Source organism: Kosakonia sp. (assembly GCF_032104925.1).
Classification (GTDB): Bacteria; Pseudomonadota; Gammaproteobacteria; order Enterobacterales; family Enterobacteriaceae; genus Kosakonia.
Map to the genome: position 1 here is coordinate 1 of NZ_DAMCGF010000010.1, position 53,917 is coordinate 53,917.

Annotated in this window: 67 protein-coding genes, 1 other RNA gene and 1 other annotated feature (1 of these 69 cut by a window edge); of the genes, 49 read left to right on the forward strand and 19 right to left on the reverse strand. The window is 53.3% G+C overall.

Annotation, left to right across the window (positions count from 1 at the left end; genetic code table 11):
- Positions 1–168 precede the first annotated feature (168 nt).
- The 3 genes from clpB to rluD all read right to left on the reverse strand — a co-directional run bounded on the left by clpB (position 169) and on the right by rluD (position 4,580).
- Positions 169–2,742 (reverse strand): ATP-dependent chaperone ClpB, encoded by a 2,574-nt coding sequence (gene clpB, locus RT644_RS17855; RefSeq protein ID WP_020454765.1) that lies wholly within the window; start codon positions 2,740–2,742, stop codon positions 169–171.
- A 129-nt stretch (positions 2,743–2,871) separates the two neighbouring features.
- A complete protein-coding gene (gene yfiH / locus RT644_RS17860) occupies positions 2,872–3,603 on the reverse strand; it encodes a purine nucleoside phosphorylase YfiH (RefSeq protein ID WP_313627401.1) in 732 nt (243 codons plus the stop codon).
- A complete protein-coding gene (gene rluD, locus RT644_RS17865; protein WP_017459962.1) occupies positions 3,600–4,580 on the reverse strand; it encodes a 23S rRNA pseudouridine(1911/1915/1917) synthase RluD in 981 nt (326 codons plus the stop codon). Before rluD ends, yfiH begins: the two co-directional genes overlap by 4 nt.
- A 131-nt stretch (positions 4,581–4,711) precedes the next feature.
- Between rluD and bamD the strand changes: the two genes are divergently transcribed.
- The 4 genes from bamD to pheA all read left to right on the forward strand — a co-directional run bounded on the left by bamD (position 4,712) and on the right by pheA (position 7,482).
- The gene (bamD, locus tag RT644_RS17870; protein ID WP_020454767.1) at positions 4,712–5,449 is read left to right on the forward strand and encodes an outer membrane protein assembly factor BamD; all 738 of its coding nucleotides are present in this window, start codon (positions 4,712–4,714) and stop codon (positions 5,447–5,449) included.
- 276 nt (positions 5,450–5,725) lie between these two features.
- Positions 5,726–6,064: a ribosome-associated translation inhibitor RaiA gene (gene raiA / locus RT644_RS17875; RefSeq protein ID WP_044489450.1), complete on the forward strand. Its 339-nt coding sequence runs from the start codon at positions 5,726–5,728 to the stop codon at positions 6,062–6,064.
- A gap of 101 nt (positions 6,065–6,165) precedes the next feature.
- Positions 6,166–6,291: a sequence feature (Phe leader region), on the forward strand.
- On the forward strand, positions 6,167–6,217 hold the full coding sequence (gene pheL / locus RT644_RS17880) for a pheA operon leader peptide PheL (protein ID WP_189660115.1): 51 nt from the start codon (positions 6,167–6,169) through the stop codon (positions 6,215–6,217). (Overlaps the previous feature by 51 nt.)
- Positions 6,292–6,321: 30 nt before the next feature.
- On the forward strand, positions 6,322–7,482 hold the full coding sequence (gene pheA, locus RT644_RS17885; RefSeq protein ID WP_020454769.1) for a bifunctional chorismate mutase/prephenate dehydratase: 1,161 nt from the start codon (positions 6,322–6,324) through the stop codon (positions 7,480–7,482).
- Here pheA and RT644_RS17890 read toward each other — a convergent pair.
- From RT644_RS17890 to RT644_RS17920, 6 genes are all read right to left on the reverse strand, one after another.
- Complete coding sequence (locus tag RT644_RS17890; protein WP_313627402.1) at positions 7,479–8,351, reverse strand: SMP-30/gluconolactonase/LRE family protein; 873 nt, start codon at positions 8,349–8,351, stop codon at positions 7,479–7,481. The genes pheA and RT644_RS17890 overlap by 4 nt on opposite strands.
- 68 nt (positions 8,352–8,419) lie before the next feature.
- Positions 8,420–9,541 (reverse strand): bifunctional chorismate mutase/prephenate dehydrogenase, encoded by a 1,122-nt coding sequence (tyrA, locus tag RT644_RS17895; protein WP_160269080.1) that lies wholly within the window; start codon positions 9,539–9,541, stop codon positions 8,420–8,422.
- 9 nt (positions 9,542–9,550) lie between these two features.
- Entirely contained in the window at positions 9,551–10,621 is a 1,071-nt protein-coding gene (gene aroF, locus RT644_RS17900; protein ID WP_313627403.1) for a 3-deoxy-7-phosphoheptulonate synthase AroF, read from the reverse strand.
- Positions 10,622–10,804: 183 nt separating this feature from the next.
- The gene (locus RT644_RS17905) at positions 10,805–12,166 is read right to left on the reverse strand and encodes a PepSY-associated TM helix domain-containing protein (protein ID WP_313627404.1); all 1,362 of its coding nucleotides are present in this window, start codon (positions 12,164–12,166) and stop codon (positions 10,805–10,807) included.
- Positions 12,167–12,229: 63 nt separating this feature from the next.
- Positions 12,230–12,862: a DUF2946 family protein gene (locus tag RT644_RS23660; protein WP_409521881.1), complete on the reverse strand. Its 633-nt coding sequence runs from the start codon at positions 12,860–12,862 to the stop codon at positions 12,230–12,232.
- Positions 12,863–12,952: 90 nt separating this feature from the next.
- On the reverse strand, positions 12,953–13,804 hold the full coding sequence (locus RT644_RS17920; RefSeq protein WP_313627405.1) for a phage repressor protein CI: 852 nt from the start codon (positions 13,802–13,804) through the stop codon (positions 12,953–12,955).
- A 115-nt stretch (positions 13,805–13,919) separates the two neighbouring features.
- Here RT644_RS17920 and RT644_RS17925 point away from each other — a divergent pair, with 115 nt between their 5' ends.
- The 30 genes from RT644_RS17925 (at position 13,920) to RT644_RS18070 (ending at position 33,538) form a co-directional block, all read left to right on the forward strand.
- Positions 13,920–14,297: a hypothetical protein gene (locus tag RT644_RS17925; RefSeq protein WP_313627406.1), complete on the forward strand. Its 378-nt coding sequence runs from the start codon at positions 13,920–13,922 to the stop codon at positions 14,295–14,297.
- A 38-nt stretch (positions 14,298–14,335) separates the two neighbouring features.
- The gene (locus tag RT644_RS17930) at positions 14,336–14,674 is read left to right on the forward strand and encodes a DUF5347 family protein (RefSeq protein WP_160269070.1); all 339 of its coding nucleotides are present in this window, start codon (positions 14,336–14,338) and stop codon (positions 14,672–14,674) included.
- 67 nt (positions 14,675–14,741) lie between these two features.
- The gene (locus tag RT644_RS17935; RefSeq protein ID WP_020454777.1) at positions 14,742–14,969 is read left to right on the forward strand and encodes a DUF2732 family protein; all 228 of its coding nucleotides are present in this window, start codon (positions 14,742–14,744) and stop codon (positions 14,967–14,969) included.
- Positions 14,969–15,190 (forward strand): TraR/DksA family transcriptional regulator, encoded by a 222-nt coding sequence (locus RT644_RS17940; protein WP_313627407.1) that lies wholly within the window; start codon positions 14,969–14,971, stop codon positions 15,188–15,190. Before RT644_RS17935 ends, RT644_RS17940 begins: the two co-directional genes overlap by 1 nt.
- Complete coding sequence (locus RT644_RS17945; RefSeq protein ID WP_313627408.1) at positions 15,191–17,245, forward strand: replication endonuclease; 2,055 nt, start codon at positions 15,191–15,193, stop codon at positions 17,243–17,245. It begins immediately after the preceding gene.
- Positions 17,246–17,319: 74 nt separating this feature from the next.
- Positions 17,320–17,505, forward strand: a complete 186-nt coding sequence (locus RT644_RS17950) for a hypothetical protein (RefSeq protein WP_017459947.1) — start codon at positions 17,320–17,322, stop codon at positions 17,503–17,505.
- A gap of 210 nt (positions 17,506–17,715) precedes the next feature.
- The gene (locus RT644_RS17955; protein WP_020454780.1) at positions 17,716–17,919 is read left to right on the forward strand and encodes a tail protein X; all 204 of its coding nucleotides are present in this window, start codon (positions 17,716–17,718) and stop codon (positions 17,917–17,919) included.
- Entirely contained in the window at positions 17,910–18,140 is a 231-nt protein-coding gene (locus tag RT644_RS17960) for an HP1 family phage holin (RefSeq protein WP_017459945.1), read from the forward strand. Before RT644_RS17955 ends, RT644_RS17960 begins: the two co-directional genes overlap by 10 nt.
- Positions 18,115–18,624 carry a lysozyme gene (locus RT644_RS17965; protein ID WP_313627409.1) on the forward strand — a complete coding sequence of 170 codons (510 nt, stop codon included), beginning with the start codon at positions 18,115–18,117 and terminating at the stop codon, positions 18,622–18,624. The genes RT644_RS17960 and RT644_RS17965 overlap by 26 nt, the downstream gene beginning before the upstream one ends.
- The gene (gene lysB / locus RT644_RS17970; protein ID WP_313627410.1) at positions 18,621–19,034 is read left to right on the forward strand and encodes an Rz-like lysis system protein LysB; all 414 of its coding nucleotides are present in this window, start codon (positions 18,621–18,623) and stop codon (positions 19,032–19,034) included. The genes RT644_RS17965 and lysB overlap by 4 nt, the downstream gene beginning before the upstream one ends.
- Positions 18,934–19,179: an Rz1-like lysis system protein LysC gene (gene lysC, locus RT644_RS17975; protein ID WP_313627411.1), complete on the forward strand. Its 246-nt coding sequence runs from the start codon at positions 18,934–18,936 to the stop codon at positions 19,177–19,179. Before lysB ends, lysC begins: the two co-directional genes overlap by 101 nt.
- The gene (locus RT644_RS17980; RefSeq protein ID WP_044489451.1) at positions 19,142–19,609 is read left to right on the forward strand and encodes a phage tail protein; all 468 of its coding nucleotides are present in this window, start codon (positions 19,142–19,144) and stop codon (positions 19,607–19,609) included. Before lysC ends, RT644_RS17980 begins: the two co-directional genes overlap by 38 nt.
- A 77-nt stretch (positions 19,610–19,686) precedes the next feature.
- Complete coding sequence (locus tag RT644_RS17985) at positions 19,687–20,322, forward strand: phage baseplate assembly protein V (protein ID WP_045513793.1); 636 nt, start codon at positions 19,687–19,689, stop codon at positions 20,320–20,322.
- A complete protein-coding gene (locus RT644_RS17990) occupies positions 20,319–20,666 on the forward strand; it encodes a GPW/gp25 family protein (RefSeq protein ID WP_313627412.1) in 348 nt (115 codons plus the stop codon). Before RT644_RS17985 ends, RT644_RS17990 begins: the two co-directional genes overlap by 4 nt.
- 4 nt (positions 20,667–20,670) lie before the next feature.
- Positions 20,671–21,579 (forward strand): baseplate assembly protein, encoded by a 909-nt coding sequence (locus RT644_RS17995; RefSeq protein ID WP_020454786.1) that lies wholly within the window; start codon positions 20,671–20,673, stop codon positions 21,577–21,579.
- On the forward strand, positions 21,572–22,180 hold the full coding sequence (locus RT644_RS18000; protein ID WP_313627413.1) for a phage tail protein I: 609 nt from the start codon (positions 21,572–21,574) through the stop codon (positions 22,178–22,180). The genes RT644_RS17995 and RT644_RS18000 overlap by 8 nt, the downstream gene beginning before the upstream one ends.
- A gap of 156 nt (positions 22,181–22,336) precedes the next feature.
- A complete protein-coding gene (locus RT644_RS18005; RefSeq protein ID WP_313627414.1) occupies positions 22,337–23,428 on the forward strand; it encodes a phage tail protein in 1,092 nt (363 codons plus the stop codon).
- Entirely contained in the window at positions 23,428–24,024 is a 597-nt protein-coding gene (locus RT644_RS18010) for a tail fiber assembly protein (protein ID WP_313627415.1), read from the forward strand. The genes RT644_RS18005 and RT644_RS18010 overlap by 1 nt, the downstream gene beginning before the upstream one ends.
- A 131-nt stretch (positions 24,025–24,155) precedes the next feature.
- Positions 24,156–25,166, forward strand: coding sequence for a phage tail protein (locus RT644_RS18015; RefSeq protein WP_313627416.1), 1,011 nt, complete (start codon positions 24,156–24,158; stop codon positions 25,164–25,166).
- Positions 25,166–25,762 carry a tail fiber assembly protein gene (locus tag RT644_RS18020; RefSeq protein ID WP_313627417.1) on the forward strand — a complete coding sequence of 199 codons (597 nt, stop codon included), beginning with the start codon at positions 25,166–25,168 and terminating at the stop codon, positions 25,760–25,762. Before RT644_RS18015 ends, RT644_RS18020 begins: the two co-directional genes overlap by 1 nt.
- 128 nt (positions 25,763–25,890) lie before the next feature.
- Positions 25,891–26,919 (forward strand): phage tail protein, encoded by a 1,029-nt coding sequence (locus RT644_RS18025; RefSeq protein ID WP_160269050.1) that lies wholly within the window; start codon positions 25,891–25,893, stop codon positions 26,917–26,919.
- A gap of 2 nt (positions 26,920–26,921) precedes the next feature.
- Entirely contained in the window at positions 26,922–27,362 is a 441-nt protein-coding gene (locus RT644_RS18030; protein WP_313627421.1) for a tail fiber assembly protein, read from the forward strand.
- 322 nt (positions 27,363–27,684) lie between these two features.
- Positions 27,685–28,866, forward strand: coding sequence for a phage tail sheath protein (locus tag RT644_RS18035; protein ID WP_313627423.1), 1,182 nt, complete (start codon positions 27,685–27,687; stop codon positions 28,864–28,866).
- A gap of 12 nt (positions 28,867–28,878) precedes the next feature.
- On the forward strand, positions 28,879–29,397 hold the full coding sequence (locus RT644_RS18040) for a phage major tail tube protein (protein ID WP_020454793.1): 519 nt from the start codon (positions 28,879–28,881) through the stop codon (positions 29,395–29,397).
- A 60-nt stretch (positions 29,398–29,457) separates the two neighbouring features.
- Positions 29,458–29,739: a phage tail assembly protein gene (locus tag RT644_RS18045; protein ID WP_313627425.1), complete on the forward strand. Its 282-nt coding sequence runs from the start codon at positions 29,458–29,460 to the stop codon at positions 29,737–29,739.
- Between the two features lie 32 nt (positions 29,740–29,771).
- Positions 29,772–29,891, forward strand: coding sequence for a GpE family phage tail protein (locus tag RT644_RS18050; RefSeq protein ID WP_017459930.1), 120 nt, complete (start codon positions 29,772–29,774; stop codon positions 29,889–29,891).
- A complete protein-coding gene (locus RT644_RS18055) occupies positions 29,884–31,656 on the forward strand; it encodes a phage tail tape measure protein (protein WP_313627427.1) in 1,773 nt (590 codons plus the stop codon). Before RT644_RS18050 ends, RT644_RS18055 begins: the two co-directional genes overlap by 8 nt.
- Positions 31,657–31,670: 14 nt before the next feature.
- Positions 31,671–32,129, forward strand: coding sequence for a phage tail protein (locus RT644_RS18060; protein ID WP_313627430.1), 459 nt, complete (start codon positions 31,671–31,673; stop codon positions 32,127–32,129).
- Positions 32,129–33,265: a contractile injection system protein, VgrG/Pvc8 family gene (locus tag RT644_RS18065; RefSeq protein ID WP_313627431.1), complete on the forward strand. Its 1,137-nt coding sequence runs from the start codon at positions 32,129–32,131 to the stop codon at positions 33,263–33,265. The genes RT644_RS18060 and RT644_RS18065 overlap by 1 nt, the downstream gene beginning before the upstream one ends.
- Positions 33,266–33,343: 78 nt before the next feature.
- The gene (locus tag RT644_RS18070) at positions 33,344–33,538 is read left to right on the forward strand and encodes an ogr/Delta-like zinc finger family protein (RefSeq protein WP_017459926.1); all 195 of its coding nucleotides are present in this window, start codon (positions 33,344–33,346) and stop codon (positions 33,536–33,538) included.
- A gap of 427 nt (positions 33,539–33,965) precedes the next feature.
- Here the strand turns inward: RT644_RS18070 and rplS are convergent, their stop codons facing one another.
- The 5 genes from rplS to ffh all read right to left on the reverse strand — a co-directional run bounded on the left by rplS (position 33,966) and on the right by ffh (position 37,587).
- On the reverse strand, positions 33,966–34,313 hold the full coding sequence (gene rplS, locus RT644_RS18075) for a 50S ribosomal protein L19 (RefSeq protein ID WP_004104634.1): 348 nt from the start codon (positions 34,311–34,313) through the stop codon (positions 33,966–33,968).
- A 41-nt stretch (positions 34,314–34,354) separates the two neighbouring features.
- Positions 34,355–35,122, reverse strand: a complete 768-nt coding sequence (trmD, locus tag RT644_RS18080) for a tRNA (guanosine(37)-N1)-methyltransferase TrmD (protein ID WP_020454799.1) — start codon at positions 35,120–35,122, stop codon at positions 34,355–34,357.
- Positions 35,123–35,152: 30 nt separating this feature from the next.
- Positions 35,153–35,701, reverse strand: coding sequence for a ribosome maturation factor RimM (rimM, locus tag RT644_RS18085; protein WP_017459924.1), 549 nt, complete (start codon positions 35,699–35,701; stop codon positions 35,153–35,155).
- 18 nt (positions 35,702–35,719) lie between these two features.
- On the reverse strand, positions 35,720–35,968 hold the full coding sequence (rpsP, locus tag RT644_RS18090) for a 30S ribosomal protein S16 (RefSeq protein WP_017459923.1): 249 nt from the start codon (positions 35,966–35,968) through the stop codon (positions 35,720–35,722).
- A gap of 257 nt (positions 35,969–36,225) precedes the next feature.
- Positions 36,226–37,587 carry a signal recognition particle protein gene (gene ffh / locus RT644_RS18095; protein WP_017459922.1) on the reverse strand — a complete coding sequence of 454 codons (1,362 nt, stop codon included), beginning with the start codon at positions 37,585–37,587 and terminating at the stop codon, positions 36,226–36,228.
- Positions 37,588–37,753: 166 nt separating this feature from the next.
- Between ffh and RT644_RS18100 the strand changes: the two genes are divergently transcribed.
- On the forward strand, positions 37,754–38,542 hold the full coding sequence (locus RT644_RS18100) for an inner membrane protein YpjD (RefSeq protein ID WP_020454801.1): 789 nt from the start codon (positions 37,754–37,756) through the stop codon (positions 38,540–38,542).
- A gap of 17 nt (positions 38,543–38,559) precedes the next feature.
- Positions 38,560–39,846: an HlyC/CorC family transporter gene (locus RT644_RS18105; protein ID WP_025263874.1), complete on the forward strand. Its 1,287-nt coding sequence runs from the start codon at positions 38,560–38,562 to the stop codon at positions 39,844–39,846.
- A gap of 46 nt (positions 39,847–39,892) precedes the next feature.
- On the opposite strand, the gene grpE is transcribed toward RT644_RS18105, so the two are convergent.
- The gene (gene grpE / locus RT644_RS18110; RefSeq protein WP_313627434.1) at positions 39,893–40,489 is read right to left on the reverse strand and encodes a nucleotide exchange factor GrpE; all 597 of its coding nucleotides are present in this window, start codon (positions 40,487–40,489) and stop codon (positions 39,893–39,895) included.
- 123 nt (positions 40,490–40,612) lie between these two features.
- Here grpE and nadK point away from each other — a divergent pair, with 123 nt between their 5' ends.
- The 3 genes from nadK (at position 40,613) to bamE (ending at position 43,729) form a co-directional block, all read left to right on the forward strand.
- Positions 40,613–41,491, forward strand: a complete 879-nt coding sequence (gene nadK, locus RT644_RS18115) for an NAD(+) kinase (protein WP_020454803.1) — start codon at positions 40,613–40,615, stop codon at positions 41,489–41,491.
- Between the two features lie 87 nt (positions 41,492–41,578).
- Positions 41,579–43,240: a DNA repair protein RecN gene (gene recN, locus RT644_RS18120; RefSeq protein ID WP_313627435.1), complete on the forward strand. Its 1,662-nt coding sequence runs from the start codon at positions 41,579–41,581 to the stop codon at positions 43,238–43,240.
- 147 nt (positions 43,241–43,387) lie between these two features.
- On the forward strand, positions 43,388–43,729 hold the full coding sequence (bamE, locus tag RT644_RS18125; RefSeq protein ID WP_017459915.1) for an outer membrane protein assembly factor BamE: 342 nt from the start codon (positions 43,388–43,390) through the stop codon (positions 43,727–43,729).
- 136 nt (positions 43,730–43,865) lie between these two features.
- Here the strand turns inward: bamE and RT644_RS18130 are convergent, their stop codons facing one another.
- Together RT644_RS18130 and RT644_RS18135 are read right to left on the reverse strand one after the other, a co-directional pair.
- Positions 43,866–44,159: an RnfH family protein gene (locus tag RT644_RS18130; protein ID WP_045513749.1), complete on the reverse strand. Its 294-nt coding sequence runs from the start codon at positions 44,157–44,159 to the stop codon at positions 43,866–43,868.
- Positions 44,149–44,586, reverse strand: coding sequence for a type II toxin-antitoxin system RatA family toxin (locus tag RT644_RS18135; protein ID WP_197539470.1), 438 nt, complete (start codon positions 44,584–44,586; stop codon positions 44,149–44,151). Before RT644_RS18135 ends, RT644_RS18130 begins: the two co-directional genes overlap by 11 nt.
- A 158-nt stretch (positions 44,587–44,744) precedes the next feature.
- Here RT644_RS18135 and smpB point away from each other — a divergent pair, with 158 nt between their 5' ends.
- From smpB to RT644_RS18160, 5 genes are all read left to right on the forward strand, one after another.
- Positions 44,745–45,227, forward strand: coding sequence for an SsrA-binding protein SmpB (gene smpB, locus RT644_RS18140; protein WP_017459912.1), 483 nt, complete (start codon positions 44,745–44,747; stop codon positions 45,225–45,227).
- Positions 45,228–45,666: 439 nt separating this feature from the next.
- Positions 45,667–46,030, forward strand: a transfer-messenger RNA (tmRNA) gene (gene ssrA, locus RT644_RS18145).
- Between the two features lie 183 nt (positions 46,031–46,213).
- Positions 46,214–47,419: an integrase domain-containing protein gene (locus RT644_RS18150; protein WP_313627436.1), complete on the forward strand. Its 1,206-nt coding sequence runs from the start codon at positions 46,214–46,216 to the stop codon at positions 47,417–47,419.
- 15 nt (positions 47,420–47,434) lie between these two features.
- Positions 47,435–49,066, forward strand: coding sequence for a VPA1262 family N-terminal domain-containing protein (locus tag RT644_RS18155; RefSeq protein WP_313627437.1), 1,632 nt, complete (start codon positions 47,435–47,437; stop codon positions 49,064–49,066).
- Positions 49,059–50,423, forward strand: a complete 1,365-nt coding sequence (locus tag RT644_RS18160; protein ID WP_313627438.1) for a hypothetical protein — start codon at positions 49,059–49,061, stop codon at positions 50,421–50,423. Before RT644_RS18155 ends, RT644_RS18160 begins: the two co-directional genes overlap by 8 nt.
- A gap of 263 nt (positions 50,424–50,686) precedes the next feature.
- Here the strand turns inward: RT644_RS18160 and RT644_RS18165 are convergent, their stop codons facing one another.
- Positions 50,687–50,890 (reverse strand): ogr/Delta-like zinc finger family protein, encoded by a 204-nt coding sequence (locus RT644_RS18165; protein ID WP_313627439.1) that lies wholly within the window; start codon positions 50,888–50,890, stop codon positions 50,687–50,689.
- Positions 50,891–50,893: 3 nt separating this feature from the next.
- Entirely contained in the window at positions 50,894–51,691 is a 798-nt protein-coding gene (locus RT644_RS18170) for a capsid protein (RefSeq protein ID WP_313627441.1), read from the reverse strand.
- Positions 51,692–52,252: 561 nt separating this feature from the next.
- Here RT644_RS18170 and RT644_RS18175 point away from each other — a divergent pair.
- The 5 genes in view from RT644_RS18175 to RT644_RS18195 are tightly spaced (at most 9 nt apart) and all read left to right on the forward strand, a layout consistent with a single transcriptional unit that may run on beyond the window.
- Entirely contained in the window at positions 52,253–52,519 is a 267-nt protein-coding gene (locus RT644_RS18175; RefSeq protein ID WP_017459906.1) for a helix-turn-helix transcriptional regulator, read from the forward strand.
- On the forward strand, positions 52,516–53,064 hold the full coding sequence (locus tag RT644_RS18180; RefSeq protein WP_313627443.1) for a host cell division inhibitor Icd-like protein: 549 nt from the start codon (positions 52,516–52,518) through the stop codon (positions 53,062–53,064). Before RT644_RS18175 ends, RT644_RS18180 begins: the two co-directional genes overlap by 4 nt.
- Complete coding sequence (locus RT644_RS18185; RefSeq protein WP_020454813.1) at positions 53,061–53,288, forward strand: hypothetical protein; 228 nt, start codon at positions 53,061–53,063, stop codon at positions 53,286–53,288. The genes RT644_RS18180 and RT644_RS18185 overlap by 4 nt, the downstream gene beginning before the upstream one ends.
- Entirely contained in the window at positions 53,285–53,605 is a 321-nt protein-coding gene (locus tag RT644_RS18190) for a DUF5375 domain-containing protein (RefSeq protein WP_123923002.1), read from the forward strand. Before RT644_RS18185 ends, RT644_RS18190 begins: the two co-directional genes overlap by 4 nt.
- 9 nt (positions 53,606–53,614) lie before the next feature.
- Positions 53,615–53,917 carry the start of a primase-helicase zinc-binding domain-containing protein gene (locus tag RT644_RS18195; RefSeq protein WP_313627445.1) on the forward strand. Its footprint extends 2,031 nt past the window's final position, so only the first 303 of its 2,334 coding nucleotides appear in the window; its start codon is at positions 53,615–53,617; its stop codon lies off the right edge, out of view.

Genomic DNA, 53,917 nt, shown 5'->3' on the forward strand with positions numbered 1-53,917 from the left:
CGTGTCAGTGGAGGCGCATTATAGGGAGTTAATTCCCGCTGACAACCCCTAATTTGAAAAAAGTAACCGTTCGCTCATTTTTCAGGCGAATTACACTGAGAAGTTAAATTTTTGCCTGGTTTTCAAACAAAAACGAGCCCGAAAGGGCTCGTTTTCTTCTTTTGTGACTTACTGCACTGCCACAATGCGCTCATCTTTCACTACGAGCTGCACCGGTTTGCCCGGAATCAGCTCACCCGAAAGAATCTGCTGCGCCAGCGGGTTTTCAATCTGCTGTTGAATAGCGCGTTTTAGTGGACGCGCACCATACACCGGATCGTACCCGTTTGCGCTGAGCAGTTTCAGCGCGTCGTCGGAAATGCTTACCGCATAACCACGCTCTTCCAGGCGCTTATACAAACGCTGCAACTGGATCTGCGCAATAGACGCAATGTGCTTTTCACCCAACGGATGGAACACTACCACTTCATCAATACGGTTGATGAATTCCGGACGGAAATTCTGGCTTACCACACCTAACACCAGCTCTTTCATGTGGCTGTAATCCAGATCGCCAAAACGCTCCTGGATCAAATCAGACCCCAGGTTGGAAGTCATAATGACGACCGTATTACGGAAATCAACCGTTCTGCCTTGTCCGTCTGTCAGACGACCATCATCCAGTACCTGCAACAAAATGTTGAACACATCCGGATGCGCTTTCTCTACTTCATCCAGCAGAATAACGGAATAAGGGCGACGGCGAACCGCTTCTGTCAGATAACCACCCTCTTCATAGCCAACATATCCCGGAGGCGCACCGACAAGACGCGAAACGGAGTGTTTCTCCATAAATTCCGACATGTCGATACGCACCATTGCATCGTCGCTGTCGAACATAAAGTTTGCCAGAGACTTACACAGTTCGGTTTTACCCACCCCAGTTGGGCCAAGGAACAGGAACGAACCGATCGGACGATTCGGATCCGACAGCCCTGCGCGGCTACGGCGAATAGCGTTAGAAACGGCTTCGACAGCTTCATCCTGACCGATTACACGATGATGGAGGTCATGCTCCATGCGCAGTAATTTTTCGCGCTCGCCTTCCATCATTCTCGCTACCGGGATGCCAGTCCAGCGCGCCAACACCTCTGCAATTTCGGCATCGGTCACACGGTTACGCAGCAGGCGCATGGTTTTACCCTCGGCCTGAGTTGCGGCAGCCAGCTGTTTTTCAAGTTCCGGGATTTTCCCGTACTGAAGTTCCGACATGCGTCCCAAATCACCATTACGACGCGCTTGCTCCATGGCAATTTTGGCCTGCTCCAGTTCCGACTTGATGGTTTGGGTTCCGGAGAGGGAGGCTTTTTCCGCTTTCCACTCTTCTTCTAATGATGAGTACTGGCGCTCTTTATCTTCCAGCTCTTCATTCAGCATTTCGAGCCGCTTGAGACTGGCCTCATCGGACTCTTTCATCAGCGCCCGCTGCTCCAGCTTGAGCTGGATGATACGGCGATCGAGCCGGTCGAGTTCTTCCGGTTTCGAGTCAATCTGCATACGAATGCTGGACGCGGCTTCATCAATCAAGTCGATGGCTTTATCCGGCAGCTGACGATCGGCGATGTAGCGATGCGACAGCGTTGCCGCCGCAACAATTGCCGGGTCGGTAATTTGCACGTGATGATGCAGTTCATAACGCTCTTTCAGCCCACGCAGAATCGCAATGGTGTCTTCCACCGTAGGCTCGGCCACCAGCACTTTCTGGAAACGGCGTTCGAGAGCCGCATCTTTCTCTATATACTGGCGATACTCATCCAGCGTCGTAGCCCCCACACAGTGCAACTCACCGCGCGCTAGCGCAGGTTTCAGCATGTTGCCCGCATCCATTGCACCATCGGCTTTACCGGCACCGACCATCGTATGCAGCTCGTCAATAAACAGAATGACGTTGCCTTCCTGTTTCGCCAGGTCGTTCAGCACACCTTTTAAACGCTCTTCAAACTCACCGCGATATTTTGCACCGGCAACCAGTGCGCCCATATCCAGCGCCAGTACACGGCGGCCTTTCAGCCCTTCCGGCACTTCGCCGTTAACAATACGCTGCGCCAGCCCTTCGACAATCGCGGTTTTACCGACGCCCGGTTCACCAATCAGCACCGGGTTATTTTTGGTACGCCGTTGCAGTACCTGGATCGTACGACGAATCTCTTCGTCACGACCGATAACCGGATCGAGCTTGCCTTGTTCGGCGCGCTCAGTCAGATCGACGGTAAATTTTTTCAAGGCCTGACGTTGGTCTTCGGCCCCCTGATCGTTCACGTTCTCTCCCCCACGCATTTGTTCAATCGCCTGGGTCACATTGGCCGTTGTCGCACCAGCAGCTTTAAGCAAATCCGTCAGCGTACCGCGTGATTCAAGCGCAGCCAGAACGAAAAGTTCCGACGAGATAAAGTTGTCACCTCGCTTTTGCGCCAGCTTGTCGCAAAGATTCAGTACACGTACCAGATCCTGAGAAGGCTGTACGTCGCCACCGGTGCCTTCCACCTGCGGCAAGCGGCTCAGCGCTTGTTCAATCGCTGTGCGTAACTGGCCGGCGTTCACGCCAGCAGAGGTTAATAAAGGATGAATCGAACCGCCTTCCTGATTGAGTAAGGCGCTCATTAAATGAAGAGGTTCGATAAACTGGTTGTCGTGCCCGAGTGCGAGCGACTGGGCATCGGCGAGAGCAAGCTGGAATTTATTAGTAAGACGATCCAGACGCATAACTCCTCCCATAACAGGTCAAAATTGCTACTGGAGATTAAATGAGGTCATCCCTCAATTATTCAAGGTGAATGACCTGAATTATGCGAAAGAAAACCTACGCGTACTGGATCGTCTTGATTCTTTAGGTTATATCAGCCAAATGAAACTTGCCATACGCCCGGTCGTCTTGTCCCGGCGGTATGAGAAAAAATTATCCTTATCGCTGAAGGTACAGCAATCGCCGCCGAACACATGCCGGACGCCTACGCTCGCCAGACGCTGGCGTGCGAGCTGATAGATATCAGCAAAATATTTTTCACCGTGAGGACGAAAAGCGCTGTCGGCCTGCGGATCGTGCCCCATGAACGCTTCACGAACTTCTGCACCGACTTCAAACGCTTGCGGCCCAATTGCTGGCCCCAGCCACGCCAGCAGATTTTCCGGCTTATCGGCGAAACTCGCAACTGTCTGTTCCAGCACACCTGCACATAAACCCCGCCAGCCAGCGTGAGCAGCAGCAACTTCGGTGCCCGCCTGGTTACAAAACAAGACCGGTAAACAGTCTGCGGTCATCACCGCACAGACCGTACCGGGTGTGTTGCTGTATGACGCATCCGCCCGTTTCGACGCATAAGGACCACCGCTAAGTGTGAGCACGTCAGTGCCATGAACCTGTTCAAGCCACACCGGCTTCGAAGGCAAACCGCCCGCCGCGAATACGCGCGCGCGATTCTCTTCCACATGCTCAGCATTGTCACCGCAGTGTGCGCCAAGATTCAGCGAATCGTAAGGTGGCAGGCTTACACCACCGACGCGCGTCGAGCTACAAGCCGCGACACCTTTCGGCAGCGGCCAGTCCGGGAGGATCAGTTTGGTCATAACCAGGCAACATCGTCCTTATGGGTTTCAAAATCAGCGCGCATCGCATCAATCAAATCAACCATATCTTGCGGAATTGGCGCATGCCATTCCATTTCAATACCGCTGATAGGATGGTAAAGGCGCAGCATAGTGGCGTGCAGCGCCTGGCGGTCAAACTTGCGCAGTGCATCGATAAATTCGTCCGATGCGCCTTTCGGCGGACGCGGGCGACCACCATAGAGCTGATCACCCACCAGCGGGTGAGTGATATGCGCCATATGTACGCGAATCTGATGCGTACGGCCTGTTTCCAGGCGCAGACGCAGACGCGTATGCACACGGAAATGCTCCATAATGCGGTAATGTGTCACCGCCGGCTTGCCCATCGGGTGCACCGACATATGGGTACGCTTGGTCGGATGGCGGCTGATCGGTTCTTCCACCGTGCCGCCAGAAGTCATATGCCCAATCGCTACCGCTTCGTATTCACGCGTGATTTCTCGCAGTTGCAGCGACTCCACCAGCCGCGTCTGAGCGGGTACGGTTTTCGCCACTACCATCAAACCGGTGGTATCTTTATCCAGGCGGTGGACGATGCCTGCACGCGGAACATCCACAATAGGCGGGTAATAATGCAGCAGAGCGTTAAGGACAGTGCCATCCGGGTTACCTGCGCCCGGGTGTACAACCAGGTCGCGCGGTTTGTTAATGACGATAATGTCATCGTCTTCATAGACGATGTTAAGTGGAATATCCTGCGGTTCAAAACGTGCTTCTTCTTCGATTTCCGCATTGATAGCAATGAGTTCGCCACCCAACACTTTCTCTTTCGGCTTGTCGCTGACAACGCCGTTGACCAGCACGCGCTGGTCGAGAATCCATTCTTTTATGCGCGAACGTGAATAATCCGGGAACAATTCGGCCAAAGCTTGATCTAAGCGTTGACCGAGTTGGTTTTCGGATACCGTTGCGGTGAGTTGTACCAGTTGTGCCATATACAGCTTCTTCGTTAACGTTGGGTTTTACGGCTTCGCCGTTTAATATAGTGTGCTATTGTAGCTGGTCTTAGTCGGGAGCAGGAATAAAGAATCTCCCGCGTAAACATTCTGAGGAAAGTCTAAACGTCATGACGCGCTTGAAATATCTGGTGGCAGCCGCCACGTTGAGTCTGGCTTTGACAGGTTGCTCCGGTTCAAAGGAAGAAGTACCTGATAATCCGCCAAACGAAATCTACGCGACAGCTCAGCAAAAGCTGCAAGACGGTAACTGGAAGGCGGCAATAACGCAACTGGAAGCACTGGATAATCGTTATCCGTTTGGTCCTTACTCACAACAAGTGCAGTTGGATCTGATCTACGCGTACTACAAAAATGCCGATCTGCCGCTGGCGCAAGCCGCGATTGACCGTTTTATTCGACTGAACCCAACCCACCCGAACATTGATTATGTAATGTATATGCGTGGGCTGACCAACATGGCGCTGGATGACAGTGCTCTGCAAGGGTTCTTCGGCGTAGACCGTAGCGATCGCGATCCGGCGCACGCCCGTGACGCATTCAAAGACTTCTCCAAACTGGTGCGCGGCTACCCGAACAGCCAGTACGTCACCGACGCCACCAGGCGACTGGTGTTCCTGAAAGATCGTCTGTCGAAATACGAACTGTCGGTTGCGGAATACTACACCGATCGCGGTGCGTGGGTTGCAGTAACCAACCGCGTAGAAGGGATGCTGCGTGACTTCCCGGATACAAAAGCGACCCATGACGCGCTGCCGCTGATGGAAAAAGCCTATCGCGAGCTGCAACTCAACGCACAGGCGGATAAAGTGGCGAAAATTATTGCGGCGAACAGCAATCGAACCTGATTGACCTGATCGCCTGAAATACAAAACGGCAGCCTTCGGGCTGCCGTTTTTTTTATTCATTTTATCTATCACTAAAGCGGTTTAGCCGCAATTCATCCTATCAACTATGACTGCTAATGATGGCGTAGACAAGGTAAATTTGCCCTCTTCCTGCCCTGCCTCACAAAACCCTTTTATTGACAAAAAGTGACAAAATAATGTGATTTAAATCACACATTTTGACATTGTGGACGGTATGCTGAAATCACCAAGACGGAAAGACAAGAGGTAAAATTTATGACAATGAACATTACCAGTAAACAAATGGAAATTACTCCGGCAATCCGCCAGCATGTCACAGACCGTCTCGCCAAACTGGATAAATGGCAAACTCAACTGATTAATCCGCATATCATCCTGTCGAAAGAACCGCAGGGCTTTATCGCCGATGCAACCATCAACACACCGAACGGACAACTGGTTGCCAGTGCGAAACATGAAGATATGTATACCGCCATCAACGATTTGATTAACAAGCTGGAACGGCAGCTGAATAAAGTGCAACACAAAGGTGAAGCACGTCGCGCCGCAACATCGGTGAAAGACACAAGCTTCGTTGAGGAAGAAGAAGAGTAGTCTCTACATTGAGCCCATCCCAACGCGCCCACGGGCGCGTTTTTTATTGACAGAGCGAAAACAGTACGGGTACTGTACTTCGGTCACACAAAGGAAAACTCCATGAAACTTGTTCCGTTCTTCTTCGCATTCTTTTTTACCTTCCCCAATTAGGGAGGCGATTCGTTTTGTGATAAAGAATGCGAAGACGAACAATAAGGCCTCCCACACCGGGAGGCCTTTTTTATTGATAACAATTAAAGACGAAAGGCAACAACATGACGGCTGAAAACCCCTTACTGGATTTACGCGTAAAGATCAGCGCACTGGATGAACAGCTGCTGACGCTGCTGGCCGAACGCCGCCAGCTCTCTGTTGAAGTCGGCAAGGCCAAGCTGGATTCACACCGTCCGGTACGCGATATCGATCGCGAACGTGATTTACTCGAACGTTTGATAGAGCTCGGCAAAGCGCATCATCTGGATGCCCACTACATCACCCGCCTGTTTCAGTTGATCATCGAAGATTCCGTTCTCACCCAGCAAGCCCTGCTCCAGCAGCATCTGAATAAAATCAACCCGCACTCTGCCCGCATCGCTTTTTTGGGGCCAAAAGGATCCTATTCACACCTGGCCGCCCGTCAGTACGCGGCGCGCCATTTTGAGCAGTTCATTGAAAGCGGTTGCCTGAAATTTCACGATATCTTCAGCCAGGTGGAAACGGGTCAGGCCGATTACGCGGTGGTGCCGCTGGAGAACACCAGCTCCGGGGCGATTAACGACGTTTACGACCTGCTCCAGCACACCAGTTTGTCTATCGTTGGTGAACTGACGGTGCCTATCGACCATTGCATTCTGGTTTCCGGCTCCACTGATTTAGAACACATCACCACGGTTTACAGCCATCCGCAGCCTTTCCAGCAGTGCAGCCAGTTCATTAACCGCTATCCACAGTGGAAAATTGAGTATTGCGAAAGCACTTCCGCCGCGATGGAAAAGGTCGCGCAGGCGAATTCGCCGCAGGTTGCGGCACTGGGCAGCGAAGCCGGTGGCGCGCTGTATGGCTTGCAGGTGCTGCAACGTAATCTGGCGAACCAGACGCAGAACATCACACGCTTTGTGGTGCTGGCGCGTAAAGCCATTGATGTATCCGATCAGGTTCCGGCAAAAACTACGCTGCTGATGGCAACCGGCCAGCAAGCAGGCTCGCTGGTTGAAGCCCTGCTGGTGCTGCGTAACCACAATTTGATCATGACCAAACTGGAATCGCGCCCGATCCACGGCAACCCGTGGGAAGAGATGTTCTACATCGATGTGCAGGCCAATTTGCAATCCGGGCAGATGCAAAAAGCGCTGCGCGAACTCACCGACACCGCGCGTTCGCTGAAAGTCCTCGGTTGCTACCCCAGTGAAAATGTGGTGCCGGTCGACCCGGCTTAAACCTCTTTAAACAGCGGTTTCTTCATCCCTGCCACCGCCACGGGCAGGGTGAAGATCGCTCCCGACAGCGGATATTGCGCCACTTCGTCCGCCGTCATATTTTCCCGCGTGGTGGTGATAAACAGCGTTTTCATATCAGGCCCACCAAAACAGACCATCGTCGGGCAACGCACCGGCAAGCGATACTCTGCCAGTTGTTCACCCTGCGGCGAAAAACGCGCGATGCGCCAGCCATCAAACATTGCGCTCCAGTAGCAACCTTCCACATCCATCGCCGCCCCGTCCGGTATACCTTCCCCGGCGTTAAAGCGGCGGAAAACCTCGCGTTTACCCGGCTCACCCTGCTCATCAATCGGCGTGCGGTAAATCACCGCGTTCGGCGTGTCCGAGGTGAACATCCACTGCTTATCGTGGCTGAAGGCAAGACCATTGGCACCGTGAATGTCGCACTGCAACACTTTGGGCGTGAGGTCATGATTAATGCGCAACAGCAACGCGCCGTTATAATCGCCCGGCCCCCAGAATGTGCCCGCATAAAAACGGCCAAGATGATCGGTGCCGCCATCGTTAAAGCGCGCCAGTTGCGGGTTTGAAGGGTTATCACACACTTTTTGTCGCAGCAAACCGCGCGCATCCGTCAGCCAGATGCCATTACGCATCGCCACGATAAAGCCGCCTTTCTCACGTAGCGCAAAGCAGCCAACCTCTTCGGCAAACGACAGCACCGTATGTTCGCCAGACGATAAGTGATAACGGTGGATCTCACCTTCAATAATATCTGCCCAGTAGAGCGCCTGCTCCGCGTCGCTCCAGGTGGGGCATTCCGGCAAATGCCCGGTGTAATCAAACAGCGTGTGCAGCTCAACCATTGCGCATCCCTTAAATGAAAAAAGCCAGCGGGTAACCACTGGCTTTTCAGTATAAACGGCTTTTTTATTTACGGGCGGCTGTCGTTGGCCTGGCGTAACAACACGCGGCTTTCGCTCTGGAAACGTTGCGCATAATCGCCAAACCAGTGTTCAACTTTGCGGAAGCTGTCGATAAACGCCTGCTTATCGCCCTGCTCCAGCAGGCCAATCGCTTCGCCAAAACGCTGGTAGTAGCGTTTAATCAGCGCCAGGTTACTGGACGACGACATAATAATGTCGGCGTACAACTGTGGATCCTGGGCAAACAAGCGCCCGACCATCGCCAGTTCCAGGCGATAAATCGGTGAGGAAAGCGCCAGTAATTGTTCGAGCTGAACATTCTCTTCCGCCAGATGCAAACCATACGCGAAGGTCGCGAAGTGGCGCAGCGCCTGAATAAAGGCCATGTTCTGGTCGTGCTCAACGGCGCTAATGCGGTGCAAACGCGCGCCCCATACCTGAATCTGCTCCAGGAACCACTGGTACGCTTCCGGCTGTCGGCCATCACACCAGACCACCACCTGTTTAGCCAGGCTACCGCTGTCCGGGCCAAACATCGGGTGCAGCCCGAGCACCGGCCCTTTATGCGCGCTCAGCATCGCCTGTAACGGGCCGCTTTTCACCGACGCCAGATCGACCAGAATACAGTCCTCCGGCAAGGTCGGCAGTTTGCCGATCACCTGCTCGGTAACGTGAATAGGCACGCTGACAATCACCATGCCCGCGTCAGCCAGCAGCACATCGGCCTGCGCCCAGTCCTCTTTTTCAAGGATGCGCACCTGGTAGCCAGAGAGCGTCAGCATTTTGGCAAACAGTTGCCCCATCTGCCCGCCGCCACCAACAATCACCACCGGGCGAAGCGTCGGACACAGGGTTTTAAACCCTTTGTCATTTTCACTAGAGTAGGATTCGCGCATGACGCGGCGCAGCACATCTTCAATCAGATCCGGCGGCACACCCAGTGATTCAGCCTCTTTACGACGCGATGCCAGCATGGTCGCTTCGCGCTCCGGTACATAAATTGGCAAGCCATATTTACTTTTGACTTCGCCAACTTCCGCCACCAGCTCCAGGCGGCGCGCCAGCAAATCCAGCAGCGCCTTGTCAACTTCATCAATTTGATCGCGCAGCGCGGTCAGTTCAGCAACCATAACACCCTCTTAAGCAAAACGCGCCGCCAGGCTGTTACGCAGATCGTTATTGATTTCACGCAGCAGCGCTTCGGTCGCTTCCCAACTGATGCACGCATCGGTCACGGAAACGCCGTACTTCATCTCGCAGCGCGGCTGCTCAGAAGATTGATTGCCTTCATGAATATTGCTCTCAATCATCAGACCGGTAATCGAACGGTTGCCATCTTTGATCTGCGCCACCACCGATTCAGCAACGGCAGGCTGGCGACGGTAATCTTTATTGGAATTACCATGGCTGCAATCTACCATCAGCGACGGTCTCAGTCCCGCCTGTTCCATCTCTTTTTCACACTGCGCGACATCCGCCGGGCTGTAATTCGGCGCTTTACCGCCGCGCAGGATCACATGTCCATCCGGGTTGCCCTGGGTTTGCAGCAGGCAGACCTGGCCGGCCTGGTTGATCCCCACAAAGCGGTGCGGCATGGCTGCGGCGCGCATCGCATTGATAGCGGTCGCCAGGCTGCCATCGGTGCCGTTTTTGAAGCCAACCGGCATTGATAAACCTGAAGCCATTTCGCGGTGCGTCTGCGATTCAGTGGTTCGCGCACCAATCGCCGACCAGCTAAACAGGTCGCCAAGGAACTGCGGGCTATTCGGATCCAGCGCTTCAGTTGCCAGCGGCAGCCCCATACTGACCAGCTCAACCAGCAGACGACGCGCAATCTTCAGGCCAGCTTCCACATCAAACGAGCCATCCATGTGCGGATCGTTAATCAGCCCCTTCCAGCCAACGGTGGTCCGGGGTTTTTCAAAATAGACGCGCATCACCAGATAGAGGCTATCGCTGACCTCTGCGGCAAGGGCTTTAAATCGACGGGCATATTCAATCGCGGCTTCAGGATCGTGAATCGAGCAAGGACCGCAGACCACCAGCAGACGCGGATCGCGCCCGGCAATGATGTTGGAAATGGTCTGGCGGGAATGGGCAATTTGCGCTTCCTGCTCGGCAGTCAACGGGAAGGCCGCTTTCAACTGATCCGGGGTGATCAGCACCTGTTCATCGGTAATATGTACGTTGTTCAGCGCGTCTTTTTGCATGATCGAAAATCCTGTATGGCTCGTTTGCGATAGTTGTTCCTCAAGTGAGGATGACGTAACGATACCATAGCCGGTAAAGATTTCAATCCACATAACGTAACGATTATTTTACAATGGCAAATTAATTGCCATTTAATCACCACTAAGTGTAATTATATTTTTACACTTAGTGGCGTTTTACTACTACATCGTTATGGCACAGCGCCTGGCATGTTGTTTCCAGCGCAAAGCATCAACGAGGATAAACAGCAGCAAGCTGGCACCCATGACGGGTAACGCCAGCCCCAGCAACAGCGCCAGTAATGCGCTTATTACCCGTCCTGACAGTGGTAAAGCCAGCCAATTGTGCAGCAGCGTACTTGCCGGGTTGGCGTTGGCACTGGCCGGGCGGCGGATCCACCACAGCCGGTAACCAACCACAATCATCACGCACAGCGCACTGCCAAAGGCGATCAGCAGCAACTGGTTCGCCAGGCCAAACAGAATGCCCATATGGAAATCAACGCCCCAGCGGGTCAGCTTCGCCATCAGCGGAAAGTCCGTAAACCTTGTGCGATCCACCACCGTCATCGTGCTGCCATCAATCGCCACTGTATCCACACGCGTGGGCCAGCCGCGATCGATTTCGGTTACCGTCCAGGCTTTATCCGCACTGCGTGGCGGGCGGATCTCCAGCTTGCCGGCGGCGATCCCGGCCTGCCGCGCACTGTGCAACGCTTCATCGAACTGCACCCGGTCCAGCTGCATATCCGGCATAGCCATCCCCTCATGCATCATATGGTGTTCCGCATGCGGATCGTGTATCTCCTGCACACCATGCAGTTGCGTATTAACCTGCGGCGTCATCCAGCCAAGCGCTGCACGCAGACTGTCAACATTGCCGCCCGCCCACTGCGACCAGGTCAGACCGGTGGCGGAAAACAGCAGCATCCCGATAAGCAGGAGCCAGCCTAAAGAGACATGCAGGCGACGATGATTTTGCACAGCGTTATTAATGCGCCGTTTCGGGCGGGTAAAAAACCACAGCGCAATACCACCAAGCGCGGCAACCCACATCCAGGACGCCGCCAGTTCGCTATACAGACGCCCCACATCGCCCAGCAGTAGCGAGCGGTGGAAATAGTCAATCCACTGGCGCAGCGGCAAAATTCCACTGGTGCCGTAGACCGTCATATCCCCTTTCACTTGCAGCGTCACCGGATCGATAAATATCGCGCGGTTCTCCGATGCGCCCAGTTGTGGGTCAGCAAACATCACGCGGGTAGTGTCACTCCCGGTAAGACCAGGGCGCACCGCATGCAGACGCAAATGACCGCCGGTCACCTGTTCAGCAACGGCAATCTGTTCGGCGAGCGGCTGCCGCGTTCCCCCTTCCACACCGTAAAGCGCATCGTGATAGAGCCAGTTTTCCAGCTGTGGCGTCGCCACATATAACGTGCCGCTCAGGGCGGCGACAAAAATAAACGGGCCGACAAACAGGCCAATGTAAAAATGCAGGCGTCGCAGCACGCTGAGCCACGCCGCACGCGGAGTGCAGGTTGTCATACTTTTCCTCAGAAATAGCAAAAGGTCGCCGTTTCGCACAGGCGAACGGACATTTTTTTAGGATCAGGAAAAGCAGACGCGCGGCGGGGCGCGGGTATCAGGACAAAGCCAGGGAAAGAAGTGCCAGTGCTGAACAGGCTGACGGGCAACGACAAGGCAGATGCGCAGCACACGGCCGAGCAGGAGCAAAATAACGAGGAAGAGAAGACCGGGAACATGTGCCAGCAGTACGCAGTAGCCACAGGCCTCGGCGTGATCAAGCGGCATACTTTGCGGCGAAGGTTGATGGCGCGACATCGACGGCGATGCGACATCGTGATGTACGCGCATCGGCATGCTCATCTCGTTCGACGGCGATGCGGCATCGAGATGTGCATGCATTGGCATGCTCATCTCGTTCGGCGGTGATGTGCCATCATGATGTGCATGTATCGGCATGCTCATCTCGTTCGGCGGCGATGCAACATCGTGATGTGAGTGCATCGGCATGCTCATCTCATTCGGCTGCGATGCGACATCGTGATGTGCGTGCATCGGCATGCCCATCTCGTGGTGCATGCCGGGCATCGCGCTCATCGCGTCTTGCTGCAGCGAGACCGAAATCAGCGGCGCGACGAGGATCAGCAAGATCGCAAACAGCGCCAGCCCTGCGGCTGCGCGTTGTGCTGCGTATTGATGAAAAACGTTCCTCACCACTTCCCCTCCCGGTCGAAGCGGCATTGTAAATTAAACATCACCAGAAAGTTAATTTACTTGTCGTTTTTCTGCAGACTCAGCGCCAGCGGCTCAGACATGTTTCTCGAGCGTAAAGACCACCACGCCATACGGCACGATTTCCGCTACCGCACACTCAAAATCCACCGCACCGTTGGTAAGGCGCACTTTGCCGCCCGGCAGACGCACCACATCAAAAACATCCAACGTATCGTCAATGCTGATAAACCAGCGGCCGTTGCCAATTTTTTGCGCACGGGTATCCACCAGCCAGCCCGCATTTAGCCCTTCAATAAAATTCAAACCGTCGGTAGACGCTGGCGCGAGACTGCGATCCAGCGACCAGACGCCCGCCTCTTTCAGCTCGCCAGACTCATGGCGAAATTTCGGGATGCTCAGCGCCGCGTCATTTTGCGCGGCGCCCGCGGACGCAGCGGGATACATTTCGCCTTTGCCCGTCGCCAGCCAGCCTAAAGAGACACCGGTATCCAGCGCACAAGTCACCACTACATCGCCAGGGAAAAACTCACGTCGCACCCAGGTGCTGATGGTGCCGGAGGAGATATCCAGTAAATCCCCCAGCTCTTTTTGCATCTCGAACCCGTACGCATCAAGGATACGGCGCAGCACCGGACGCCCGCCGGTCGACAAAATTTCGTCGTACAGCGCTTTGCCCTTCGGCACCGGTTTATCCGTCAATTTCGCATTTGCAAATTCACCTGTCACCAGCCAGTGCAGGTCTGCGCCGGTGTCTAGTGCGCATTTGACCACCGCTTTATACGACACGCTATCGCGCTGGATCCAGCTGCTGATATTGTTCGCCGGCACATCCAGCGCCTCAGCGAGGGCTTTCTGGCTGGAGACGGAATAGGACGCGGCAATGCGCTCAATCACATCCTGAACACTCATCTTGTTTTCACTCATGGACACCAACATCGAAAAAGTGATTTACACAATCGCATTTGCGATTTATATTGCTGTGCATCGACCAAAAAGCACAGCTTCGCAGTACATTTTAAACAACAGGAGATAATGCGATATGTCAGATGCAAAATCAACGCCGTCGCATCCGCAATCCGCTACTCAAATGCGATCCAAACGTAGCTGCCACAGCCGGGTGAGCATTGAGATAACTGCCCGTTTTCCGGCATGCTACGCCGCGATTCGCATAACAAAGTCCGCGCCAGCAAACCAGAAAACATCCTCGGCAATCCATAGCCAGCGCGAATGTCAGAGAGATCAGCAATACGCTGAGCTCATATCGCAGAACCGACTTAACCGCTACAAGTCTGACCTTCACGACACCGCAACATGGCGCGACGCGCAGGTGAACGCCAGCGCCTGGCATTTTGCCTTTACGCAACAGGAAAAGTGCCGTCACGGCGTTAAACACCCTTTCGGCATGGTGTTACGCTGAATTTGCTTTTGCAAGCCAACACTATCGCAGGAGAGCTTATGGCTATCACATCCCCTGTCATGCATGTTCCGCTTAGCACATCAGAGCGGCTAAGCGGGCTAAACCATATCGCCGAGCTTCGCGGTCGTTTATGGGGCGATAACTGGAGCGACGTAGCACGCTTTATCGACGATCTGCGCGACCCGCGTGACGAACACGCAGAAGAGAACAACCGGGCGCTGGCGGCGATTTTCTTTCTTGCCAGAGTGCCCGCCGCGCGCCAGGCGCTCAACCCGCACGCATTAACGCTTGATGAGAAGCGGGCGGTGATCGCCGCCATGAACCATTTCCGCGCGGTAGTCAGCCAGTTTCCGAAACGGCTCACCATGCCGCTGTAAACCCTAAATCCACAACAATGACGTCAACCCGTCGGGCATCCCCTTGCCCAAATTCAGGAGCAACACAATGAGAAAACACCCCTTCAATTCACCGAACCACAGCCCGGAAGCTCTCGCGCTCCAGCTTGCGCAAGCGCGCAACAATGAACGTCTGCGCTGCGCCGGGGTTATCTCCGCCCGTCTGGACGCCCTGGCCACATTCATCAGTTCGCATCGCCTTGAATGGCATGATGCTGCTGAATTGTTGCGCCAGGAAGCCAGCCACATCGACAACCAGGCGCAGGAGCTGCACTAATGGCCGACGAAATGGATCTCGCCCAGCAACGCGAGATGGAAGAACGCGAGCGGCATATTCAGCATCCACGCAATCGCCTGCTGGCACCCTCAAGGCTGACCTGTGAAAGCTGCGATGCGCCTATCCCGCAAGCGCGGCGCATGGCGCTGCCCGGCGTCACCTGTTGCGTTTGTTGCCAGCAGATCGCCGAACTGAAAGACAAGCACTACAGGAGACGCTAATTGTCTGTCACCTGGGCTTATCCGTGGAATGCGCCGCGTTCAGCTATCTCCAGCCCCTTGCTCACTCACGCTGAGCTGCATCGCCGTAATCGCCATATTGCGGCGGTGTCGCAGGCGCGTCAGGCACTGGCGCTCCAGCCGGAGTGCGTGCGCGTTTCACTCACCCGAGCTGCGGATACGATAGAAAAAGAGCACGGTAGGGCGCGGGCGGAGGCTTTCCTGTTGCATTTTTATCGCCGCACGCTGCCGAGGCTCAACGCGGTGGCGCAACGCTATCAACTGGATCATTTACAGCCGCGCCTCTCCAGAGCGGTGTTCAACGGCCATTTTGATACGGTTATCCAGCAGGGGCTGGCGCACCGCTTAGTCTCGCTGTTTACTCGCTACAACCAGTTGCCGGATATGAACAAAGCCCCTGTCGACAGGCTGGCGGCGGACATCGCCAATTTTATTCGCGGTGAACTGGCAGAGCACGACGACACAAGCGCAACGGAGCTGAAAACGCTGCATCGCTGGTATCTGCACGCGGGCACCATCGCCTTGCAATTCAACATCACTCCCCCGCACTGGCAGCGAGTGACGAAAAAAGTCGTCCGCGCGGAAGATCTCGCCCCGGCGATCATGCGCCTGTTCAGCGAGCAGTGGTGGCGCGGGCATCTGCGCAAAGCCGCCGTGCAGTGGCGCGAACATTTGCACATTGCCCTCGGCAATGTCAGCAAGAAAAAACAGCCCTACGCCAGCGCGCAGTGTGTAACTGCCTGGCGCGAGCAAAAACGGCGTAATCGCGAGTTTCTTAAAAGCATGGAGCTGGAAGATGAAGAGGGAAACCGCATTAGCCTTATTGATAAACACGACCGCTCGGTAGCCAACCCGGCAATCCGTCGCTGTGAGCTGATGACGCGCCTTCGCGGTTTCGAAACCATCTGCCAGAACCTTGGTTACGCAGGCGAGTTTTACACGTTAACCGCGCCCTCGGCCTGGCACGCAACAACGCGCGCGGGCTACCGTAACCGGAAATGGAACGGCGCCAGCCCGGCGCAAACCCAGGCGTATTTCACCACGTTGTGGGCGCGTATCCGCGCGAAGCTGCACCGCAACGGCCTGCGCGTTTTCGGCATTCGCGTGGCAGAGCCGCATCACGACGGCACTCCGCACTGGCACCTGCTGCTGTTTATGCAGCCGCAGGAGGTTGCCCGCGTGCGCGAGATCCTGGGAGATTTCGCCTGCCAGCAAGACCGCCATGAGCTGTCCAGCGCGAAAGCGCAACAGGCACGCTTTCACGCCGAAACCATTGATGCACAAAAAGGCAGCGCGACCGGTTATCTGGCGAAATATATCGCGAAAAATATCGACGGCTATGCGCTGGACGGCGAAACCGACGTTGAGAGCGGCGCATTGCTGAAAGAGAGCGCCTGCGCGGTCTGCGCTTGGGCCGCACGCTGGCGCATCCGCCAGTTTCAGTTTATTGGCGGCGCGCCGGTCACCGTTTACCGCGAGCTACGCAAACTGGTCGATAACGATGCCGCGCGTGGATTGAGCGTGGAGTTTGCGCAGGTGCATGAAGCCGCCGACCGCGGCGACTGGGCGGGTTATGTCAACGCGCAAGGCGGGCCGTTCGTCAAACGCGATGCGGTGCAGGTGCGCACTCTTTATGAAGCAGACGGCGATTTTAATCAGTATGGCGAAGAGACGCTGCGCGTACGCGGCGTGTATGACAGCGTGGCTGGAAGCGGATCGCCGCTGCTGACGCGGCTGAAAAAGTGGAAGATCGTGCCAAAGCGCCCACAGGAAAACGTGCCGGAGACCGCCCTTTCTTGGAGTTCTGTCAATAACTGTACGCCCTTCGAGCCCGATCAGCGGTTAAACCGCCGCCAGCGTCGGCAACTTACCGCCTGGCTGCGCAGCGATATTCTGCAGGCGCGCAAACGTACGCCAAAAAGCGTGCGCTGTACTGGCAGGAGTAGCAGGGAAATAGCTGGAAACACCGGGTTTAAAGCGCGAGCAGAAAGCCATAATGGTTTTCTTTATCAGCAACATAGTGATGGGAACAAATAATTATCGCTTCCCATTAATAATCAGCCTATGATACTGTATAAACATACAGTACAAGAAATTCATGAGAGGGATTCATGGTCTCTGAGCGACTAAATCAGACTCAGCACAAGTGGGCATGCGTGCAATTCATTGCCGAGGTGTCTCTGCTGGCTAACTGCAAACCGTCCGATCTGAAACTGGCGCTGAGTCTGATTGCGGACCTGGCCAACAGCGAAAACGCTACCGATGAGGATGAAAACATTTTCTACAAGGCCGAATAGCGCCCCGCCACGACCCTTCCCGGCAGTTAACGCTGCCCTTCTCTCGATGCGCCAGCGGCACTGCTGCCTGGTGCATTCGTGCTGTGCTTTTCTCCCTGCGCCCACCTGTTGTGCCAGCGCTTAACCAGCCCCGAAAGATAGCGTCCCTCGCCTGCGGTCAGGAAACTTAACCATGGGGAAAAACCTTCCTGATGGAAAGAGACGCGAACGATGAATGTGAAAACACAACAAGGCGATACCCTCGACCTGCTTTGCCTGCGTTATTACGGGCGCACCGCATCAGTGGTCGAAACGGTACTCGCCGCCAACCCGGGGCTCGCCGATCTGGGCGTTATTTTGCCTTATGGCACCACGGTCAACCTGCCGGAAGTACAGACGCAAACCATTAAAGAGACGGTGAATCTATGGGGCTGACCATCGAAAAAGTCACCTCATCGCTGGCGTACTGGATAAGCGTGGCGCTGACCTTTTTCGGTGCCATGACCCCGCAAGACTTTGCCGCCTATTTTGGCGCGCTGGGTGTTGCCGTCACCGTGGCGGTGAACTGGTACTACCGCCGCAAAAGCTATCTGTTCCTCCAGTCCTGCGCGTCAACCCAGGAGGTGATGAATGGGATTACCCGTAAAACGCTGTAGCGCGGCGGCGGTGCTGGCGCTGGCGGTACTGCTGCCAGATTTCCGCTTACTGAAAACTTCACCGCAGGGGCTGGCACTGATTGCCGATCTTGAAGGTTGTCGCCTGCGCCCTTACCAGTGCAGCGCCGGGGTCTGGACATCCGGCATCGGTCATACCGCAGGCGTCATACCAACGCGCGATATCAGTGAAAAAGAGGCGGCGAGCAACCTTGTCGCCGACGTATTACAGGTTGAACGCAGACTGGCGCAGTGCGCACCGGTGGCGATGCCGCCGCAGGTGTATGACGCGGTGGTCAGCTTCGCCTTTAACGTTGGCAGCGGCGCGGCTTGCCGCTCGACGCTGGTTTATTTCCTTAACCAAAAGCAGTGGCGCCAGGCCTGCAATCAGCTGCCGCGCTGGGTGTTTATCGACGGTGTACGTAACCAGGGACTGGAAAACCGCCGCCAGCGCGAACGCGCCTGGTGCCTGCAGGGGGCGCAATGAATGCTCGTCTGATCGCCCTGTTGATCGCCTCGCTCGGCCTGCTGTGGCTGGTGCAGCAAAACCACTCGCTGAGCACCTCGCTGGCGCAATCCCGCCAGCTTACACGTGAGCAAAACAGCGCCATCACGCAGCTGAAAGCGCAACTGAACGCCGCCGCCGCGTTGGCGGACAAAAACCAGCAGGCGCAGGTGGCACTGCGCCTGCAACTGGATGCCGCCAGCACGCAAGCGGTGCGGCGCGAACAATCGATAACGAGGTTACTCAATGAAAATGACGCGTTTCGCCGCTGGTACAGCGCTGAGTTGCCTGATGCTGTGCGCCGGGTGCACCAGCGCCCCGCCTGCCCTTCCGCCGGTCACTGTTTACAACAGTTGCCCGCTGGTCAGCCTGTGCCCGATGCCGGGAGGTAACCCGCAAACTAACGGCGATTTGAGCGCCGATATCCGCCGACTGGAGCTTGCGCTGGCACAGTGTGCGCTCCAGGTCGAAACCCTTAAACATTGCCAGGATGAGATCAATGCTAAAACCCAATACGCTACGCACCGCGCTGACTGACGCCGTGCCGGCGCTGCGCGATAACCCCTCGATGCTGCGCCTGTGGGTGGATAAAGGCAGTAACACCGCCACCCTCGCCAGCTCACTATCTTTTGAGAAACAGTTCAGCCTCAATGTCACCGTCAGCGGTTTTGCCGGTGATATCGATGCGCTGTTCGTACCGGTGATGGCGTGGCTGCGCGCTAACCAGCCCGACATCCTCACTACCGAAGCCGGTCGCAAAGGCAGCTTCAGCTGGTCGCTGGTGACGAACACCGACAACACCCAGGATTTGACGATGGTGCTGCAACTGACCGAGCGCACCAAAGTCACGGAAATCGACGGCGCGCTGCATGCCGAAACACTGCCGGAACCGCTGCCGCCCGCGTTCGTGACCCGCCCGACCGAGCTTTATATCAACGGTGAACTGGTGAGCCGCTGGCCGGCCTGAATCGCCCGGCGTTGTGCCAAAAATCGGACAGCCCTGTCCGTTTTTCAACGCCCGTCACGCATAGGATGATTTCCGTTATGAACAGACAACTCTCGCTTCAGGAACTGTCCCGCTTGCTGCGCAATATGATCCGCACCGGGATAATCGTTGATATCGATCTGAACAGCGGACGCTGCCGGGTGCAGACCGGCGGCCTCGTAACACAATGGTTGCAGTGGTTAACCCACCGCGCCGGGCATTCACGTAGCTGGTGGGCACCTTCCATCGGCGAACAGGTGTTGCTGCTGGCGGTCGGCGGCGAGCTTGACACCGCGTTCGTGCTGCCGGGAATTTTTTCCGATGACAACCCGGCCCCTTCGGCATCCGCCGACGCCTTGCATGTCGCCTTTCCCGATGGCGCAGTCGTGGAATATGAACCGAAAACCAGCGCGTTAACGGTGAGCGGCATTAAAACCGCCACCATCAGCGCGTCGCAATCCCTTACCGCTACCGTACCCGACGTGCGGGTGACCGCCACGACCCGCATCACGCTGGATACGCCGGAAGTGGTCTGCACCAACAAGCTCATCACCGGCACGCTGGAGGTACAAAAAGGCGGCACGATGAGCGGCAACATTGAGCACAGCGGCGGATCGCTCACATCCAACGGCAAAGTGTTGCATACCCATAAACACCCCGGCGACAGCGGCGGCACAACAGGAGCGCCTTTATGACAGTTCGTTACAACGGGTTAAACCGCACCACCGGCAAGCGTCTTACCGACACCGAGCATATTCGCCAGAGCATCAGCGACATTCTGCGCACGCCGATAGGCTCCAGAGTGATGCGCCGCGATTACGGCTCATTGCTGTTTGAGATGATCGACCAGCCGCAGACCCCGGCGCTGACGCTGCAAATTCAGGCCGCCTGTTACATGGCACTGTTGAAATGGGAGCCGCGCATTAGCGTAAGCGCGGTCACCACCGAGCGCCAGTTCGACGGCAAATTACTGGTCAACCTGACCGCGCAACTCGCCAGCACCGGCGAGTCCCTTTCGTTAACCCTTCCAGTGAGTTAAAACCATGCCGATTATCGATCTGAGCCAACTGCCGGCGCCGGATGTGGTCGAGGAGCTTGATTATGAGGCTATCCTCAACGACCGCAAAGCGACGCTGATTTCCCTGTTTCCCGCCGATGAACAAGAAGCGCTGGCGCGCACACTGGCGCTGGAGTCCGAACCGCTGACCAAATTTCTGCAAGAGAACGCCTACCGTGAAGTGATGTGGCGCAGCCGCGTTAACGAAGCGGCCCGCGCGGTGATGCTGGCCTACGCCGCCGGGAAGGATCTGGATGTGATGGCCGCCAACAGCAACACCGCGCGACTGGTGGTTTCGCCCGCCGACGAGAGCACCATTCCGCCAACGCCGGCGGTGATGGAGTCTGACAAAGATCTGCGTCTGCGCGCGCAGCAGGCGTTTGAAGGGTTAAGCGTCGCCGGGCCGGAAGGCGCTTACGAATACCATGGTCGCAGTGCCGACGGACGGGTTGCCGATATTTCGGTCATCAGCCCGAACCCGGCGTATATCACCATTTCCGTGCTCTCCCGCGAGGGGGACGGCCGCGCCAGCGATGAGCTGATCGCCATCGTGGATAAAGCCCTGAACGCCGAAGATGTGCGCCCGGTGGGCGACCGTGTGACGGTGCAAAGCGCGGAGATCGTGCCTTACCAGATTAACGCCACGCTCTACTTCTACCCCGGCCCGGAATCGGAACCGATTCGCCAGGCCGCTGAACAGCAGTTAAAAGCCTATATCAACGCGCAACGGCGTTTAGGGCGCGATATCCGCCAGTCGGCGATTTATGCCGCGCTGCACGTTGAAGGCGTGCAGCGAGTGGAACTGAGCGCGCCGCAAAGCGATCTGGTGTTGGCGAAAAATCAGGCCTCTTACTGCACCGCCTGGAGCATTAATGCCGGAGGCACCGATGAGTGACGACCGTTTGTTGCCTGTTGGCTCATCCGTTCTTGAGGTGGCAGCGGCAAAAGCGGCGGCAGATATTGAGCGCGTGCCGGTGCCGCTGCGCACGCTGTGGGATCCGCAAACGTGCCCGGCAGAGCTGCTGCCTTACCTGGCATGGGCGCTCTCCGTCGATCGCTGGGACTTTAACTGGCCGGAAGCGACCAAACGCAAAGTGATTGCCGCTTCATTCTTCGTTCATCAACACAAAGGCACGCGCAGCGCGCTACGCCGGGTGGTTGAGCCGCTCGGTTTTCTGATTGAGCTGCGCGAATGGTGGGAGGACAACGCCGAGCCGGGCACCTTTAAACTGGTGATTGGCGTGCAGGAGAATGGCATTACCGAGGAGATGTACCTTGAACTGGAGCGGCTGATTAATGATGCCAAACCGGCGAGCCGCCACCTGACCGGGTTAAACATCAGCCTGAGCAGCAGCGGCGAGTTTTATGTCGGCGCCGGTTGCTATCTGGGTGAAGAGCTGACCGTTTACCCTTACATGCCGGAAGAGATTGTTGTTGGCGGTGAATATTACCCGGCTTCAGCGGTTCATCTGGTTGATGATGTCATCATCACTTAACCACGTAACATCACACCAAACGGGCTGCGGCCCGTTTTTTTTTACCCGCCTCGTTGTGCCAGCGGGCAGCCAACCCCGCCTGATAGCGTTCGCCTGTCGCTGAACGGAAAATGTCTTCTGTACTGATTCATCACCCAACAACCTGAGAGTTAACGCATGACTGCAAAATTCTTTGCCATTCTGACCAATCAGGGGGCCGCGAAGCTGGCGAACGCCGCGTCGCTTGGCACAAAGCTTAACCTTACGCAGATGGCGCTCGGCGATGCCAACGGCGTACTGCCCACGCCTGATGCGGCGCAAACTCAACTGATTAATCAGAAGCGAATTGCCCCGCTGAACCGCCTGTCCGTTGATCCAAATAACACCAATCAGATCATTGCCGAACAGGTGATCCCGGAAAACGAAGGCGGCTTCTGGATCCGCGAAATCGGCCTTTACGACGATGACGGCGTGCTGATTGCTATCGCCAACTGCCCGGAAACCTACAAGCCGTTGTTGCAGGAAGGCAGCGGACGCACGCAGACGATTCGCATGGCGCTGATTGTTTCATCGACAGCAGCCGTGACGCTGAAGATTGACCCGTCGGTGGTGCTGGCCACGCGTAAATACGTTGATGATAAAGTTATCGAAGTAAAGGCCTATTCAGACGATCTGCTGAAACAGCATGTCGCCGCTGCTAACCCACATACACAATATGCACCGCTTGCCAGCCCGGTATTTAGCGGTGTGCCTACCGCTCCGGATACGCACATCGGCAACTATGGACAGCAAATCGCCAACACAAAGTTTGTTCATGATGTCCTGAATGATGACAACTATATCCTGCCCGTAGGGGGTGTTGTTGCCTGGCCGCAGGCGACGCCGCCATTAGGGTGGTTTACATGTAATGGCGCGGCGTTTGATAAAGCGAAATATCCCAAACTGGCGCTGGCGTATCCATCCGGTGTTCTTCCCGATCTGCGCGGCGAGTTTATTCGCGGCTGGGATAATGGCCGCGGGCTGGATGCCGGACGAGTGCTGCTTTCGGCGCAGTCCGATGAATTGAGAGCGCATAACCACCGTTTTGTTAACGAATACGCTACACCGACCATAAGGATTATTGCTTTTACAGATGAAAACAGTGAAAGCGTGGATGGTTCCGTTACTCCTGGCAAGCGGGCATGGACCTATATCTGGATGGAAAACACCGGTGGCGCGGAAACTCGCCCGCATAACATCGCATTTAACTACATCGTGAGGGCTGCATAATGACGCAAGCGACACTGAACCAGAACCTGATTGCCACCGTTGCCGGAGAGCAAACCGTCTATAACTTCGCAGCCGATACGCGCGAATATCGTTCAACATCGGTGGAGTACCTGGCTGTCGGCGTTGGTATTCCGGCAAACGCAGCCATCGATGCGCCGCCCGCGGTGAAAAGCGGCTTTGCGGTTTGCCGTAAGGCTGATTCGAGTGGCTGGGAATACGTTGCCGATCACCGCGGCGAAACGGTTTATGACATCGCCAGCGGCAAGCAGACGCAACTGGACAAACTGGGTGATTACCCGGCAGACGTTACACCACTTGCACCAGCGACCGCTTACGATCAATGGGACGGCAGCAAATGGGTGACCGATACAACCGCACAGCAGACAGCGCTTGTCAGCGGGGCGGAACAGAAAAAAACGCAGTTACTGAGTGAGGCAAAAAACACTATCAGCCTGTGGCAGACCGAGTTGCAGCTCGGCATTATCAGCGATGACGACAAAGCCCGGCTGATTGCCTGGTTGCAATACATCAGGCTGCTCCAGGCGGTGGATACCGTAACGGCACCGGATATCAACTGGCCGCAACAACCGCAATAACACCAGACGGGCTACGGCCCGTTTTTTTCATTCATAGTTGTCCTGCCCATAAACCAACCCCAACCGATAGCCCTGCCCGATGCGCTCACCGGAAAATAGTGCCCACGTTTCCGACAACTGAGAGTGAACGCATGACCGCGAAATATTACGCCATTCTGACCAATCAAGGTGCGGCGAAGCTGGCAGCAGCTACCGCGCTTGGCACGCAAATCCATATCACGCAAATGGCCGTCGGCGACGGTAATGGCAGCCTGCCAACGCCCGACGCCACACAAACTCAACTGCTTAATCTGAAGCGCATCGGTGCGGTGAACACGCTCACTGTCGATGCGGCCAACGCAAATCAGATCATTGCCGAACAGGTGATCCCTGAAAATGAAGGGGGCTACTGGATCCGCGAAATGGGGCTTTTTGATGACGATGGCGTGTTGATTGCCATTGCCAACTGCCCGGAAACGTACAAGCCGTTGTTACAGGAAGGCAGCGGCCGCACGCAAACCATTCGCATGGCGCTGATTGTCTCGTCAACGGCGGCGGTGACGCTGAAAATCGACCCGTCGGTGGTGCTGGCGACACGCAAATATGTCGACGATAAGGTTATCGAGGTAAAAGCGTATGCCGATCACTTGCTGACCGCACATCTCGCCGCGGCTAATCCACACCCGCAATACCTGCAAATCGCCGATATTGCAAAGTTTACGCCTGTCGGCGTACCGCTACCTTTTCCTTCAGCGACGCCGCCGACGGGGTGGCTCAAATGTAATGGTGCCGAATTTGATAAGGCGAAATATCCGGGGCTCGCCGCGGTATTCCCGTCTGGATATTTGCCCGATTTGCGTGGCGAGTTTATTCGCGGCTGGGCGGACGATGGTTCCTTAGATGCCGGACGGTCACTATTAAGTATCCAGGGCGACGCGATTCGCAATATTACCGGCATGCTTCCTTGCACTGCACCTTATGGATATGAGCAAGATGGGAGAGGTGCATTATTTGGCGCCGCAAGTTTTGCTCACGGAGGAGGCTCGGTAGAATCTAAAGCGGGTGGGTACGGTATTGGATTTAACGCATCCATGGCAGTACCTACTGCTAATGAAAATCGCCCACATAACATCGCATTTAACTACATCGTGAGGGCTGCATAATGGCGCAAGCGACACTGAATCAGAACCTGATTGCCACCGTTGCCGGAGAGCAAACCGTCTATAACTTCGCAGCCGATACGCGCGAATATCGTTCAACATCGGTGGAGTACCTGGCTGTCGGCGTTGGTATTCCGGCAAACGCAGCCATCGATGCGCCGCCCGCGGTGAAAAGCGGCTTTGCGGTTTGCCGTAAGGCTGATTCGAGTGGCTGGGAATACGTTGCCGATCACCGCGGCGAAACGGTTTATGACATCGCCAGCGGCAAGCAGACGCAACTGGACAAACTGGGTGATTACCCGGCAGACGTTACACCACTTGCACCAGCGACCGCTTACGATCAATGGGACGGCAGCAAATGGGTGACCGATACAACCGCACAGCAGACAGCGCTTGTCAGCGGGGCGGAACAGAAAAAAACGCAGTTACTGAGTGAGGCCAAAAATACCATCAGCCTGTGGCAGACCGAGTTGCAGCTCGGTGTCATCAGCGATGACGATAAAGCCCGGCTGATTGCCTGGTTGCAGTACATCAGGCTGTTCCAGGCGGTGGATACCGCAACGGCACCGAATATCAACTGGCCGCAACAGCCGCAATAACACCAGACGGGCTACGGCTCGTTTTTTGGTGCCCGGTTGTACCGCCCGCAAGCCAACCACATACAATAGCTCTGCTTATGCGCTCACCGGAAAATAGTGCCTACCTTTCCGTAACTGAGAGTAAACGCATGACCGCGAAATATTACGCCATTCTGACCAACCAGGGCGCGGAGAAACTGGCAGCAGCCACCGCCCGTGGCACGCAAATCCATATCACGCAAATGGCCGTCGGGGATGGCAATGGCGCGCTGCCAGTGCCGGACGCTACCCAGACCCAATTATTGAACCAGAAGCGTATCGGCGCAGTGAATACGCTCACTGTCGATGCCGACAACCCCAACCAGATTATTGCCCAGCAGGTGATCCCGGAAAATGAAGGGGGATTCTGGATCCGCGAGTTAGGGCTTTTTGATGACGAAGGCACGCTAATTGCCATCGCAAACTGCCCGGAAACCTATAAACCGCTTTTACAGGAGGGCAGCGGGCGTACGCAAACCATTCGCATGTCGCTGATTGTTTCTTCTGCCGCCGCCGTCACGCTGAAAATCGACCCGTCGGTGGTGCTGGCGACACGCAAATATGTCGATGATAAGGTTATCGAGGTAAAAGCCTATTCCGAAGACCTGATGAAACAGCATCTTTCATCAGCGAATCCTCACGATCAATACCTGATGATTGGTAACGCCTTAAAAGAACTGCAATCGGCGGGGCTCGTTGCTGAGGCTCTCAAAAATCTTGGTTTGGGAGAGGCCGCAAAGCAGGGAGTAGCAACAAACGCCCAAATGGTGGCAGGAACGGCCACAAATCTTCTACCGAGTGTTGCAACAGTAATGAGCCTTTTCAGCAAGCGCTCATATTCAGCCAATGATTTTATCCGCATCCCTGATGTGCCAGGTGGATTAATTATTCAGTGGGGAACGGTTATATCTGGCAATTTTGGTGATACCCCATGGACATATCCAACACCTTTTCCTAATGCCCGTCTGGGAGTATGGGGAGCCTTCCACCGGATGGGAACGAGTGGTAGTGATTATCCGACGATATCTTTTAACAACATATCTGATCCAACACCAAAATCGCTGAGTAATTTTATGTTGCGCATTAGCGGTAATGGCGGCGCGGGTTACACGGCTTTCGTTTTCGCAATAGGATATTAATTATGACTAAAGCTTATTTTTCACCCTCATTAAAGTCATTTATTCCAATTACATGGAAAAATGACGGAACCTACAGCGATGAAGACTGGCCTGCTGATGCATTTATTGCAACCGATCAAGAAATCACTATGTACTGGAAACAAACTCCACCTCCGGGGAAATTAATGGGTGTGGCAGGTGGCAGACCTGCGTGGGTAGATGAACCAGCCCCAACACGGGAACAAATTATTGAGCAGGCAAATTCCCAACAGGCATCACTCATGCAGAAAGCGTCAAGCAAAATCAGCATACTCCAGGATGCCGTCGATCTCGGAATCGCTACCACAGAGGAAACCGATACATTGACCGCATTGAAAAAATATCGGGTGATATTGATGAGAATAGACACATCAAAAGCACCCGATATTGAATGGCCTGTCCTGCCAGGCGCTCAGGTCAGCTGAGATCAGACGCGATGGAGGTTCCAACGCCATTTACCGCTTTGATGTATTTCATCCAGGCAGTTACGGGGTGATTGTTATCGGGGTGTATACATGCAAGAAAATATTCGGTCGTGAATAGGATATGCAGGATGTCCCCACCTTCTGCACCAATAACGAATGTCCCCTGGCCGGAAAAACCGTAATAACAAACAACCTCCAACGGGCCCCGGCCCGTTTTTTTTGTCTACTGTGTTGTTTCATCCCCACGCCAACCCCGACAAATAGCGCGTTAGCGCTGCGTTCTGGAAAATAGCACTCACCCCAACACCACGGAGTTAATCGGATGAGTGACTACCATCATGGCGTTCAGGTCGTCGAAATCAACGACGGCACACGCGTCATTTCCACTGTCTCAACTGCTATCATCGGCATGGTTTGTACGGCCAGCGACGCCGATGTGGCAACCTTTCCACTGAATGAACCGGTGCTTATCACCAACGTGCAAAGCGCCATCGCCAAAGCGGGCACCAAAGGTACGCTGGCATCGTCTTTACAGGCGATTGCCGATCAGGCGAAACCGGTGATTGTTGTGGTACGTGTCGCAGAAGGTAGCGGCGACGATGCCCAGGCGCAGACGATTTCCAATATCATCGGCACCACTGATGCAAACGGGAAATACATCGGTCTGAAAGCGCTGCTGACCGCTGAAGCGGTGACCGGCGTGAAACCGCGTATTCTTGGCGTGCCGGGTTACGACACACTGGAAGTCGCAACCGCGCTGGCCCCCATCTGCCAGAAGCTGCGTGCCTTCGGTTACGTCAGCGCCTGGGGCTGCAAAACCATTTCGGAAGCTATTAAGTACCGTGAGAATTTCAGCCAGCGCGAGCTGATGGTGATTTGGCCGGACTTCCTCGCCTGGGATACCGTCGCTAACGCCAGCGCCACGGCGTACGCCACGGCGCGCGCACTCAGCCTGCGCGCTTATATCGACCAGTCTGTTGGCTGGCACAAAACCCTGTCTAACGTCGGCGTTAACGGCGTGACCGGCATCAGCACCCCGGTGTTCTGGGATCTGCAGGAATCCGGCACCGATGCGGATCTGCTGAACCAGGCTGGCGTCACCACGCTGATTCGTAAAGATGGCTTCCGTTTCTGGGGCAACCGCACCTGCTCGGATGATCCGCTGTTCCTGTTTGAAAACTATACCCGTACCGCGCAGGTAATTGCCGACACCATGGCCGACGCGCATATGTGGGCGGTGGACAAACCGATTACCGCGACGCTTATCCGCGACATCATTGATGGCATTAACGCGAAATTCCGCGAGCTGAAAAGCAACGGTTACATCGTCGATGCGACCTGCTGGTTCGATGAATCCGCGAACGACGCCGAAACCCTGAAAGCCGGGAAACTGTATATCGATTATGACTATACGCCGGTCCCGCCACTGGAAAACCTGACCTTACGCCAGCGCATCACCGATAAGTACCTGGCGAACCTGGTCTCCTCGGTTAACAGCAATTAAGGAGCCTGATAAATGGCAATGCCGCGAAAACTGAAATACATGAACGTGTTCCTCAATGGCTACAGCTACCAGGGTGTCGCCAAATCCATCACGCTGCCAAAGCTGACCCGCAAGCTGGAAAACTACCGTGGTGCTGGCATGAATGGCGTCGCGCCGATTGATATGGGTCTCGATGAAGAGGCGATGTCAATGGAGTGGTCGCTGGGCGGCTTCCCGGATGAAGCTATCTGGGAACTGTATGGCGCCACCAGCGCCGACGCGGTGCCGATCCGCTTCGCCGGTTCTTACCAGCGCGATGACACCGGGGAAACGGTGGCAGTGGAAGTGGTGATGCGTGGTCGCCAGAAAGAGATCGACACTGGCGAAAACAAGCCGGGTGAAGATACGGAATCCAAAATCTCCGTGGTTTGCACCTACTTCAAACTGACCATTGATGGCAAGGAGCTGGTGGAGATCGACACCGTCAACATGGTTGAAAAAGTGAACGGCGTCGACCGTCTCGAACAGCACCGCCGCAATATCGGCCTGTAATGCCCCACCCGGTCAGCCTGGCTGGCCGGGTCTTCCCCCCGCAAAAGCAACGAGGATCGTATGAGCCACGAAACAGATAACCTCATTACCCTGCAAACCCCGATTAAACGCGGCGAGCAGTTGATCAATTCCCTTACGCTGATGAAACCGAACGCCGGTACGCTGCGCGGCCTGAGCCTGGCCGCGGTGGCAAACGCCGAAGTGGACGCGCTGATTAAAGTGCTGCCGCGCATCACCTCCCCTTCACTTACCGAGCAGGAAGTGGGCGCGCTGGACCTGGCCGATATGGTGGCGCTGGCGGGCAAGGTGGTCGGTTTTTTGTCACCAGCTTCGGGACAGTAAATTTTCCGGCCAGGCTGTCGGTTGACGATCTGATGGCGGATATCGCGGTGATCTTCCATTGGCCGCCATCAGAGCTCTACCCCCTGAGTCTGAGCGAACTCATCACCTGGCGCGAAAAAGCGCTGCAGCGAAGCGGAAACACATATGAGTAACAGCGTAAATATCGAGGCCCTGCTCGCTGCTGTTGATCAAGCGAAGCGGCCCTTTCAAACCCTGCAGACGGCGAATGTGTCGCTGTCTGACAGCATAAAAGCAACGGAGAAAAACCTGAGCGGGTTGTATGGTCAACTCGCTCAGGTGGATGGCTTAATGCGGGCGGAAAAAGCCCTTACCTCAGTCAATGTGCGGCTGGAAACGATGCAGCAGCGTACGCAAAAACTGGCGGAACAAGGCCCGCCGACGCGCAGCCACGCCAGTCTTTTGCAGTTCACACAACAGCGTGTCAGCCAGCTGCATCTGCAGCGCCTCAACCTGACGGCGAAAGTCGCCAGGCGGAAAAGCGTGGTTACCGAATCCGGCCTTGACGCTGCGGCGCCACTGGCGGAAAAGCTGCGGCTGAAAAGCCGCATCAGCGACAGCTCGGCGCAGTTGGTAACCCAACAGCAGAGCCTGAAACAGGAAAACCGGCAGCAACGGCAGAAGAAAATCCAGGATGCGCAGCAGAGCATCACAGGGATGGGCGGAAAAGTCGCCAGCCTTGGGAAGGCCAGTATGTCGGTGGCAAACACCGGCTTTAGCCTTGGCAAAAAATTGCTGCAACCGGGTTATGAAGCATCACTGCAAGCGCGCCCTACCGTGCAGCCTGCGCCAACGGGCACCGCTGTCGCCAGCCTCCAGCAGAGCGCCGGAAACCGGGCCCAGCCGATCGCCAACCAGCAACAAAGCGGCGGCGATGCTGCGGCCGTGACGCAAAACAATGCCGGCAACCTTGGCACGGATTTAGCGGCGCTACAGGCAGCTTATCAATCCCTGAGCGTGGACATTTTCGCCACCCAGGAGTCGTCGCTGCGCATGCTGGTACAGACCGCGACTGGTTATCTCGGGCAGCTTCAGCAGTGGGTGCAAAATAACCAGGGGCTGGTGCAAAGCTTTGGTCTGATAGCGACGGTGATCGTCGGCGTTGCAGGGGCAATCGGCACTATCGCAAGCGTGATTGCGCCCGTCTTTACGGGGATCAGCACGCTTATCACCATTGCCACGACCTTCGGCAGCGTGTTTACCACCGTTTGTGGCGGGATCATGGCGGTTATCGGCGGACTCACCTGGCCAATTGTTGCCGTGGTGGCGGCCATCGCCGCTGGCGCTGCGCTGATTTATAAATACTGGGAGCCCATTAGCGCCTTTTTTAGCGGCGTGATTGAGGGGATCGTCGCGGCATTTGCCCCCATTGCAGAGATGTTTTCGCCATTACAGCCGGTTTTCGATGCCATCGGCGGTGCACTGCAAACGGTAAAAGAGACCTTTATCGCGCTGCTGACGCCAGTCAAGGCCAGCGAGGAGACGCTCACTCAATTCGGCAACCTCGGGCAGAGTGTCGGTAAAATGCTTGTTAATGCATTCACCTGGCCACTGAACCTCTTCCGTTCACTGAGCGAGAGCGCGACGGGGTTGCTGGAGACGCTGGGCATTATCGATAAGAAACCCGCACTGGCGCTCAAACCATCGATCGAGCAACCCGCTACCGGAGGGGTATCCAGCTATATCCAGCCCACAAGTTCGCAGCCGGGGTATAACGCTTACCAGGTGGCGCGCCCGTCAACCGGCAGCTCTTACCTCGACCAAAGCCGTACGGAATATAACGTCACGCTGCAGGGCGATGTCACGCCGGGCAGCAGCAACGAACGTTACCTGCAGGATCTGTTCCGCCAGGATGCCGATAACCGGCGCAACAACGCGTTATCCCAATTCAACCCGTAAGGAGAGTTCGCATTATGATGCTGGCATTGGGGCTTTTTGTTTTTATGCGGCAGACGCTGCCATTTCAGAGTATGAGCCGTACCTCAGCGTTTAACTGGAAGAACAACGCGCGTGTGGGCAAGCGCGCGGCGTTTCAGTACATCGGTCCAGGGGAGGAAACCATCGAAATTACGGGCGCGCTCTACCCGGAACTCACTGGCGGTGTGCTGTCGCTTGCGGCGGTACGTCTGATGGCCGATCAGGGTCGCTCATGGCCGCTTATTGACGGAACCGGAATGATTTACGGCATGTATGTAATAAGCAGCGTCACCGAAAACGGTTCTGAGTATTACAGCGACGGTTCACCGCGCAAAATCACCTTCACGCTCAAACTTACGCGCGTTGATGAATCGCTGGAGGCCCTGGCGGGCGATCTTCAGGCCCAGGGGGAACAACTGTTCAGGGACCCGACGAAGATACTGGGGAACATGTGATGATTGACGTACTCACCCAGGATTTGGGGCGAACAAGCGTCCCCCTGTTTACGCTGAAGCTAAAGCAGAAACAGCATGATCCGCAGCAAGCGCAAAAACAGCAAGTAAAAGACATAACCTACGATATTGCGCCTCGCCTGATAGCGTTGACCGTCACCGATAATCGCGGGTTTGAAGCCGATACGCTAACGCTAACGCTGGATGATGCCGACGGAAAAATCCAGATGCCGCAGCGCGGTAATGAGGTAAGTGTCGCCATTGGTCGACTGGGAGAACTGCTCACTAATATGGGCACGTTTACCATCGATCAGGTGACACACCGAGGTACGCCGGATCAGGTGGTTGTTACCGGCCGCAGCGTCGATTTTCGCGGCAATATGAATAGCCCAAAAGAGTGGTCATGGCATGACACAACGCTTGGCGAAGTTGTCAAAGATATCGCCTGGCGTAATTCACTGAGCGCCAGTGTCGCGCCAGCGCTGGCAAATATAAAAATCGCCCATATCGACCAGTCTAATGAGTCCGACATTGGCTTTCTTACCCGGCTGGCAACTCGCAACGGTGCCGAAATCGCCGTGAAATCAGGTACGCTGATTTTCCTTGTTCCGGGCATGTGCGTTCGGGGCGGCAAGGTTGTTCCTTCGGTGACGATTACCCGCAGCGATGGCGACTCACACGAGTTTACCCTTGCCGATCGCGTAGCTTACAGCGGTGTGGTTGCCCACTGGCAAGATACCAGAACGCCAAAAGCGCAGACGAAGCAGGTAAAACTGACGCGCAAAACTGCGACAACCAGCAATGAAAAACAGGAAGCGACCGATTACACCGCTGGATCAAAAGATAATATCTATACCCTGCCGACGACATACTCTTCTAAAGATGAAGCCATGCGGGCGGCAGAGGCACAGTGGCAAGATATCCAGCGCAACGCGGCGAAATTTACGCTCACTCTCGCTCAGGGGCGCACCGATATCTCAGCAGAAAGCCCTGTGTATGTTTCAGGCTTTAAAGATGCGATCAACAACACGCCCTGGGTAATCAAAAAAGTGACACATGGCATTGATAGCAATGGTTTTATTAGCAAACTGGAGCTGGAGGTTCGGGTTGATGGCGTTAAATATGAAGTGCAGGAATAACGTCAAATGCATTCTTTAACTTGCATTTGCAAGCTAAAAGGATAATATAACTGGCATATACACGAGGGAGAAACCACCATGATGCATTGCCCGGTATGCCAACAAGCGGCGCACGCGCGCTCCAGCCGCTACCTCAGTTCTGAAACCAAAGAGCGCTATCACCAGTGCCAGAATATTCACTGTGGTTGTACGTTTGTCACCCATGAGTCGCTGGCGCGTTACATTGTCCGCCCGCCAGCACTGCAAGTGAGCGCGTCACACGCCGGGAAGTAATCCGGCGAAAATAGTCAAAAGCCTGCGCCAGCAGGTTTTTTATTTCTGCATCGATAATAGGTAATGAAAAAAAATACGTGGGCAATGGGTGGTCACAGAGCTTAAAAACCACTGATACAGGAAACGCCCTGGGTTCAGCCTAAATTAAATATGCGTCTGCCTGCCCGAAGAGATGTCGATCCAGATAAGGATGCGAAACCAGAATTTGTTAGCGTGCGGATCTACAGGATGCTGTTTTTAGCTCGCAATCAAACCATTAATAAAGCTCGCTGCCTGCTGTGAACGATTTAAATCCCAAAGCAATAAGCCAAAGCCTGGCGCTGAACACGTCTTCAGAAGGTGGTTTTCAGATGGGTATAAAAAAGGGGCTGGCATTACGCCAACCCCTTGTTTCATAACACGCTTTGGATGTAGCGTGTGCGCTATCTTAGTTAAGACGCTCTTTGATACGAGCAGACTTACCAGTACGCTCACGCAGGTAGTACAGTTTAGCTTTACGAACGGCACCACGACGTTTGACAGAGATGCTGTCAACTACCGGAGAGTGAGTCTGGAAGACACGCTCAACGCCTTCGCCGTTGGAAATTTTACGAACAGTGAATGCAGAGTGCAGACCGCGGTTACGAATAGCGATAACCACGCCCTCGAATGCCTGCAGACGTTTTTTGGAACCTTCAACAACCCATACTTTCACTTCCACGGTGTCACCCGGACGGAAGGAAGGTACGTCCTGCTTCATCTGCTCTTGTTCAAGTTGCTTAATAATGTTGCTCATAATTTAATCTCTTATCCTGGGTAAACTGATATTCGGGTGGCTTAAGCCATCCCATCATGTTTCTGTTGCTGTTGCGCGTGTTCCCGTTGGAACTCCGCCAGCAACCTTGCTTGCTCTTCAGTCAGAGCCAGGTTTTCCAGAAGTTCAGGTCTTCTAAGCCAGGTGCGGCCCAGCGACTGCTTCAAACGCCAGCGACGTATCTCGGCATGGTTCCCCGACAGTAACACCGCCGGTACTTCCATTCCTTCTAACACTTCAGGTCGGGTATAGTGTGGGCAGTCCAGCAACCCATCGGCAAAAGAATCTTCCGTTGCCGAAGCTTCATGCCCCAGTACCCCCGGAATAAACCGGGAAACCGAGTCAATCAGCGTCATCGCTGGTAACTCACCACCGCTGAGAACGTAATCGCCGATAGACCATTCTTCGTCAATCTCGGTTTGAATTACGCGCTCATCTATCCCTTCGTAGCGACCGCACACCAGAATCAGTTTCTGATTCGTTGCCAGTTCGCTGACGCCCGCTTGATCAAGCTTGCGCCCCTGAGGCGACAGATAAATCACTTTGGCGCCTTCGCCCGCCGCGGCTTTTGCTGCATGAATGGCGTCCCGTAGGGGGTTCACCATCATTAACATCCCCGGTCCGCCGCCGTAAGGACGATCGTCCACGGTACGGTGCCGGTCGTGAGCGAAATCACGCGGACTCCAGCTCTGGATGCTCAGCAGGCCATTTTTTACTGCCCGGCCAGTTACCCCGTAGTCGGTAATCGCGCGGAACATTTCAGGAAACAGGCTAATTATGCCAATCCACATAGCGCCGTCTTTTACCGTATATCCGGAGGTTTAAAAACCAGGATCCCAATCTACTTCAATGGTTTGAGTAGTGAGATCGACTTTCTTGATAACCTGCCCATCGAGGAACGGAACCAACCGCTCCTTGATACCAAATGCATCTTTCAGGTTTGCCTTAATGACGAGAACGTCATTCGACCCGGTTTCCATCATATCGACGACTTTACCGAGGCTGTAACCTTCAGTAGTCACTACCTGGCAGCCCATCAGGTCTTTCCAGTAGTAGTCACCCTCTTCCAGTTCCGGCAACTGCGCGGAATCAACGACAATTTCACAATTGGTCAGCAGATTCGCGGCATCTCTGTCATCAACACCTTTCAGTTTGATGACGATGTCCTGATTGTGGTAGCGCCAGCTTTCCAGCTCAATGCTCTGCCACTGACCCGCCTTCTGGATAAACCAGGGCTGATAGTCAAAAATGCTTTCGGCGTCTTCGGTGGAGGAAAACACTCTGAGCCAACCACGAATTCCGTAAGAAGACCCCAGCTTGCCGACAATAATTGGCTCAACAGGGACCGGTGCGGCTTGTTGCTTGCTCATCATGACCACCGTGACAGATTAAGCTGCTTTCTGTGCTGCTTTGATCAGCGCGGAAACGCGATCGGAAACGGTAGCGCCCTGGCCAACCCAGTGCTGAATACGATCCAGATCCAGGCGGGTGCCTTCTTCTTTCTCGGAAGCGATCGGGTTGAAGAAACCAACGCGCTCAATGAAGCGACCGTTGCGTGCATTGCGGCTGTCAGTAACAACAACCTGGTAGAACGGACGCTTTTTAGCGCCGTGACGTGCTAAACGAATAGTTACCATAACATCCTCTTGTGTGAATAAAACACCAGGCCCCATCGAGGAACGGAGCCCGGTGTCATATTAAAAGCCCGAAAATTTTACTGATTTTGGGGGAAATTGCAATCAGGATAAAGTAAACAAGGGATATAAGGCGTATATCGGTGCAGCCAGTTTAGTTCCGGCGTGCGCACAGAAAGCGGAGCGTACACGTAGTACGTGAGCATTTCGAGCACACCCCGGGGCTAAAATGGCAAACAAGATAGCCTTATGCCCTTGTTTTAGCGCCCCGGGAAACCAGGCGGCATCATCCCCTTCATCCCGCGCATCATCTTCGCCATCCCGCCCTTCTTCATCTTCTTCATCATGCGCTGCATGTCGTCGAATTGTTTGAGCAGACGGTTCACATCCTGCACCTGCATACCGCAGCCGGCTGCAATACGGCGCTTACGCGAACCTTTGATGATGTCCGGGTTGGCGCGCTCTTTCAGCGTCATGGAGTTAATGATCGCTTCCATACGCACCAGCACTTTGTCGTCCATTTGCGCTTTAACGTTGTCCGGGATCTGGCCCATGCCCGGCAGCTTGCCCATCAGGCTCGCCATGCCGCCCATGTTTTTCATCTGGCGCAACTGCTCAAGGAAGTCGGTCAGATCGAAGCCGTCGCCCTTCTTCAGTTTATTCGCCAGCTTTTCAGCCTGCGCGCGGTCAACTTTGCTTTCGATATCTTCGATAAGCGACAACACGTCGCCCATGCCAAGGATGCGTGAGGCGATACGATCCGGGTGGAACGGCTCCAGCGCTTCCGTTTTCTCGCCGACACCGAGGAATTTAATCGGCTTGCCGGTGATATGGCGAATGGAGAGCGCCGCACCGCCGCGCGCATCACCGTCCACTTTCGTCAGCACCACGCCGGTCAGCGGCAGCGCTTCATTAAAGGCTTTCGCGGTATTCGCGGCGTCCTGACCGGTCATGGCGTCGACGACAAACAGGGTTTCTACCGGCTTAATCGCCGCGTGAACCTGTTTGATCTCATCCATCATCGCTTCGTCGACATGCAGACGACCGGCGGTATCCACTAGCAGCACGTCGTAGAATTTCAGCTTCGCCTCTTTCAGCGCGGCGTTAACGATGTCGACCGGCTTTTGCGCGACGTCAGAAGGGAAGAAATCGACGTCAACCTGCTGCGCCAGCGTTTCCAGCTGTTTGATCGCCGCCGGACGGTAAACGTCGGCAGAAACGACCATCACTTTCTTCTTGTGCTTCTCGCGCAGGAACTTACCAAGTTTACCGACGCTGGTGGTTTTACCCGCCCCCTGCAGACCTGCCATCAGCACTACCGCTGGCGGCTGCGCGGCAAGGTTCAGGCTCTGGTTCTCTTCGCCCATCGCCGCAACCAGTTCGTTGCGCACGATTTTGACGAACTCCTGGCCCGGCGTCAGGCTCTTGTTCACTTCATGGCCAACCGCTTTCTCTTTTACGCGGTTGATAAAATCACGCACCACTGGCAGCGCAACGTCCGCTTCCAGCAGCGCCATACGCACTTCGCGCAGGGTATCTTTGATGTTGTCTTCAGTGAGGCGTCCACGGCCACTGATATTGCGCAGGGTGCGCGACAAACGATCGGTTAAATTATCAAACATTGTCTCTCGCCTGAGGTGATACGATGGCCGCCAGCGCGACGCATAACAGAAATTTCCCGGAGTATAACATGAAGACATTGCTCCTGTATGTGATGCAACTGTTGGAGCCAACGTCACGTAACGTTATACTGCTTTTCTTTCTTCTTCAGTCAACTGCCGACATCCTATGCCCGTTTTTGCCCTGATCGCTCTTGTCGCCTACTCAATCAGCATTGCGCTGATCGTTCCCAGCCTGCTGCAAAAAAACAGCGGCTGGCGCAGAATGGCTATCCTTTCGGCGGTAATCGCACTTATTTGTCACGGTTTCGGCCTGAAAGAACGCCTGTTCCCGGATGATGGCGGGCAAAACCTGAGCCTGCTGAATGTCGGTTCGCTGGTCAGCCTGATGATCTGTACGGTAATGACCATTGTGGCGTCGAAAAATCGCGGCTGGCTGCTGCTGCCGATTGTCTATACCTTCGCGTTAATCAACCTTGCTTTCGCCGTTTTTGTACCCAATGAGTACATTACCCACCTGGAAGCCACGCCGGGCATGATGGTGCACATTGGCCTGTCGCTTTTCGCCTATGCCACACTGATTATTGCGGCTATGTACGCGCTGCAACTGGCCTGGATTGACTATCAGTTGAAGAATAAACGGCTGGCGTTCAGTAACGAAATGCCGCCGCTGATGGTGATTGAGCGCAAAATGTTCCACATTACTCAGGTTGGCGTTGTGCTGCTGACGCTGACGCTATGCACCGGCCTGTTCTTTATGCAGAACCTGTTCAGCATGGAAAATATCGACAAAGCGGTGCTCTCAATCATCGCCTGGTTTGTCTACATTGTTCTGCTATGGGGCCATTACCATGAGGGCTGGCGCGGCCGCAGGGTCGTCTGGTTCAACGTTGCAGGCGCGGGGATTTTAACGCTGGCTTATTTTGGCAGCCGCATTCTGCAGCAGTTCGCGAGCTAATCACAAAGGAGTTCCCCCTGGAACACATTTCCACCACGACGCTGATTATTACGCTAATCATCATGGTCGTGGTTTCGGCCTACTTTTCCGGTTCCGAAACCGGAATGATGACACTCAACCGCTACCGCTTGCGCCACTTAGCCAAGCAGGGCAACCGCGCGGCAAAACGCGTAGAAAAGCTGTTGCGTAAACCCGACCGCCTGATAAGCCTGGTGCTGATTGGTAACAACCTCGTCAATATTCTGGCGTCGGCAATTGGCACCATTGTTGGCATGCGCCTGTATGGCAATGCTGGCGTCGCTATTGCCACCGGTGTGCTGACCTTTGTGGTGCTGGTGTTCGCCGAAGTGTTGCCAAAAACCATCGCCGCGCTCTACCCGGAAAAAGTGGCCTTCCCCAGTAGCTTCCTGCTCGCGCCGCTGCAAGTCATCATGATGCCGCTGGTGTGGTTGCTGAACGGCGTGACGCGCGTGCTGATGCGCATGGTGGGTATTAAAGCGGATGTAGTGGTCAGCGGCGCGCTCAGCAAAGATGAGCTGCGCACTATCGTGAACGAATCGCGCTCGCAAATTTCCCGCCGCAACCAGGACATGTTGCTGTCGATTCTCGATCTGGAAAAAGTCAGCGTTAACGACATCATGGTGCCGCGCAACGAAATTGTCGGCATTGATATCAACGACGACTGGAAAGCCATTGTTCGCCAGCTCACCCACTCGCCGCACGGTCGCATCGTGCTCTACCGTGATTCGCTGGACGACGCCATCAGCATGCTGCGCGTGCGTGAAGCCTACCGGTTAATGACGGAAAAAAACGAGTTCACCAAAGAGGTGATGCTGCGCGCCGCCGACGAAATCTACTATGTCCCGGAAGGTACGCCGCTGAGCGTGCAACTGGTGAAATTCCAGCGCAATAAAAAGAAAGTCGGCCTGGTGGTCGATGAGTATGGCGATATTCAGGGGCTGGTGACGGTCGAAGATATTCTGGAAGAGATTGTCGGCGACTTTACCACCTCCATGTCACCTGCGCTGGCGGATGAAGCCACGCCGCAAAATGACGGCTCGGTGATCATCGACGGCAGCGCCAACGTGCGCGAACTGAATAAAGCCTTTAACTGGCGCTTACCGGAAGACGAAGCCCGCACCATTAACGGCATGCTGCTGGAGGCGCTGGAAGAGATCCCGGCGGTGGGTACGCGAGTGCGTATCGAGCAGTACGACATCGATATTCTCGACGTGCAAGACAATATGATTAAGCAGGTTCAGGTGATCCCGGTGAAAGCACTGCGGGAAAGCGTCGCCGAATAAGCGAAAAAAAACCCTCTCCGGACGGAGAGGGTTTATCTAAAAAAAGTTACACCTTCGCTTTAGCAACGGTCACCATCGCTGCGCGAATAGTGCGGCCGTTTAAGGTGTAACCTTTTTGCATCACGCCCAGCACTTTACCAGCGGCAATCTCTTCAGATTCCACCATGGCAATCGCCTGATGCACGTTTGGATCCAGCGGAACGTCGGTTTCAGCAATCACTTCCACGCCGAACTTCTTCACCACATCCAGCATGTTTTTCAGCGTCAGTTCAATGCCTTCAACCATCGGTGCCATCTCGGCGTTGTTTTTGTCCGCCACTTCCAGTGCGCGATCCAGGCTATCGATAACCGGCAGCAGTTCATTGACGAACTTCTCCAGCGCGAATTTATGCGCTTTCTCGATATCCTGTTCGGTACGGCGACGCAGGTTTTCCATTTCCGCTTTAACGCGTAAAACAGTTTCGCGCTCGCGGCTTTCCGCTTCAGCTAACTGCGCTTCAAGGTTCGCAATTTTCTCATCGCGCGGATCCACCTGCCCAGCAGAATCGTCAGACTCAACAACTGCCTCAACTTCGTCGTGCTGTTCCATGATAATTTCTTCCGGGGCTTGCCCGTCAGGCGTTTTCTGTTCTTTACTACTCATGAATTTCTCCGCGTTTTTTTGCATTCATCTCGCTAACCTGCATTATTATGGGGATCAGTTTCCGGGATTCAAGGGAACGTGACAGATTGTCATCATTTCATTCGCCACAAGGACCTCCAGAAAATGACCCATCATTTCAAGTGTATTGGTATTGTCGGGCATCCACGGCACCCTACCGCACTGACCACACATGAAATGTTATATCGCTGGTTAAGCGCCAAAGGTTATGACGTCATTGTCGAACAACAGATTGCCCAGGAATTGCAGCTCAATAATGTGAAAACCGGCACGCTGGCAGAAATCGGTCAACAAGCCGATCTCGCGGTGGTTGTCGGCGGCGACGGTAATATGCTGGGCGCGGCGCGCACGCTGGCGCGCTATGATATCAAGGTTATTGGGATTAACCGCGGCAACCTCGGCTTTCTCACCGATCTCGATCCCGACAACGCGCAGCAACAGCTGGCCGACGTGCTGGAAGGTCATTATATCGCTGAAAAACGTTTTTTGCTGGAAGTGCAGGTCTGCCAGCAAGAGTGCCAGAAACGCATCAGCACCGCGATCAACGAAGTGGTACTCCACCCGGGCAAAGTTGCCCATATGATTGAATTTGAAGTCTATATCGACGAAGTTTTCGCCTTTTCCCAGCGTTCGGATGGGCTAATTATCTCAACTCCGACCGGTTCCACCGCCTATTCACTCTCCGCTGGCGGGCCAATTCTGACGCCATCGCTGGATGCCATCACGCTGGTACCGATGTTTCCGCACACGTTGTCTGCGCGCCCGCTGGTGATAAACAGCAGCAGCACTATTCGCCTGCGCTTTTCCCATCGTCGCAGCGATCTGGAGGTGAGTTGCGACAGCCAAATCGCACTGCCGATTCAAGAAGGCGAAGATGTACTTATCCGCCGCTGCGACTATCACCTCAATCTTATTCACCCTAAAGATTACAGTTATTTCAATACGTTAAGCTCTAAGCTCGGCTGGTCGAAAAAATTGTTCTGAAAATCATCGCACAACACTTTACTGTATATAAAACCAGATTATACTGTACGAAAACACAGTTATGGTTTTTCATACAGGAAAGCAACCATGTTGGCACAACTGACCATCAGTAATTTTGCTATCGTTCGTGAGCTCGAGATTGATTTTCACAGCGGGATGACAGCTATTACCGGCGAAACCGGGGCGGGTAAATCGATTGCCATTGATGCGCTCGGGCTATGCCTGGGCGGTCGTGCGGAAGCCGACATGGTACGCGCAGGCGCGCCGCGCGCCGACCTGTGCGCCCGCTTCGCACTAAAAGATACTCCCGCCGCCCAACGCTGGCTCGAAGAGAACCAGTTAGAAGATGGGCGTGAGTGTTTACTTCGCCGTGTGATCAGCAGCGACGGGCGCTCCCGTGGTTTTATCAACGGCACGGCGGTGCCGCTTTCCCAGTTGCGCGAGCTGGGCCAGTTACTCATTCAGATCCATGGTCAGCACGCGCATCAGCTTCTTATTAAGCCCGATCAGCAGAAAAAACTGCTCGATGGCTACGCCGGTGAGTATGCGCTAACTCAGCAAATGACTGAACACTACCGTGCCTGGCATCAAAGCTGCCGCGAGCTGGCCCAGCATCAACAGCAAAGTCAGGAGCGCGCCGCCCGCGCAGAGCTTTTGCACTACCAATTGAAAGAGCTGAATGAATTTAACCCGCAGCCAGGCGAGTTTGAGCTGATTGATGAAGAGTACAAACGCCTCGCCAATAGCGGTCAGTTACTGTCTACCAGCCAGCATGCACTGAACGTGCTGGCAGACGGTGAAGAGGCCAATCTGCAAAGCCAGCTCTATACCGCCCGCCAACTGCTTGGCGAACTGGCAGGTATGGACGCACGTCTTTCCGGCGTGCTGGATATGCTCGAAGAAGCTGCTATTCAGATTAGTGAAGCCAGCGATGAGCTGCGCCACTACTGCGACCGCTTAGATCTCGATCCAAACCGTCTGTACGAACTGGAACAGCGTATCTCACGACAGATTTCGCTGGCGCGCAAACATCACATCAGCCCGGAAGAGCTACCTCAGTTTCACCAGTCATTGCTTGATGAACAGCAACAGATCGACGATCAGGCTGATTCGCAGGAAACCCTGGCGCTGGCTGTCACACACCATCACCAGCTCGCGCTGGCGACTGCCCAGCAGTTGCATGAGCAGCGCGTGAAATATGCGCAGGAACTCGGCGAATTAATTACTGAAAGCATGCATGCGCTCTCCATGCCGCACGGCGTCTTTACCATTGATGTGGCGTTTGATGCCCATTCGCTGACAGCTGAAGGTGCCGATCGCATCGAATTTCGTGTGACAACCAACCCCGGCCAGCCGCTGCAATCAATCGCCAAAGTCGCCTCCGGTGGTGAACTGTCGCGCATTGCGCTGGCTATCCAGGTGATCACCGCACGGAAAATGGAAACCCCGGCGCTGATCTTCGATGAAGTCGACGTTGGCATCAGCGGCCCGACAGCCGTGGTTGTAGGTAAACTGTTGCGCCAGCTGGGTGAATCCACGCAGGTAATGTGCGTAACGCACCTGCCGCAGGTTGCCGGTTGTGGCCATCATCACTTCTTTGTCAGCAAAGAAACGGATGGCGCAATGACCGAAACGCATATGCAGCCGCTGGATAAACGTGCCCGTTTGCAGGAGCTGGCGCGCCTGCTTGGCGGTAGTGAAGTGACCCGCAACGCGCTGGCGAACGCCAAAGAGCTGCTAGCAGCGTAAACTTTTTTGTAATATGACGGTCAGAGTTCTCGACAAAATCGACAACAGACCCGCCGGCAAAGGTTTTAAACTGGCGAAAGGTCTATTATCATCGGCATATTACATATGAGCCACGTATTGTTCGGGCCGAAAAGGAATCAAATCACTATGCGCTGTAAAATGCTGACTGCTGCCGCAGCGGTTCTTCTGATGTTGACCGCAGGTTGCTCTACCGTAGAACGCGTGGTTTACCGTCCTGATATCAATCAGGGGAACTACCTGACGCCAAATGATGTTTCTAAAATCCGCGTAGGTATGACGCAACAGCAGGTTGCTTATGCACTGGGTACGCCGATGATGACCGACCCGTTTGGCAGTAACACCTGGTTCTACGTGTTCCGCCAGCAGCCGGGTCATGAAGATGTTTCTCAGCAAACCCTGACGCTGACTTTCAGCAGCAATGGCGTATTGACCAATATGGATAACAAACCTGCGCTGACCAAAGGCTAACGTTGCAGAAATGTAAAAAGGTGCTCAATGAGCACCTTTTTTGTTTGAGTTTGTATGAGCCATTTATGTCGGCTCTTTTCCCGTCGTGTTCGGATTCTTACTTACCGGCGCCGGTAACAAAACCCACGCTATCAGCTTACGCTTTCTTAGCTGACTTCTCAGCGCGCTGGCGGCGCAGCTCTTTCGGATCGGCAATCAGCGGGCGGTAAATCTCTACGCGATCGCCGTCGTGCACGGCATCGTGCAATTTCACCGGGCGACTATAAATCCCCACTTTATTCACCTTCAGGTCAATATCATCACGCAGCTCGAGCAAACCTGAAGCGCGTATCGCCTGCTCAACGGTTGCGCCCTCTTCAAGCGTAACCCGTTGAAGATACTGTTTCTCCGGCAGTGCGTAAGCCACTTCAACCGCGATATTACCCGGCACGGTAAACCTCTTTTGCCCGGTGGGTAAACGCCTGCACCATGTTTGCCGCCAGTTCTTTAAAGATGCGGCCAAACGCCAGTTCAATCAGCTTATTGGTAAATTCAAAATCAAGTTGAAATTCTACCCGGCAAGCATCAGCACTTAGCGGCGTGAATTTCCACCCACCGATCAACGACTTGAATGGGCCATCGACCAGATGCATCAAAATGCTTTGATTAGTGTCCAGCGTATTACGCGTGGTAAACGTTTTGCTGATCCCGGCTTTGGAAACATCCACCGCCGCGGTCATTTGCGTCGGCCCGGATTCCAGCACCCGGCTGCCAGTACAGCCAGGCAAAAACTGCGGGTAGGATTTTACATCATTCACTAACTTGTACATTTGTTCCGCGCTGTAAGGCACCAGCGCAGTACGGCTAATCTGAGGCATATCGTTTTCCGCGTTCACACAATCGTCAAATAATACCATTTCCCCCGGATGAAAGGAAAACGCAATGCCCGAACTCATGCTAAGATAACCGGCTAAACCTCACAGGACGCAATGAGGTCAGTTTCAGATATCAGATTACCGGATGGCTTCACGACACTATGACGAAGAAAAAAGCATACAAACCAGGTTCAGCCACCATTGCGCTGAATAAGCGCGCCCGCCATGAATACTTTATCGAAGAGGAGTTTGAGGCCGGGCTGGCACTGCAAGGCTGGGAAGTAAAATCCTTACGCGCCGGTAAAGCAAACATCGGTGACAGCTACGTTATTCTGAAAGACGGCGAAGCCTTTCTGTTTGGCGCAAACTTTACGCCACTGACCGTAGCCTCCAGCCACTATGTTTGCGATCCGACTCGCACACGTAAGCTACTGCTTAATCAGCGCGAACTCGATTCACTGTATGGACGTATCAACCGCGAAGGTTACACCGTGGTGGCACTGTCGTTGTACTGGAAAAATGCCTGGTGCAAAGTGAAAATCGGCGTGGCGAAAGGTAAGAAACAGCACGACAAGCGCACCGATTTGAAAGAGCGCGAATGGCAGCTAGATAAAGCTCGCATTATGAAAAACGCCGGGCGTTAATCGCGTCCGCATCGCCCTCTCACGCCGGGAGAGGGCATCGAACATTTATCAACCCTCACTCAGCGCCTCATTCAGTTTGCTCAATGCTTTGATAGATAATCCAGCACCACTTTGAGCTCCAGATTGGCAATTATCTCCGGCAGACCAGGAAAGATTTTCCTGTACGGTTGGTCAATTCAGCGCTTCTTGTACGCGCGTAAACCACTCCTTTGGAGCGCTCAAAAACAGGCGATCGGGTCAATTCCATACGCTCAACTACGTTAGCCATCTGGTGTGAACGCTTTGTCTCGCATACAGCAATAATAAATACGGCATGATCGTATGCATCAGTTGCTGTTGCGCGTGGACACTTACTAACCGCATTTCCCTCGACAAAAGTCATTGTGATATGGACTGGAATGGCATGTCATAAATCTGTTATACTCAGCGTCACACTTTTGGGGCTGATTCTGGATTCGACGGGATTTGCGAAACCCAAGGTGCATGCCGAGGGGCGGTTGGCCTCGTAAAAAGCCGCAAAAAAATAGTCGCAAACGACGAAAACTACGCTTTAGCAGCTTAATAACCTGCTTAGAGCCCTCTCTCCCTAGCCTCCGCTCTTAGGACGGGGATCAAGAGAGGTCAAACCCAAAAGAGATCGCGTGGATGCCCTGCCTGGGGTTGAAGCGTTAAAACTAATCAGGCTAGTTTGTTAGTGGCGTGTCCGTCCGCAGCCGGCAAGCGAAATTAAAGACTGGACTAAGCATGTAGTACCGAGGATGTAGGAATTTCGGACGCGGGTTCAACTCCCGCCAGCTCCACCACTTCATGATCCGGATACGTCCGGTGAAATCCTGAAAGCCCGCACGGCACAAGCCCTGCGGGCTTTTTTGTGTCTGTGGTTGTCCGAGAACATCCAGCTAAATCCAGAGAGAATTGGTACACGTTTAGGTACACGGTATACTGTGGTCCATTAAACGTGTACCAATTATGGAAGGGATCCAGGCATGGCGCGCATCACACGCCCCCTCACTAACAACGAAATCCTCAAAGCTAAGCCCCGCGAAAAAGACTTCACGCTTCATGATGGTGATGGCCTATTCCTGCTTGTCAAAACCTCTGGAAAAAAACTGTGGCGCTTCCGCTACCAGCGTCCAACCAGTGGTAGCCGAACAAACCTAAGTCTCGGCTCATACCCTGCTCTAACACTCGCCGCAGCTCGTCAGATGCGCGACCAGCATTTAACAACGCTCGCGCAAGGCATAGATCCACAGCAGCAGCAGGAGCAAGCTTCAGAACAACGCCAGATTGAGCTGGATAGCATTTTCTCAGCCGTGGCCGCTAACTGGTTCCAGATTAAAAGCAAGAGCGTCACAGAAGACTATGCGAAAGACATTTGGCGCTCTTTGGACAAAGACGTTTTCCCTGCTATCGGCGCGATACCCGTTCAGGAGATAAAAGCCAGAACAATTGTTGAAGCCCTGGAGCCAATCAAAGCACGTGGCGCGCTAGAGACGGTGCGCCGCTTGGTACAGCGCGTTAATGAGATAATGATTTATGCAGTTAATACCGGCCTGATCGATGCTAATCCGGCATCAGGTGTTGGTATGGCCTTTGAAAAACCGAAAAAGCAGAACATGCCAACGCTGCGACCGGAAGAATTACCGAAACTCATGCGTTCGCTGGTTATGTCTAATTTATCTGTCCCGACACGCTGCCTGATTGAATGGCAGCTCCTGACCCTAGTTCGCCCTTCTGAGGCTTCTGGTGCAAGGTGGGCAGAGATCGACCTTGATGCAAAACTCTGGACGATACCGGCGGAGAGAATGAAAGCTAAACGTGAGCATGTGGTTCCCTTATCACCTCAAGCGTTAGAGATTCTTGAAGTGATGAAGCCTATCAGTGCTCATCGAGAGCATGTTTTCCCAAGTAGGAATGACCCAAAACAACCTATGAATAGTCAGACGGCTAATGCTGCTTTGAAGCGAATTGGGTATGGTGGAAAACTAGTTGCACATGGTTTACGTTCGATTGCAAGTACAGCTATGAACGAAGCAGGTTTCAATGCGGATGTTATTGAAGCAGCTTTAGCTCATTGCGATAAAAACGAAGTTAGACGTGCTTACAATCGTTCTACTTACTTACTAAAAAGAACAGAATTAATGAATTGGTGGGGAGAAAATATTAATGAAAATAGTATCACTAAAAAATAACGGCAATCATTAATTATGCAAACTATAATCAATGATATCGAGTTAGCATTAAAGGGCGGAATACTTGGCTTCAATAATATAATTGAGGTTACAGAAGTATTCTCATTATCCACTGATAAAAAAATCAGCAATATTTTGACACTAATGGTGGCTGAGAATATCAATAAACCGGTCGCCACTGGGAGAACTTATTTAACAAGCAATCTAATTTCTATCAACCATCTCAACAAATGGCGGTTTGGCATTACGAGGTATTACATTGAATTTGATGAACTCTTTCACAAATTAGAAATTTTAACTCAAAATGGAGTATGGGATGCAAATCAAAACAATATTATTAATCTAAAAAAAATAGATAAATACTTTGTCTCTCCTAATTCATATGAGTCAGTACCAATAAATAACATATTGAAGAATAATTTTCATAATGGAAGTTATGTTTTTGAATGGTTTGATTTCGACAAAGAAAACCATCAAGAATTGTTATCATCTCCTCAGGCATTACAAAAGCTATCTGATAGAATAAATGAAGTTCTACCTATATCCATTTCAAGTGTTTCAGATAGAATAGGTAATTTTTTACTGCAAATACCTAGCACCATTTTAATGGCTCGTTTTGGACTAGAAAAACAAAATGAAACATATTCATTAAATTGTAATATAGCCTGGCATGAACATGCTCGAAAAAGAGATCTGATAATAAATTGCCATTTAACTGAAAATGATAATGTCTGTGAAGGGTACTTTACAAAAGTTCTAAAAAGTGATGAATCAAACATTTCATTACCAATACCAAATAAACGTTCTCATATTGGTACTATTTGGGATCCTGAAAACAATTTTATTTTAGCAAGAACCAGACCATCGGCCTTCATTGCCCCTAATGCAAGAATTACAACTACAGTTTCCACTTATAAAGAAAGAGTGTTAACAAGTAATGGAAAATCTAAAGTAATTAGCGTGTTAGATTCAGGAAGCAGTAGAATCAAACTTCCTAACACAAAGCCGATCATTAATTGGGTTGAAAAAAGGATTTATGAAAACAGCAGCACTGAATTAAGGCGGAGCCGTAATTTCGTACAATACAATTCAAAAGGGACTAATAAAAAGCAATCAAGAAATATTGCTCTTGAAGATTTAGTTTATTTAATAAACAAATACGGGCAACATGCGGTATGGTTATGGGATCCTTATTTAAGCTTTCAAGATCTATCAGATACCCTATTGATGAATAAACATTCAGGCTCTGTTATGAAAGCCATTAGTTCATTAGAATTGCCACCGGACTCTGGAGGAAACTCATTAAGAGAAAATCATGGATCCAAGGCACTTCAAACCATAAAAAGATATCAAGAAAGCTTCAATGCTTTACCTGTTGAGGCAATGAAGACCATAAATTTAGAATTTAGATGTAAAACAGGGGCTAATGGATGGGAATTTCATGACAGATTCATTATTTTTCCTTCAACTAACTATCATTCGAGTACTTTAGCATGGTCTTTAGGTACGTCAGTTAATTCATTTGGCACAAGCCACCATATATTACAAAAAGTACAGGATGCACAACTAATCGCTAATGCCTTTTTAGAACTATGGGACTCTTTATCAGGCATTGATTGTCTAGTATGGAGAAATATCAATGATTAATAACTGGAGTCAGTTACATAACTCAATAATAAACACTCTTAATATTATAGATTCCATGAGTCATAACACAGGACATCGTGATTACCAAGAAATTATTGAAAATTCAGAAATTTATTATTTGTTTGATTATCAAAACAATGAAGCCGTCTCACATAACAACAATCAGTATGCGATTGATGCATTTAAAGAAATATTTGAATATTATGGAAATTGCTCATCGCTGCTGATTTTAATAAGCCATCTTAAAAATCCAGAATATATTATATCTCAAATAATTAATTCAAATCAGCCTTGTGCTCATTTCATAAATTACGCCCGCAGTTGCATAATTAACTACTATATTCCTAGTAAACTTATAGATCGCTGTTCTGAACGTTTCCCTATCAGGGATTTAGACATCTCTAGGCTTATGGTTACGGATTCATCTGAGATGATTGGCCACCATTTGTGTTTTTTTAACAACTTGTTACCAGACATAATCCCTAACGAAGTCAGAGTTTCATTGTATATTTTATCAGAATATGAACTCGAGGTGCTTTTAAATGTTTTAACCAAATCAATAAACATAATCAAAACGTACTTCCTTTCATCTTGCATTTCTATAGAAAACAAAATAAAACTACTTAAACTCTCTAGCTCAGATCATCTTTCAAAAATTCTAACGTTTTCTATTATTCACGATACAAACATTAATGCTAATATAATTAGCGATGATGTATTTCTTGTCGAACTCTTTCAAACCCTTTACATTAAAGGAGACTTCAACTATTGGATGAACTATGTAAACTCATATCCATGTAGATTTCCAAATATTCAAGTCAACTTAGGGAAAGCTTTAGCTATTATTAACTCCCCCAAAGCTCTGGATTCATACCTCAATTCTATTATCCTTCATAACAACAGCTTAGATCATTCCTATACTAATTCGAGAGAGCCGGTCATGCACTGTTTAACATCATTTAAACAGCATTCCACTTTAGCTTTACAATTCTCTTGCTGGGAAAAGGCATTTAGGATATGGAGCGAATGGAATTTTGGTTATACGCAAAATGATTTATTATTTTCTGTTTCATCATCAGAATTAGACTACCCTGTTATACAATATTTTCTAAACAATGTTACTGATAAGGAAAGAGAGCAATTCATTACTAAAACATGGGATGATTTATCATCCATAGATAATACTTGGCACACTTCACATTCAGAGTTAATTAGTTACTATTACAGGTGTGCATCTATACTTCAATTACCTTATCATGCAAATTTAGCATATGAAAAGAACGGTTCAATCGTGGATCTGTCTTTACGATTTAATCTTGAGATTTCAAAATATAATCAAATGCTTTTTGGAGCTTAAGATTTTGCGCGCAGTGCTTTCCCCGCCTCGCCTGCCCGCTTTGCAGGGCGGTTTAAATGCAGATGCATAAGCTACCTCAGACCGCGTGAGGACTGGCGCGGGCGGGATTCTGGCAGCTAGAGAAATAAATGCAATTAAATGCACCTGATGCATGCAGGGTATTTTTCGAAAAAAATAACGGAATTTTTTGCGTTTTTTCGGGGTACTGAGGGCGCAGCCGGTAGCGAGTACCGGCGCATATAAATCAGGAGGTTTTCGGAGGATTATTGCTGCTGAATTTCTGCCTGCAAAACCTGATTTTCCGGCATGGCCGGTTTGCGTATCACCCCGTCGAGTGTCTCGGTGGTGCGGAACGTGGCCGAGCATTCAATACTGGTGCACTGGTGATAGCGCTGCTTGAGGTTTTCCGTCAGATAGCGACTGGTGCGCGCGTGCGCAGGCTGTCTGCAGAACGGACAGTGAAACATGGCTCAGCCCTCCGCCTGTTTTCTTTTCTCGGCCAGTCGTGTGGCGAGCAGTGTTCGCTTCACCGGGCTTTTATACAGCGCCATATCCACGCCGGTCAGCGGCGGGCGGTAAAGACCAAGCTGTGAAAGTACCGGCTCCCTGTCCATATTGAAGGTGTAAAACCCGGCCTGAACGGAAACATGGCCGCCGAGCTCCTGAATCAGGGTATTGAGCGGGCGTTCCGTCTGCTGCATTTCCAGCGCGCGCAGACGCAGCGCGAATGCCCTGACCAGCGCCGGGCTGATGGTCTTCATGGCGACAGCCCATTCGCTCTGCGCGTACAGGCCAAACGCTGTCCGGTGTTCTTCCACGTACTTTTCACCGGAGGCGCAGGCGGCCAGCATGGCGCGGGATTTATCGGTTTCCAGCTCCGCAATCAGGGCGGTGAACTCCTCTGCCAGCTCGCGACCGGCAATGCGTCTGCCGTGCTCGGCTTTCAGCTCCGGCGTCATTTCACCGCGCAGGGTGCGGAAACGCGCGCGCCAGCTCTGTTCCGCTTCGGCATTTTCTGTCAGGGCGTTCTCACGCTCCTTTTCGCTGCGGGTGATGGCCGCGCCGATATCGTTCAGCTTCATCATATTCCCGGTATGCGCGGCTTTTGCCTGAGCGAACGTCTCAACGGCACGATTTACAGCGACCGCACTCTCTTCGCTGGCCTTTTTATTCATGGCGTCGAGGGCGCTGTCGATAGCGGTGCGGGTTTTCGCGTCCTGGGTGCTGCCGAGGGTTTTCATCACGGCGGTAATCAGTTCAGTTTTCATGGCGGGGCTCTCTGTGTTGTCAACCTGAGGGCATTCTGCCGCGTCCTGCACAACGAAACGACTGATTGCAGTTGTGGCCGGGATGGCACAGAAAGCCGCTGAAAAAAAGCGGCTCGCCAGAAAGAGGTCTCCGGAAACTCCTCTTTCTGTTTGTTTTTCTGTAATTAACTCTTCACTCTGTTCACTGAGAAATAAAATAATAGATAATACAGTAAGTTAAAGAATGAACAGTTGAGGAATTAAGTGTTCACCGACTGTTCACTACTGTTCACAGGCCTTTCTTTTTCTTTTAGCGCGACAGTAAATTTATTGAATGTTTGTTCCTTTTAATTAGCCCGGCTTTAATGCGAAATAACGATGAGAATTTCACTATAAAATTTTCCAGCCCCTTATTAACCTTTACTGCCCTTTATTACCCGGAAGGTAAAATTTTACGCGTACCTTAACGACGCTGAGGTCAATTTCCACTTGTTGCATCCGGTGAAAATATTCACAAAATAGAGCGCTACCCGAAGCCGGAAAGACACGACCGGCACTGTATGGACATTATGAGGTAGCCCGATGCACACCGCTTTTTCTTCCCCGTCTTCCGCCCCTGCCGCGCCGTTAATGCCTGTTTCTGACGTTATTCAGGAACGCTTTTTACGCCTGCCGGAAGTGATGCATTTATGCGGTCTGTCCCGCTCAACCATTTACGACCTCATCAGCCGGGAGGCTTTCCCGAAACAAATCTCTCTCGGCGGTAAAAACGTGGCGTGGGCGCACAGTGAAATCACTGCCTGGATGAGCGATCGCATCGCGGCGCGCAACCGGGGCTGTGATGCATGATGTTGCCCGGTCAGCAAAACGCCCCTTTTTCTGGCTTGCTTCCTGTCGGCGTTTCCAGGTATAGTTTTCCCGCTGTCGCAAAATCGGCAGCCGGGCGTGAGAACCCGAGTTTCTTCAAGGCGACACCGGACGCGCCATGCGTCTTTTTTTGTGTCTATGCCTCTGTGCACCTGTTGTTTACGTACCGGTTCTTTAACCGTTGCTGTATCCGCGTAATGGTGGCTCAGGCGGGGCAGCCTTCGGGCTGGCCGGTTCCCTTGAAGGCCGGTTTCTCACCCCCGTCTGGGCTACCACCCGAGCGTGAGAACTCCGGTGGTAGCGATAACCGCTACTTCAAGGAGGTTGCCCTTATGGCTACGACCCTCACCCTGTCTCACCCGCAATTTATCTTTATCTTCGCTGCTGTTCGTCGTTCCGGGCGTAAACCACGTGTCTGTATGCTGCGCACCGTTGCCGCTGATGAACGTACCGCACGCCGTTCCCTCGTTCGCGATTACGTCCTCTCGTTTGCCGGTCGCCTGCCGGTTGCGGAGGTGCACGCATGAGTCACTCCATCCTTACCCTTGACGATCTCAGATATCTTGAGCACCTGCGCAATATCGGCCATCTGGTCAGCGAGCTGGCGGCGGAACAGGACAATGTGACCCTCCGCCGCGATCCGGCTGAGCGTCTGCAACTCATTTCCCTGATTTACCTGATGACGGATCAGCTCGATGCCGTGATCGAGCGCTGCAACCGGCGCTGGCTCGACGGGGAGGAAAAGGTATGAAACAGCCGTTACCGCCCGCCCTGCGCGCCGCACTTTACCGCCGCGCTGTGGCCTGTGCCTGGCTGACCCTGTGTCAGCGTCAGCACCGTTACCCGCACCTGACACTCGATGCGCTGGAATCCGCCATCGCCGCCGAGCTGGAAGGGTTTTATCTGCGCCAGCACGGCGAGGATAAAGGCCGCCAGATTGCCTGTGCGCTGCTGGAAGATTTAATGAATGCCGCACCACTCAAAACCGCGCCGTCGCTCTCCTTTCTTGGTCTGGCCGTGATGGAAGAGTTATGCGCCCGCCATATCACCGCGCCAGTCGTGCACTGAGGAAAAATAATGAAAATGAACGTAACGGAAACCGTCAGACAGGCGTGCGGCCACTGGCCGCGTATTCTCCCGGCGCTGGGCGTGAAAGTGATAAAAAACCGGCATCAGGCCTGCCCGGTATGTGGCGGGAGTGACCGCTTCCGCTTCGATGACAAGGAAGGGCGCGGAACATGGTTCTGCAACCAGTGCGGCGCGGGTGACGGCCTGAGCCTGGTGGAAAAGGCGCTGGGCGTGACGGTCAGCGAAGCCGCCGACCGGGTGAATGCCGTGACCGGCAGCCTGACGCCGGTTGCCCCGGAGGTGATTGCTGCT

What these genes read in the sequence shown, in the direction of transcription:
- clpB (WP_020454765.1), bottom strand. Translation starts at nt 2,742, where the DNA reads ATGCGTCTGGATCGTCTTACTAATAAATTCCAGCTTGCTCTCGCCGAT.
- yfiH (WP_313627401.1), bottom strand. Translation starts at nt 3,603, where the DNA reads ATGACCAAACTGATCCTCCCGGACTGGCCGCTGCCGAAAGGTGTCGCG.
- rluD (WP_017459962.1), bottom strand. Translation starts at nt 4,580, where the DNA reads ATGGCACAACTGGTACAACTCACCGCAACGGTATCCGAAAACCAACTC.
- bamD (WP_020454767.1), top strand. Translation starts at nt 4,712, where the DNA reads ATGACGCGCTTGAAATATCTGGTGGCAGCCGCCACGTTGAGTCTGGCT.
- raiA (WP_044489450.1), top strand. Translation starts at nt 5,726, where the DNA reads ATGACAATGAACATTACCAGTAAACAAATGGAAATTACTCCGGCAATC.
- pheA (WP_020454769.1), top strand. Translation starts at nt 6,322, where the DNA reads ATGACGGCTGAAAACCCCTTACTGGATTTACGCGTAAAGATCAGCGCA.
- RT644_RS17890 (WP_313627402.1), bottom strand. Translation starts at nt 8,351, where the DNA reads ATGGTTGAGCTGCACACGCTGTTTGATTACACCGGGCATTTGCCGGAA.
- tyrA (WP_160269080.1), bottom strand. Translation starts at nt 9,541, where the DNA reads ATGGTTGCTGAACTGACCGCGCTGCGCGATCAAATTGATGAAGTTGAC.
- aroF (WP_313627403.1), bottom strand. Translation starts at nt 10,621, where the DNA reads ATGCAAAAAGACGCGCTGAACAACGTACATATTACCGATGAACAGGTG.
- RT644_RS17905 (WP_313627404.1), bottom strand. Translation starts at nt 12,166, where the DNA reads ATGACAACCTGCACTCCGCGTGCGGCGTGGCTCAGCGTGCTGCGACGC.
- RT644_RS17920 (WP_313627405.1), bottom strand. Translation starts at nt 13,804, where the DNA reads ATGAGTGAAAACAAGATGAGTGTTCAGGATGTGATTGAGCGCATTGCC.
- RT644_RS17925 (WP_313627406.1), top strand. Translation starts at nt 13,920, where the DNA reads ATGTCAGATGCAAAATCAACGCCGTCGCATCCGCAATCCGCTACTCAA.
- RT644_RS17930 (WP_160269070.1), top strand. Translation starts at nt 14,336, where the DNA reads ATGGCTATCACATCCCCTGTCATGCATGTTCCGCTTAGCACATCAGAG.
- RT644_RS17935 (WP_020454777.1), top strand. Translation starts at nt 14,742, where the DNA reads ATGAGAAAACACCCCTTCAATTCACCGAACCACAGCCCGGAAGCTCTC.
- RT644_RS17940 (WP_313627407.1), top strand. Translation starts at nt 14,969, where the DNA reads ATGGCCGACGAAATGGATCTCGCCCAGCAACGCGAGATGGAAGAACGC.
- RT644_RS17950 (WP_017459947.1), top strand. Translation starts at nt 17,320, where the DNA reads ATGGTCTCTGAGCGACTAAATCAGACTCAGCACAAGTGGGCATGCGTG.
- RT644_RS17955 (WP_020454780.1), top strand. Translation starts at nt 17,716, where the DNA reads ATGAATGTGAAAACACAACAAGGCGATACCCTCGACCTGCTTTGCCTG.
- RT644_RS17960 (WP_017459945.1), top strand. Translation starts at nt 17,910, where the DNA reads ATGGGGCTGACCATCGAAAAAGTCACCTCATCGCTGGCGTACTGGATA.
- RT644_RS17965 (WP_313627409.1), top strand. Translation starts at nt 18,115, where the DNA reads ATGGGATTACCCGTAAAACGCTGTAGCGCGGCGGCGGTGCTGGCGCTG.
- lysB (WP_313627410.1), top strand. Translation starts at nt 18,621, where the DNA reads ATGAATGCTCGTCTGATCGCCCTGTTGATCGCCTCGCTCGGCCTGCTG.
- lysC (WP_313627411.1), top strand. Translation starts at nt 18,934, where the DNA reads ATGCTGTGCGCCGGGTGCACCAGCGCCCCGCCTGCCCTTCCGCCGGTC.
- RT644_RS17980 (WP_044489451.1), top strand. Translation starts at nt 19,142, where the DNA reads ATGCTAAAACCCAATACGCTACGCACCGCGCTGACTGACGCCGTGCCG.
- RT644_RS17985 (WP_045513793.1), top strand. Translation starts at nt 19,687, where the DNA reads ATGAACAGACAACTCTCGCTTCAGGAACTGTCCCGCTTGCTGCGCAAT.
- RT644_RS17990 (WP_313627412.1), top strand. Translation starts at nt 20,319, where the DNA reads ATGACAGTTCGTTACAACGGGTTAAACCGCACCACCGGCAAGCGTCTT.
- RT644_RS17995 (WP_020454786.1), top strand. Translation starts at nt 20,671, where the DNA reads ATGCCGATTATCGATCTGAGCCAACTGCCGGCGCCGGATGTGGTCGAG.
- RT644_RS18000 (WP_313627413.1), top strand. Translation starts at nt 21,572, where the DNA reads ATGAGTGACGACCGTTTGTTGCCTGTTGGCTCATCCGTTCTTGAGGTG.
- RT644_RS18005 (WP_313627414.1), top strand. Translation starts at nt 22,337, where the DNA reads ATGACTGCAAAATTCTTTGCCATTCTGACCAATCAGGGGGCCGCGAAG.
- RT644_RS18010 (WP_313627415.1), top strand. Translation starts at nt 23,428, where the DNA reads ATGACGCAAGCGACACTGAACCAGAACCTGATTGCCACCGTTGCCGGA.
- RT644_RS18015 (WP_313627416.1), top strand. Translation starts at nt 24,156, where the DNA reads ATGACCGCGAAATATTACGCCATTCTGACCAATCAAGGTGCGGCGAAG.
- RT644_RS18020 (WP_313627417.1), top strand. Translation starts at nt 25,166, where the DNA reads ATGGCGCAAGCGACACTGAATCAGAACCTGATTGCCACCGTTGCCGGA.
- RT644_RS18025 (WP_160269050.1), top strand. Translation starts at nt 25,891, where the DNA reads ATGACCGCGAAATATTACGCCATTCTGACCAACCAGGGCGCGGAGAAA.
- RT644_RS18030 (WP_313627421.1), top strand. Translation starts at nt 26,922, where the DNA reads ATGACTAAAGCTTATTTTTCACCCTCATTAAAGTCATTTATTCCAATT.
- RT644_RS18035 (WP_313627423.1), top strand. Translation starts at nt 27,685, where the DNA reads ATGAGTGACTACCATCATGGCGTTCAGGTCGTCGAAATCAACGACGGC.
- RT644_RS18040 (WP_020454793.1), top strand. Translation starts at nt 28,879, where the DNA reads ATGGCAATGCCGCGAAAACTGAAATACATGAACGTGTTCCTCAATGGC.
- RT644_RS18045 (WP_313627425.1), top strand. Translation starts at nt 29,458, where the DNA reads ATGAGCCACGAAACAGATAACCTCATTACCCTGCAAACCCCGATTAAA.
- RT644_RS18050 (WP_017459930.1), top strand. Translation starts at nt 29,772, where the DNA reads ATGGCGGATATCGCGGTGATCTTCCATTGGCCGCCATCAGAGCTCTAC.
- RT644_RS18055 (WP_313627427.1), top strand. Translation starts at nt 29,884, where the DNA reads ATGAGTAACAGCGTAAATATCGAGGCCCTGCTCGCTGCTGTTGATCAA.
- RT644_RS18060 (WP_313627430.1), top strand. Translation starts at nt 31,671, where the DNA reads ATGATGCTGGCATTGGGGCTTTTTGTTTTTATGCGGCAGACGCTGCCA.
- RT644_RS18065 (WP_313627431.1), top strand. Translation starts at nt 32,129, where the DNA reads ATGATTGACGTACTCACCCAGGATTTGGGGCGAACAAGCGTCCCCCTG.
- RT644_RS18070 (WP_017459926.1), top strand. Translation starts at nt 33,344, where the DNA reads ATGATGCATTGCCCGGTATGCCAACAAGCGGCGCACGCGCGCTCCAGC.
- rplS (WP_004104634.1), bottom strand. Translation starts at nt 34,313, where the DNA reads ATGAGCAACATTATTAAGCAACTTGAACAAGAGCAGATGAAGCAGGAC.
- trmD (WP_020454799.1), bottom strand. Translation starts at nt 35,122, where the DNA reads ATGTGGATTGGCATAATTAGCCTGTTTCCTGAAATGTTCCGCGCGATT.
- rimM (WP_017459924.1), bottom strand. Translation starts at nt 35,701, where the DNA reads ATGAGCAAGCAACAAGCCGCACCGGTCCCTGTTGAGCCAATTATTGTC.
- rpsP (WP_017459923.1), bottom strand. Translation starts at nt 35,968, where the DNA reads ATGGTAACTATTCGTTTAGCACGTCACGGCGCTAAAAAGCGTCCGTTC.
- ffh (WP_017459922.1), bottom strand. Translation starts at nt 37,587, where the DNA reads ATGTTTGATAATTTAACCGATCGTTTGTCGCGCACCCTGCGCAATATC.
- RT644_RS18100 (WP_020454801.1), top strand. Translation starts at nt 37,754, where the DNA reads ATGCCCGTTTTTGCCCTGATCGCTCTTGTCGCCTACTCAATCAGCATT.
- grpE (WP_313627434.1), bottom strand. Translation starts at nt 40,489, where the DNA reads ATGAGTAGTAAAGAACAGAAAACGCCTGACGGGCAAGCCCCGGAAGAA.
- nadK (WP_020454803.1), top strand. Translation starts at nt 40,613, where the DNA reads ATGACCCATCATTTCAAGTGTATTGGTATTGTCGGGCATCCACGGCAC.
- recN (WP_313627435.1), top strand. Translation starts at nt 41,579, where the DNA reads ATGTTGGCACAACTGACCATCAGTAATTTTGCTATCGTTCGTGAGCTC.
- bamE (WP_017459915.1), top strand. Translation starts at nt 43,388, where the DNA reads ATGCGCTGTAAAATGCTGACTGCTGCCGCAGCGGTTCTTCTGATGTTG.
- RT644_RS18135 (WP_197539470.1), bottom strand. Translation starts at nt 44,586, where the DNA reads ATGCCTCAGATTAGCCGTACTGCGCTGGTGCCTTACAGCGCGGAACAA.
- smpB (WP_017459912.1), top strand. Translation starts at nt 44,745, where the DNA reads ATGACGAAGAAAAAAGCATACAAACCAGGTTCAGCCACCATTGCGCTG.
- RT644_RS18150 (WP_313627436.1), top strand. Translation starts at nt 46,214, where the DNA reads ATGGCGCGCATCACACGCCCCCTCACTAACAACGAAATCCTCAAAGCT.
- RT644_RS18155 (WP_313627437.1), top strand. Translation starts at nt 47,435, where the DNA reads ATGCAAACTATAATCAATGATATCGAGTTAGCATTAAAGGGCGGAATA.
- RT644_RS18160 (WP_313627438.1), top strand. Translation starts at nt 49,059, where the DNA reads ATGATTAATAACTGGAGTCAGTTACATAACTCAATAATAAACACTCTT.
- RT644_RS18165 (WP_313627439.1), bottom strand. Translation starts at nt 50,890, where the DNA reads ATGTTTCACTGTCCGTTCTGCAGACAGCCTGCGCACGCGCGCACCAGT.
- RT644_RS18170 (WP_313627441.1), bottom strand. Translation starts at nt 51,691, where the DNA reads ATGAAAACTGAACTGATTACCGCCGTGATGAAAACCCTCGGCAGCACC.
- RT644_RS18175 (WP_017459906.1), top strand. Translation starts at nt 52,253, where the DNA reads ATGCACACCGCTTTTTCTTCCCCGTCTTCCGCCCCTGCCGCGCCGTTA.
- RT644_RS18180 (WP_313627443.1), top strand. Translation starts at nt 52,516, where the DNA reads ATGATGTTGCCCGGTCAGCAAAACGCCCCTTTTTCTGGCTTGCTTCCT.
- RT644_RS18185 (WP_020454813.1), top strand. Translation starts at nt 53,061, where the DNA reads ATGAGTCACTCCATCCTTACCCTTGACGATCTCAGATATCTTGAGCAC.
- RT644_RS18190 (WP_123923002.1), top strand. Translation starts at nt 53,285, where the DNA reads ATGAAACAGCCGTTACCGCCCGCCCTGCGCGCCGCACTTTACCGCCGC.